The organism is Caulobacter sp. GW456-12-1-14-TSB4 (genome assembly GCF_059424195.1).
Window position 1 is genome coordinate 68,343 of sequence record NZ_JBWKZF010000017.1, and the last position, 55,200, is coordinate 123,542.

The 55,200-nt window shown below is 67.9% G+C and carries 55 protein-coding genes, 1 tRNA gene and 3 pseudogenes (1 of these 59 cut by a window edge); 21 read left to right on the forward strand and 38 right to left on the reverse strand.

What is annotated here, in order from left to right; all coding sequences use genetic code 11:
* Positions 1–37: 37 nt before the first annotated feature.
* Positions 38–106 (forward strand): annotated as a pseudogene (locus AC07YH_RS16530) (hypothetical protein); the annotation flags it as partial.
* Positions 107–128: 22 nt separating this feature from the next.
* Here AC07YH_RS16530 and AC07YH_RS16535 read toward each other — a convergent pair.
* The gene (locus AC07YH_RS16535; RefSeq protein ID WP_494748053.1) at positions 129–1,667 is read right to left on the reverse strand and encodes an alkaline phosphatase; all 1,539 of its coding nucleotides are present in this window, start codon (positions 1,665–1,667) and stop codon (positions 129–131) included.
* A gap of 81 nt (positions 1,668–1,748) precedes the next feature.
* Positions 1,749–2,780 carry a COX15/CtaA family protein gene (locus tag AC07YH_RS16540; protein WP_494748054.1) on the reverse strand — a complete coding sequence of 344 codons (1,032 nt, stop codon included), beginning with the start codon at positions 2,778–2,780 and terminating at the stop codon, positions 1,749–1,751.
* Positions 2,781–2,923: 143 nt separating this feature from the next.
* Between AC07YH_RS16540 and AC07YH_RS16545 the strand changes: the two genes are divergently transcribed.
* Positions 2,924–3,175 (forward strand): GlsB/YeaQ/YmgE family stress response membrane protein, encoded by a 252-nt coding sequence (locus AC07YH_RS16545; protein WP_494617677.1) that lies wholly within the window; start codon positions 2,924–2,926, stop codon positions 3,173–3,175.
* 8 nt (positions 3,176–3,183) lie between these two features.
* Positions 3,184–3,408 carry a DUF2842 domain-containing protein gene (locus AC07YH_RS16550; protein WP_494748105.1) on the forward strand — a complete coding sequence of 75 codons (225 nt, stop codon included), beginning with the start codon at positions 3,184–3,186 and terminating at the stop codon, positions 3,406–3,408.
* Between the two features lie 60 nt (positions 3,409–3,468).
* On the opposite strand, the gene AC07YH_RS16555 is transcribed toward AC07YH_RS16550, so the two are convergent.
* From AC07YH_RS16555 to AC07YH_RS16585, 7 genes are all read right to left on the reverse strand, one after another.
* Positions 3,469–3,545: transfer RNA gene (locus AC07YH_RS16555), tRNA-Pro, on the reverse strand.
* Positions 3,546–3,606: 61 nt separating this feature from the next.
* Complete coding sequence (locus AC07YH_RS16560) at positions 3,607–4,035, reverse strand: MerR family transcriptional regulator (protein ID WP_494748055.1); 429 nt, start codon at positions 4,033–4,035, stop codon at positions 3,607–3,609.
* Between the two features lie 11 nt (positions 4,036–4,046).
* Complete coding sequence (locus AC07YH_RS16565) at positions 4,047–4,349, reverse strand: integration host factor subunit alpha (protein ID WP_099578878.1); 303 nt, start codon at positions 4,347–4,349, stop codon at positions 4,047–4,049.
* 199 nt (positions 4,350–4,548) lie between these two features.
* A complete protein-coding gene (locus AC07YH_RS16570) occupies positions 4,549–5,526 on the reverse strand; it encodes a beta-ketoacyl-ACP synthase III (protein ID WP_494748056.1) in 978 nt (325 codons plus the stop codon).
* Positions 5,523–6,587 carry a phosphate acyltransferase PlsX gene (plsX, locus tag AC07YH_RS16575; protein ID WP_494748057.1) on the reverse strand — a complete coding sequence of 355 codons (1,065 nt, stop codon included), beginning with the start codon at positions 6,585–6,587 and terminating at the stop codon, positions 5,523–5,525. Before plsX ends, AC07YH_RS16570 begins: the two co-directional genes overlap by 4 nt.
* 96 nt (positions 6,588–6,683) lie before the next feature.
* A complete protein-coding gene (locus AC07YH_RS16580; protein ID WP_494748058.1) occupies positions 6,684–7,238 on the reverse strand; it encodes a YceD family protein in 555 nt (184 codons plus the stop codon).
* Positions 7,223–7,753, reverse strand: coding sequence for a ubiquinol-cytochrome C chaperone family protein (locus AC07YH_RS16585; protein WP_494748059.1), 531 nt, complete (start codon positions 7,751–7,753; stop codon positions 7,223–7,225). The genes AC07YH_RS16580 and AC07YH_RS16585 overlap by 16 nt, the downstream gene beginning before the upstream one ends.
* 120 nt (positions 7,754–7,873) lie before the next feature.
* On the opposite strand from AC07YH_RS16585, the gene AC07YH_RS16590 reads away from it, so the two are divergent.
* Positions 7,874–8,356 (forward strand): outer membrane protein assembly factor BamE, encoded by a 483-nt coding sequence (locus AC07YH_RS16590; RefSeq protein ID WP_494748060.1) that lies wholly within the window; start codon positions 7,874–7,876, stop codon positions 8,354–8,356.
* Positions 8,357–8,637: 281 nt separating this feature from the next.
* The gene (locus AC07YH_RS16595) at positions 8,638–9,180 is read left to right on the forward strand and encodes a response regulator (RefSeq protein WP_494748061.1); all 543 of its coding nucleotides are present in this window, start codon (positions 8,638–8,640) and stop codon (positions 9,178–9,180) included.
* Between the two features lie 93 nt (positions 9,181–9,273).
* On the opposite strand, the pseudogene AC07YH_RS16600 reads toward AC07YH_RS16595, so the two are convergent.
* From AC07YH_RS16600 to glyA, 7 genes and pseudogenes are all read right to left on the reverse strand, one after another.
* Positions 9,274–11,423, reverse strand: a pseudogene (locus AC07YH_RS16600) (sodium-translocating pyrophosphatase).
* Between the two features lie 261 nt (positions 11,424–11,684).
* Positions 11,685–12,188 carry a hypothetical protein gene (locus AC07YH_RS16605; protein ID WP_494748062.1) on the reverse strand — a complete coding sequence of 168 codons (504 nt, stop codon included), beginning with the start codon at positions 12,186–12,188 and terminating at the stop codon, positions 11,685–11,687.
* A 40-nt stretch (positions 12,189–12,228) separates the two neighbouring features.
* Positions 12,229–13,293, reverse strand: a complete 1,065-nt coding sequence (gene thiL / locus AC07YH_RS16610; RefSeq protein WP_494748063.1) for a thiamine-phosphate kinase — start codon at positions 13,291–13,293, stop codon at positions 12,229–12,231.
* Positions 13,253–13,702 (reverse strand): transcription antitermination factor NusB, encoded by a 450-nt coding sequence (gene nusB / locus AC07YH_RS16615; protein ID WP_494748064.1) that lies wholly within the window; start codon positions 13,700–13,702, stop codon positions 13,253–13,255. The genes thiL and nusB overlap by 41 nt, the downstream gene beginning before the upstream one ends.
* A complete protein-coding gene (locus AC07YH_RS16620) occupies positions 13,699–14,163 on the reverse strand; it encodes a 6,7-dimethyl-8-ribityllumazine synthase (RefSeq protein WP_494748065.1) in 465 nt (154 codons plus the stop codon). Before AC07YH_RS16620 ends, nusB begins: the two co-directional genes overlap by 4 nt.
* A 75-nt stretch (positions 14,164–14,238) precedes the next feature.
* Complete coding sequence (gene nrdR, locus AC07YH_RS16625) at positions 14,239–14,712, reverse strand: transcriptional regulator NrdR (protein WP_494617690.1); 474 nt, start codon at positions 14,710–14,712, stop codon at positions 14,239–14,241.
* A gap of 31 nt (positions 14,713–14,743) precedes the next feature.
* Positions 14,744–16,030 carry a serine hydroxymethyltransferase gene (glyA, locus tag AC07YH_RS16630; RefSeq protein ID WP_494748066.1) on the reverse strand — a complete coding sequence of 429 codons (1,287 nt, stop codon included), beginning with the start codon at positions 16,028–16,030 and terminating at the stop codon, positions 14,744–14,746.
* Positions 16,031–16,194: 164 nt separating this feature from the next.
* Here glyA and AC07YH_RS16635 point away from each other — a divergent pair, with 164 nt between their 5' ends.
* Positions 16,195–16,638 carry a Ros/MucR family transcriptional regulator gene (locus tag AC07YH_RS16635; protein ID WP_494748067.1) on the forward strand — a complete coding sequence of 148 codons (444 nt, stop codon included), beginning with the start codon at positions 16,195–16,197 and terminating at the stop codon, positions 16,636–16,638.
* A gap of 104 nt (positions 16,639–16,742) precedes the next feature.
* Here AC07YH_RS16635 and hemA read toward each other — a convergent pair whose 3' ends face one another.
* From hemA to AC07YH_RS16665, 6 genes are all read right to left on the reverse strand, one after another.
* Positions 16,743–17,969 carry a 5-aminolevulinate synthase gene (hemA, locus tag AC07YH_RS16640; protein WP_494748068.1) on the reverse strand — a complete coding sequence of 409 codons (1,227 nt, stop codon included), beginning with the start codon at positions 17,967–17,969 and terminating at the stop codon, positions 16,743–16,745.
* Between the two features lie 178 nt (positions 17,970–18,147).
* Positions 18,148–19,044: a 3-hydroxyisobutyrate dehydrogenase gene (gene mmsB / locus AC07YH_RS16645; protein ID WP_494748069.1), complete on the reverse strand. Its 897-nt coding sequence runs from the start codon at positions 19,042–19,044 to the stop codon at positions 18,148–18,150.
* 76 nt (positions 19,045–19,120) lie between these two features.
* Positions 19,121–19,924: a class I SAM-dependent methyltransferase gene (locus tag AC07YH_RS16650; protein WP_494748070.1), complete on the reverse strand. Its 804-nt coding sequence runs from the start codon at positions 19,922–19,924 to the stop codon at positions 19,121–19,123.
* 59 nt (positions 19,925–19,983) lie between these two features.
* Entirely contained in the window at positions 19,984–21,036 is a 1,053-nt protein-coding gene (locus AC07YH_RS16655) for an enoyl-CoA hydratase/isomerase family protein (RefSeq protein WP_494748071.1), read from the reverse strand.
* Positions 21,037–21,044: 8 nt separating this feature from the next.
* Positions 21,045–21,638 carry a histidine phosphatase family protein gene (locus tag AC07YH_RS16660; RefSeq protein WP_494748072.1) on the reverse strand — a complete coding sequence of 198 codons (594 nt, stop codon included), beginning with the start codon at positions 21,636–21,638 and terminating at the stop codon, positions 21,045–21,047.
* Positions 21,635–22,780 carry an isobutyryl-CoA dehydrogenase gene (locus AC07YH_RS16665; protein WP_494748073.1) on the reverse strand — a complete coding sequence of 382 codons (1,146 nt, stop codon included), beginning with the start codon at positions 22,778–22,780 and terminating at the stop codon, positions 21,635–21,637. Before AC07YH_RS16665 ends, AC07YH_RS16660 begins: the two co-directional genes overlap by 4 nt.
* A gap of 229 nt (positions 22,781–23,009) precedes the next feature.
* Between AC07YH_RS16665 and AC07YH_RS16670 the strand changes: the two genes are divergently transcribed.
* From AC07YH_RS16670 to AC07YH_RS16690, 5 genes are all read left to right on the forward strand, one after another.
* Entirely contained in the window at positions 23,010–23,471 is a 462-nt protein-coding gene (locus AC07YH_RS16670; RefSeq protein ID WP_494748074.1) for a DUF2147 domain-containing protein, read from the forward strand.
* 61 nt (positions 23,472–23,532) lie between these two features.
* Positions 23,533–24,534 (forward strand): porphobilinogen synthase, encoded by a 1,002-nt coding sequence (gene hemB / locus AC07YH_RS16675; RefSeq protein ID WP_494748075.1) that lies wholly within the window; start codon positions 23,533–23,535, stop codon positions 24,532–24,534.
* Position 24,535: 1 nt separating this feature from the next.
* Positions 24,536–25,399, forward strand: a complete 864-nt coding sequence (locus AC07YH_RS16680; RefSeq protein WP_494748076.1) for a helix-turn-helix transcriptional regulator — start codon at positions 24,536–24,538, stop codon at positions 25,397–25,399.
* 30 nt (positions 25,400–25,429) lie between these two features.
* The gene (locus AC07YH_RS16685) at positions 25,430–26,503 is read left to right on the forward strand and encodes a serine hydrolase domain-containing protein (protein WP_494748077.1); all 1,074 of its coding nucleotides are present in this window, start codon (positions 25,430–25,432) and stop codon (positions 26,501–26,503) included.
* A 35-nt stretch (positions 26,504–26,538) separates the two neighbouring features.
* Positions 26,539–26,943, forward strand: coding sequence for an NUDIX hydrolase (locus tag AC07YH_RS16690; protein WP_494748078.1), 405 nt, complete (start codon positions 26,539–26,541; stop codon positions 26,941–26,943).
* Here AC07YH_RS16690 and AC07YH_RS16695 read toward each other — a convergent pair.
* On the reverse strand, positions 26,924–27,538 hold the full coding sequence (locus AC07YH_RS16695; protein ID WP_494748079.1) for a TetR/AcrR family transcriptional regulator: 615 nt from the start codon (positions 27,536–27,538) through the stop codon (positions 26,924–26,926). The genes AC07YH_RS16690 and AC07YH_RS16695 overlap by 20 nt on opposite strands.
* Before the next feature lie 73 nt (positions 27,539–27,611).
* Between AC07YH_RS16695 and AC07YH_RS16700 the strand changes: the two genes are divergently transcribed.
* On the forward strand, positions 27,612–28,469 hold the full coding sequence (locus tag AC07YH_RS16700) for a metal-dependent hydrolase (RefSeq protein ID WP_494748080.1): 858 nt from the start codon (positions 27,612–27,614) through the stop codon (positions 28,467–28,469).
* A 147-nt stretch (positions 28,470–28,616) separates the two neighbouring features.
* Here the strand turns inward: AC07YH_RS16700 and glyS are convergent, their stop codons facing one another.
* The 4 genes from glyS to AC07YH_RS16720 all read right to left on the reverse strand — a co-directional run bounded on the left by glyS (position 28,617) and on the right by AC07YH_RS16720 (position 33,169).
* Positions 28,617–30,812 carry a glycine--tRNA ligase subunit beta gene (gene glyS, locus AC07YH_RS16705; RefSeq protein ID WP_494748081.1) on the reverse strand — a complete coding sequence of 732 codons (2,196 nt, stop codon included), beginning with the start codon at positions 30,810–30,812 and terminating at the stop codon, positions 28,617–28,619.
* 6 nt (positions 30,813–30,818) lie between these two features.
* A complete protein-coding gene (locus tag AC07YH_RS16710; protein WP_252634810.1) occupies positions 30,819–31,718 on the reverse strand; it encodes a glycine--tRNA ligase subunit alpha in 900 nt (299 codons plus the stop codon).
* A gap of 85 nt (positions 31,719–31,803) precedes the next feature.
* Entirely contained in the window at positions 31,804–32,733 is a 930-nt protein-coding gene (locus AC07YH_RS16715; RefSeq protein ID WP_494748082.1) for a fasciclin domain-containing protein, read from the reverse strand.
* A gap of 85 nt (positions 32,734–32,818) precedes the next feature.
* Positions 32,819–33,169, reverse strand: a complete 351-nt coding sequence (locus tag AC07YH_RS16720) for a DMT family protein (RefSeq protein ID WP_494748083.1) — start codon at positions 33,167–33,169, stop codon at positions 32,819–32,821.
* A gap of 323 nt (positions 33,170–33,492) precedes the next feature.
* Here AC07YH_RS16720 and AC07YH_RS16725 point away from each other — a divergent pair, with 323 nt between their 5' ends.
* From AC07YH_RS16725 to AC07YH_RS16735, 3 genes are all read left to right on the forward strand, one after another.
* Positions 33,493–33,831 carry a P-II family nitrogen regulator gene (locus AC07YH_RS16725; protein WP_004623580.1) on the forward strand — a complete coding sequence of 113 codons (339 nt, stop codon included), beginning with the start codon at positions 33,493–33,495 and terminating at the stop codon, positions 33,829–33,831.
* Between the two features lie 26 nt (positions 33,832–33,857).
* Entirely contained in the window at positions 33,858–35,387 is a 1,530-nt protein-coding gene (locus tag AC07YH_RS16730; RefSeq protein WP_494748084.1) for an ammonium transporter, read from the forward strand.
* Between the two features lie 113 nt (positions 35,388–35,500).
* Positions 35,501–36,304, forward strand: coding sequence for a lipid II flippase Amj family protein (locus AC07YH_RS16735; RefSeq protein ID WP_494748085.1), 804 nt, complete (start codon positions 35,501–35,503; stop codon positions 36,302–36,304).
* Here AC07YH_RS16735 and AC07YH_RS16740 read toward each other — a convergent pair.
* The 4 genes from AC07YH_RS16740 to AC07YH_RS16755 form a co-directional block, all read right to left on the reverse strand.
* The gene (locus tag AC07YH_RS16740) at positions 36,301–36,936 is read right to left on the reverse strand and encodes a peptidylprolyl isomerase (RefSeq protein ID WP_494748086.1); all 636 of its coding nucleotides are present in this window, start codon (positions 36,934–36,936) and stop codon (positions 36,301–36,303) included. The genes AC07YH_RS16735 and AC07YH_RS16740 overlap by 4 nt on opposite strands.
* A gap of 10 nt (positions 36,937–36,946) precedes the next feature.
* Positions 36,947–37,819: a 4-(cytidine 5'-diphospho)-2-C-methyl-D-erythritol kinase gene (locus tag AC07YH_RS16745; protein WP_494748087.1), complete on the reverse strand. Its 873-nt coding sequence runs from the start codon at positions 37,817–37,819 to the stop codon at positions 36,947–36,949.
* A 41-nt stretch (positions 37,820–37,860) separates the two neighbouring features.
* Entirely contained in the window at positions 37,861–39,591 is a 1,731-nt protein-coding gene (locus AC07YH_RS16750; RefSeq protein ID WP_494748088.1) for a tetratricopeptide repeat protein, read from the reverse strand.
* 74 nt (positions 39,592–39,665) lie between these two features.
* Complete coding sequence (locus AC07YH_RS16755) at positions 39,666–41,339, reverse strand: electron transfer flavoprotein-ubiquinone oxidoreductase (RefSeq protein ID WP_494748089.1); 1,674 nt, start codon at positions 41,337–41,339, stop codon at positions 39,666–39,668.
* A 151-nt stretch (positions 41,340–41,490) separates the two neighbouring features.
* Here AC07YH_RS16755 and AC07YH_RS16760 point away from each other — a divergent pair, with 151 nt between their 5' ends.
* Both AC07YH_RS16760 and AC07YH_RS16765 read left to right on the forward strand, forming a co-directional pair.
* The gene (locus tag AC07YH_RS16760) at positions 41,491–42,306 is read left to right on the forward strand and encodes a uracil-DNA glycosylase (RefSeq protein ID WP_494748090.1); all 816 of its coding nucleotides are present in this window, start codon (positions 41,491–41,493) and stop codon (positions 42,304–42,306) included.
* 120 nt (positions 42,307–42,426) lie between these two features.
* Positions 42,427–43,980, forward strand: a complete 1,554-nt coding sequence (locus AC07YH_RS16765; protein ID WP_494748091.1) for a lytic transglycosylase domain-containing protein — start codon at positions 42,427–42,429, stop codon at positions 43,978–43,980.
* 133 nt (positions 43,981–44,113) lie between these two features.
* Here AC07YH_RS16765 and AC07YH_RS16770 read toward each other — a convergent pair whose 3' ends face one another.
* Complete coding sequence (locus AC07YH_RS16770) at positions 44,114–44,569, reverse strand: cell wall biosynthesis glycosyltransferase (protein ID WP_494748092.1); 456 nt, start codon at positions 44,567–44,569, stop codon at positions 44,114–44,116.
* 24 nt (positions 44,570–44,593) lie between these two features.
* On the opposite strand from AC07YH_RS16770, the pseudogene AC07YH_RS16775 reads away from it, so the two are divergent.
* Positions 44,594–44,700: pseudogene (locus AC07YH_RS16775) on the forward strand (hypothetical protein); the annotation flags it as partial.
* Positions 44,701–44,708: 8 nt separating this feature from the next.
* On the opposite strand, the gene AC07YH_RS16780 reads toward AC07YH_RS16775, so the two are convergent.
* Positions 44,709–45,791, reverse strand: a complete 1,083-nt coding sequence (locus AC07YH_RS16780) for a PA0069 family radical SAM protein (protein ID WP_494748093.1) — start codon at positions 45,789–45,791, stop codon at positions 44,709–44,711.
* A 172-nt stretch (positions 45,792–45,963) separates the two neighbouring features.
* On the opposite strand from AC07YH_RS16780, the gene AC07YH_RS16785 reads away from it, so the two are divergent.
* The 3 genes from AC07YH_RS16785 to AC07YH_RS16795 all read left to right on the forward strand — a co-directional run bounded on the left by AC07YH_RS16785 (position 45,964) and on the right by AC07YH_RS16795 (position 50,899).
* Positions 45,964–49,158: a PAS domain S-box protein gene (locus tag AC07YH_RS16785; protein ID WP_494748094.1), complete on the forward strand. Its 3,195-nt coding sequence runs from the start codon at positions 45,964–45,966 to the stop codon at positions 49,156–49,158.
* On the forward strand, positions 49,158–49,580 hold the full coding sequence (locus tag AC07YH_RS16790) for a response regulator (RefSeq protein ID WP_494748095.1): 423 nt from the start codon (positions 49,158–49,160) through the stop codon (positions 49,578–49,580). The genes AC07YH_RS16785 and AC07YH_RS16790 overlap by 1 nt, the downstream gene beginning before the upstream one ends.
* Before the next feature lie 86 nt (positions 49,581–49,666).
* Positions 49,667–50,899: a hypothetical protein gene (locus tag AC07YH_RS16795; protein WP_494748096.1), complete on the forward strand. Its 1,233-nt coding sequence runs from the start codon at positions 49,667–49,669 to the stop codon at positions 50,897–50,899.
* Between the two features lie 50 nt (positions 50,900–50,949).
* Here the strand turns inward: AC07YH_RS16795 and AC07YH_RS16800 are convergent, their stop codons facing one another.
* The 5 genes from AC07YH_RS16800 to AC07YH_RS16820 form a co-directional block, all read right to left on the reverse strand.
* The gene (locus tag AC07YH_RS16800; protein ID WP_494748097.1) at positions 50,950–51,483 is read right to left on the reverse strand and encodes an SRPBCC family protein; all 534 of its coding nucleotides are present in this window, start codon (positions 51,481–51,483) and stop codon (positions 50,950–50,952) included.
* Positions 51,484–51,496: 13 nt separating this feature from the next.
* A complete protein-coding gene (locus AC07YH_RS16805; protein WP_494748098.1) occupies positions 51,497–52,744 on the reverse strand; it encodes an RNA polymerase sigma factor in 1,248 nt (415 codons plus the stop codon).
* Complete coding sequence (locus AC07YH_RS16810) at positions 52,741–53,124, reverse strand: YciI family protein (RefSeq protein WP_494748099.1); 384 nt, start codon at positions 53,122–53,124, stop codon at positions 52,741–52,743. Before AC07YH_RS16810 ends, AC07YH_RS16805 begins: the two co-directional genes overlap by 4 nt.
* Positions 53,125–53,193: 69 nt before the next feature.
* Positions 53,194–54,195 (reverse strand): acyltransferase family protein, encoded by a 1,002-nt coding sequence (locus tag AC07YH_RS16815; protein WP_494748100.1) that lies wholly within the window; start codon positions 54,193–54,195, stop codon positions 53,194–53,196.
* Between the two features lie 27 nt (positions 54,196–54,222).
* A protein-coding gene (locus AC07YH_RS16820) for a class I SAM-dependent methyltransferase (protein ID WP_494748101.1) crosses the window boundary here: on the reverse strand, positions 54,223–55,200 show its 3' portion. The gene runs 81 nt beyond the window's last position; 978 of the gene's 1,059 nt are visible here — the last part of the coding sequence; its start codon lies beyond the right edge, outside the window; it ends in the stop codon at positions 54,223–54,225.

Here is a 55,200-nt window from a genome sequence, read left to right on the forward strand (position 1 = left end):
GCGCCCCTGGTCATGACTCAGCAGCGCCTGCACAGGCCCCCTCCACCGCCGTTCGGCGGTCCCCCTCCCCCAAGAGGGGGAGGAGAGACGAACCGTCAGCGTCGGCGCATCAATTTTCCGAAGCCGCCCTAGAACAGCCGGCGCTTCTTCTTGGTCTCCGCCGGAACGGCGGCGGCCGAGACCGGCGTCGCCGAACCATCAAACCCAAACGCGTGGCGCATGACCTGGAAGATATAGCTCTCCTCCACCACGCCGCGCAGCAGGAAGGCTTGCGGGCCGTCGGCGAACACGCCCACGTCCTCGCCGGCGTGGGCGGCGCTGGGAAGGTTCACCGTGGCCTCCTGGTGGTAGTCGATGTCGTCGGTGTCTTCCTTGGCCGGGTCCTTGCGCAGGTCGTTGCCTTCCGGGCCACCCGGCCCCGTGGCGAACATCAGGGTCGTATAGGCCTTGCCGTCGCCGGCCAGGATCGGCTCGCCCTCATTGCCGGCCAGGCCCAGGATCGGCGCGTTGCGGGCGGCGTAGCCCGAGATCACCAGGCCGTGGCTGTGGTCGGCGGTGACGACGACCAGGGTGTCCTTTAGGTCGACCTTGGCCAGCACGGCGGCGATGGCCTTGGAGAACTCGACGGTTTCGCTGAGCGTACGCTTGGCGTTGCCCAGGTGGCTGCCCATGTCGATCTTGCCGCCCTCGACCAGCAGGAAGTAGCCGTTCGGGTTCTTGGACAGCACATCCACGGCCGAGGTCGCCATCTCGGCCAGGGTCGGGACGCCCTGCCCCAGCACCGGGCGCTCGACCTCGTACGGCAGGTGCTCGGCGGCGAACAGGCCCAGCACGTGCTTGGTGTCGGCCGGGATGGCCTTCAGCTGGTCGATAGTCGTCACGTAAGACGAGCCTTGCCCTTCGGCCTTCACCCACTCGGCGGTCAGGTCGCGGCCGTCGGCGCGCTTGCCCACGTCCTTGCCGTCGGGAAGGAAGCGCGAACGACCGCCGCCCATGACCACGTCCAGACGCAGCTTGTCGGGGGCCTCGATCAGCTGGCGGGCGATATCCTTGCAGCCGGCCGCCAGGGCCTCGGCCGGCATGTCGGCGTCGCCTTCCCAGTCGCGATAGGCGGTGTGGGCGTAGGCGCCGGCCGGGGTGGCGTGGGTGACGCGGGTGGTGGTGACGACGCCGGCGGCGCGGCCGTTGGCCTTGGCCAGCTCGGCCAGGGTGTCGACGGCGTTGCCCTTCTCGGTCTCGCACTTCTCGCCCAGCGCAGCCCCGGTCAGGCCGATGATCTTGTTGCGGGTTTTGACGCCCGTCATGATCGCCGTGATGCCGGCGGCGCTGTCGGTGACCTGGGTGTCGTGGCTGTAGGTCTTTGAGAGCGCCGAATAGGACAGCGTCTCGAACGACAGCGAGTTCGACTCGCCATCGACGCCCTTCTGCTGGCCGTCATAGATGCGGCCGGCCGTGACCGTCGAAATGCCCATGCCGTCGCCCAGGAACAGGATGACGTTCTTGGCCTTGCCCGTGTTGGGGACCACGGCCATCTGCTTGGCCAGGGCGGCCTGGCCGGCCTTGTAATAGGCGTCGGCGGCGCTGACGGCGGCGTTCGGGGTTTGAGCGAAGGCGATTGCCGGAACGGCGACGGACGCGACCAGCGCGAGAACGAGGGGGCGGATCAAGGCCAAGCTCCATGAGGAATCGGCCCGATTTGCGCTCGGCGTGTGACAGTAGTTCCGGGGCTTTGTTGCAGCCCCCGAAATTCAGGGTCGGCGGACGCGCCAGGCGAAGACGGTCGCCGTCGCCAGCAGCAGGGCCGCCCCGGCCTGGTGCAGAACACCCAGCGCGATCGGCACGCTGGTCATCAGCGTCCAGATCCCCAGGCCCGCCTGCAGCGTCACGACACCGGCCACGGCCAGGGCCATGGCCTTGCTCCCCGCTGACAGCGGCCGGTCGCGCTGCGCCAGGAAAGCGATCGCCAGGCCCGCCGCGAACAGGGCGTAGGCCGTCAGTCGGTGGTGCAACTGCACCGCCCCCTGACTGTGGGCCAGCGTGCCCCAGAAGCTCTTGCCGGCGTATTCGGCCGGGAAGAAGCTGCCGTTCATCAGCGGCCAGTCGTTATAGACTAGGCCCGCGTCATTGCCGGCCACCAGAGCGCCCAGCAGGCTCTGGAAAAACACCGCGCCCAGGAAAGCCAGGGCCCAGCCGCGCCAGGCCGAGCGCTCCTCGACCCGCGGCGAACCGCTCCAGGCGTCCAGGGCCGTCCAGATCAGGACGACGAACAGAGCCAGCGCCAGGCCCAGGTGGATCATCAGCCGCTCGGGCGCGACCGAGACCCGCTCGGACAGGCCGCTCGACACCATCCACCAGCCGACCAGGCCCTGCAGGCCGCCCAGGCCCAGCATGACGGCGCAACGCGCGATCAGGCGGCGCGGGATGTCGCGGCGGATCAGGAAGACGGCGAACGGGATGGCGAACGCCACGCCGACGGTGCGGCCCAGCAGGCGGTGCGCCCACTCCCACCAGAAGATGCCCTTGTACCCCTCGACGGTCATGTCGGGGTTCACCAGCTGGAACTGGGGGATCTTCTTGTAGAGCTCGAAGCTCTCGCGCCAGGCCTGCTCGGACATCGGCGGCAGCGCGCCCATGATCGGCTTCCACTGGGTGATCGAGAGGCCCGAGTCGGTCAGGCGGGTCGCGCCGCCGACGACGACCATGCCGAACACCATGGCGGCGACGATGAAAAGCCAGATCGCGACGGGACGCGAACGGTCGGAACGCAGGAAAGACGTCATAGGGCCTGAAAAGCGTCACTAGTGGGCCGAAATGCGGCGAGCCATCCCTACGCCCGCCGCTTGCCCGCTTCAATGTTTCTGTGGCTCAGCATGACGGCGTCGTGACTTCGGGCTAGAAACGCTCTGTCTCGGGGGAGAGAACGATGAGCGGCATGGGCGTATTCGCGGCGGCGGTGATCGGCATCCTGGCCGGCTGGATCGCCGATATCGTGCTGGCCCGCCGCCACTCCCTCTTCATCAAGCTCTTGATCGGCGTGATCGGCTCGTTCATCGGAGCATTCATCGCCTCGCGCATCGACCTGCACCTGGCCGGCTTCGTCGGCGAGCTGGTCGTCTCCAGCGTCGGCGCGATCCTGTTCCTGGCCGTGCTCGGCCTTTTCCGGAGAACCGCGTGAGCGTTCCTATGATCCCGGCCCGCCTGCGCAAGCTGATCGGCTCGTTCGGCGTGATGGGGGTTCTGATCGCCTGGATCTGGGCCTTCACCAGCCTCTACGACCACCTGCCGCAGAACCGCTTCGTGCACCTGATCTACTTCGTGGGCCTGGGCATGGGCTGGGTGCTGCCGGTCATCCCACTGATCAGCTGGATGGGCAAGGCCGACAAGCCGCTGGACGTCGGACAGAGGTAAGAATGAAAAAGGCCGCCCCGAAGGGCGGCCTTTCGTCTTCCGTTTATTCCCCGAAGGAAATGGTCGGAGCGACAGGATTCGAACCTGCGACCCCTTGACCCCCAGTCAAGTGCGCTACCAGGCTGCGCCACGCTCCGACGGAAGAGGCGCTCTTATAGGCGCCGCTCCCTGGGAGGGCAACAGCGATTTCGGACGAATTCAACCGCGCTCCAAAAGTCCGTCCAGGCGGGACTTCACGGCGGTCAGATCGGTCAGCGCGAAGGCCAGGCGCATCCTCGCCTCGCCCTCGAGTCGGGGCGCGCGAGTCGTCGGCGCGTCGTAGTCGAAATCAGGATCCAGGCTGGCCGAACCGTTCGAGCCGATGCCCGCGGCGACCACCTGAGCCAGGCCCTGGTCGCGGTGCAGCTTCTGCACGCCCTTGATGGTCAGCCCCTCGCTATGCAGCAGGGTGCGGACGCCGTTCAGCACCGCCACGTCCTGCGGACGATAGAAGCGCCGTCCGCCGGCCCGTTTCATCGGGCGGATGAAGGAGAACTTGGTTTCCCAGAAACGCAGGACGTGCTGCGGCACGCCCAGCTCGTCGGCGGCTTCGGAAATCGTGCGGAAGGCGTTGGGCCCCTTCGCCACCGCATCGTCTCCTAGTCGCCGAGGGCGCGGTCGATTCGCGCCTTCATGACTTGAGAGGCGCGGAAGCCGATCACCCGACGGGGTTCGATCTCGGCCGGCTCGCCGGTCTTGGGGTTACGCCCCATGCGAGCGCGCTTGGCGCGGACCTGGAAGACGCCGAATCCGGAAAGCTTGACCGTCTCGCCCTCTTCGAGCGCCTCGGCCACGAGATCCAGCGTACGCTCGACCAGGCCGGCGCAGTCCTGACGGGTCAGTCCGACCTCTTCGTGGACCGCCTCGCACAGGTCGGCCCGGGTCAAAGTAGCGCCCTTCATGCAACCCCCTTCACGCGTATCTTGGCGGCCAGACAGACCACCTCCGATGGAGCACTCGCGGCGAACCTGGGTATGCCGCGACCGCCCTCAACGGACCGCGCCCAAATTCACCGACGACCTCATGCCGTGATTACCGCATGAAGTCAAAGGCTCAACGTCAGGAGTTCAAGCCCCGGCGCAGGGATGCGCAGCTTGACCGTTAAAGGCGCAGCAGGCAGGCGCCCCAGGTCAGGCCGCCGCCCATGGCTTCCAGCAGCAGCAGGTCGCCCTTCTTGATCCGCCCGTCCTTGACGCCATGCGCGAAGGCCAGCGGGATCGAGGCGGCCGAGGTGTTGGCGTGGATGGCGACCGTCGAGATCACCTTCTCCTCGTCGATGCCGCAGCGATGGGCGACGCCGGCCAGGATGCGCTGGTTGGCCTGGTGCGGGATGAACCAGTCGACGTCGGGCACCGTGACGCCGGCCTTGGCGGCGGCGGCGTGGATGGCCTCGGAGATGTTGACCACGGCGTGCTTGAAGACCTGGTTGCCCAGCATCCGCAGCTTGCCGACCGTGCCGGTGGTGGACGGGCCGCCGTCGACGAACAGCAGGTCCTGCTTGGTCCCGTCGGCGCGCAAGGCAAAGCTCAGCATGCCCTGGTCGGCCGTGGTCCCCTCGCCTTCCTTGGGCTCCAGCACGACCGCGCCGGCGCCGTCGCCGAACAGCACGCAGGTGCCGCGATCGCTCCAGTCCATCAGGCGGGTCATGGTCTCGGCGCCGATCACCAGCGCGCACTTGGCGTGGCCGCGCGCCACGAAACCGTCGGCGACGCTCAGCGCATAGACGAAGCCCGAGCACACCGCCTGGACGTCGAAGGCGATGCCGATCGGCGCGCCCAGCTTGCGCTGCACGATGGTGGCCACAGCCGGGAAGGTCAGGTCGGCGGTGGTGGTGGCCACGATGATCATATCGACGTCGGCGGCGGTCTTGCCGGCGGCCTCGAGCGCGTCCTTGGCGGCCTCGAAGGCCAGGTCCGAGACCGGCTGATCGTCGGCGGCCTGGTGGCGCTGACGGATGCCGGTGCGCTCGACGATCCATTCGTCGCTGGTGTCGACGAACTTGGCCAGGTCGTCATTGGTCACGACCTTCGGCGGCAGGTACGCGCCGACGCCGGTCACTGCACTGCGAACTACGCTCACTCGGCCGCTCCCTGCCCTTGATCCGGGGCTTCGCTCTTGGCCGCGACGGCGGTCAGACGCTTCAGATTTCTGTCGATCTCGGCGCGGAAGTCGCTGCGCGCGAGGTTGGTGGCGACCCGGATGGCCGAGTCGAAGCCGTTGGCGTCGGCGCCGCCGTGGCTCTTGACCACGATGCCGTTCAGACCCAGCAGCGGCGCGCCGTTCACCCGGCTGGGGTCCAGGCGCTTGCGCATCTTGCCGAGCGCGCCCGAAGCGATCACCGCGCCCAGCATGGCCAGCGGGCCCGAGGTCAGGGTCGACTTGATCTCGTTGGTGAAGAACCGCGCCAGCCCCTCGGCGGTCTTCAGGGCGACATTGCCGGTGAAGCCGTCGGTGACGACCACGTCGACCGTGCCGTAGGCGATGTCGTTGCCCTCGACGAAGCCGTGATAGTCGAAGTCCAGCGTGGTCTCGCGCAGGATGGCGTGGGCCTCACGCACTTCCTCGTGGCCCTTCTGGTCCTCGGAGCCGACGTTCAGCAGGCCCACCGTGGGGCGCTTGGCTCCGTGGACGGCGTGGTGGTAGGCCGCGCCCATGATGGCGAACTCGACCAGCTGGGCCGCGTCGCTCTCGACATTGGCCCCGACGTCCAGGACCGTGGTCACGCCCTTCATGTTGGGCCAGTTGGCGACGATGGCCGGGCGCTCCAGGTCCGCGCCCATGCGCAGGATCAGCTTGGAGATGGCCATCAGGGCGCCGGTGTTGCCGGCCGAGACGCAGGCCTGGGCCTCGTTCTCGCGCAGGGCCTCGATGGCGTTCCACATCGACGAGCCCTTGCCCCGGCGCATGGCCTGGGCGGGCTTCTCGTCCATGGCGATGGCCTTGTCGGTGTGACGGATCTCGCTGACGGCCTTGGCGGCCGGATGCTTGGCCAGCTCGGCCTCGATCTTCGCGCCGTCGCCATGCAGCAGGAACCGCACTCCGGGGTTCGCCTTGGCCGCCTGGGCGACGCCGGGCACGACGACGGAGGGGCCGTGGTCGCCGCCCATGGCGTCGATGGAGATGACTACGGATTGGGACACGTGGCGCTGAGAGCTCCGGCAGGCGGCCCGACCGCCCTCAAGGCGGCGGACGATACATCCGCGTGAATATCACGCAAGCGGTCGAGTCGGAGCCTTTTAGGCCTCGTCGCCCTTCGTTTTCAGCCCCTTCAGCGCCGCGAACGGGGAAAGTTCGACCGGTTCGGGCGGCTGCACGAAGACCGCGCCCGGCTTGCGGGGGAACGGGTCCAGCTCCAGGGCCAGGTGCTCGACCACATAGCCCGAGACGTCGATCTTCTCGCCTTCCAGCACGTCCGGCGGATCATCAGCATCCGGATCGACGCCCAGGTCGCCGCTCTCCTCGCCCTGCGGCGCGTTCTTGCTGTCGGCCGGCAGCACCCGCAGGTCGAAGCGCGCGTCGATCGGCGTCTCGAAATCGTCGGCGGTGGCGCTGCAGGTCTGCACCACGCGGGCGCGCAGCACGCCCGACACTTCAGCCCCGTCCAGCCACGAGGTCAGGAACACCTCGGCGCTGAGCTCTTCCAGGCTGACGAGATCCAGCTGCTTGGCGATGGCCTTGCGCTGCTCGGCGGTCGGCTCCAGGCGCAGCTTGACGGCGCCACGGTCGACCTGGGCCAGCGGAATCTCGCAGGGCCAAGAAGCGTCCTTAGGGGCGGTCACGGGTTCGGCCACGTCACGTCTCCTTGCAGCAGGGCGTCCAGCGACTGTTCCGCCAGGGCCTCGCGCGTCTTGATCACATAGGCGGCCAGAGCGGCCACATCACCCTCGCCGCGCTCCTCGAACGCGGTGCGGGCCAGGAATTCGTTCAGGCCCGCCGAGTCCGGCAGGGTCGCGACAGCTTCGTCGTAAGCCTTCAGGCGGCCATAGAAGGCGCCCGCCAGCTTCTTCATCTTCTTGCCGACCGCGGTGTCGGACACGCCGATTTCGCGGAAAGCGTCGTCCAGGCCCTTCACATAAGAATCGAACACGGCCTGCGAGGTCTCGGCCGCCGCATCGCCCTGCCCCTTCAGCCGCTCGATCAGGAAGATCACGTGCAGGCTGAAGAGCTCGAAGCGACCTTCCATCGAGTCGCGGACGCCAAACTCGCGATAAAAGGCCGCGGAACGGGCCTGGGACACCGCGCCAGCATACAGCTTGGCCCCCGCCGCCTTGGCGGGCCTGGGCTTGAGCCACCTGTCCAGAAACATGAAACGCCTCGATTTCGCCGCGACATCCCGCTAGACGCGGGGTCCGCTTTCACGCGGGCATTGAACTAAGCTCCCGCGGGCGATAGGTCAAAGTCTGCATTTTTCCGGTTCGGAGCCTTGATGTCTCGCCCCGCCGTTTTCGCCGCCGCCATTCTGGGCCTGGCGATCGCCACGTCCGCCTGCACGCCGCTGACCAGCTACTCCGGCTTTCAGGCGATCGAGGCCAAGCCCGCCGACATGAAGGTGGGCGACGACAGCAAGTCCACCCTGATGGAAAAGCTGGGTTCGCCGTCGGCGGTTTCGACCTTCGACAACAACACCTGGTACTACATCTCGCAGACGACCGACCGCGTGGCCTTCTACATGCCACGCGTGATCAAGCGCGACGTCGTGGCCATCAAGTTCAACCCGGCCGACGAGAAGGTCGCCTCGGTGAACACCTTCACGCTGAAGGACGGCAAGGTCATCGCCTACAACGGCCGTGAGACCCCCACCCGCGGCCGCGAGATGACCATCCTCGAGCAGCTGCTCGGCAACGTCGGCCGCGGCGGCATGCTCCCGCAGGACGACGAGGCGCCAGGCCAGCGTCCGGGCGGCCGATAGGCCCCAGGCGACCTTCGGACCAAAGTCGACAACTCGACAGATTAGAAAAGCCGTCCACCGCGAGGTGGGCGGCTTTTTCGCGTTCGAGTTACACCGAGGAACGCCATACCACTCCGGCGAGTGAGTAAATCATGCGGGTTTACTCTGAATGGGAAATTCACCGTCTTAATTCTACCGGTATACCATCCCTTCAACACTTAATAAACCCGGATTGGGTCACGTTCGACTCAAGCGCTACAAGTTGTCGCGCAACGAATTCACGCAGCGGTGGGAGACGCAACGTGGAGGGCATGGACCTTCGTGACGTATCGGTGCTGCTGGTTGACGACAACGCGAACATGCGGAAGGTCGTGGCCCATATCCTGAAGGCCGCGGGTGTTCGCAAGATCCGCGAGGCTGGCGACGGCCTGGACGCGCTCAAGATTTTCCAGGCGCAAGAGATCGACATCATCTTCACCGACCTGATGATGTCGCCCGTGGATGGCCTGGCCTTCATCCGCTGGATCAGAACCTCGACCGCCAGCCCCAATCCGTACGTGCCGGTGATCATGATGACCGGCCACGCCACCCAGCGCACGCTGACCGCCGCGCGCATGGCGGGGGTCACCGAATTCCTGGCCAAGCCGCTGACGGCGCGTGGGGTCATGCACCGGATCAATGAGATCGTGAACAACCCCCGCCCCTTCGTACGGGCCAGCGAGTATTTCGGTCCCTGCCGTCGCCGGCGGATCGACCACGAGTTCTCGGGCGTCGAACGCCGAGGCCCCGCGCCGTCGCTGGTCATGGACGCCCTGGCCGAGATGGACCACGAGGACGTCTACTGAGTTCGCCTCGGTTCCCGAAAACAGACGCCCTCAAAGCAGAACGCCCCGGAGTTTCCTCCGGGGCGTTCCCGTTTTCAGGCTGCTCCCGAAGGATCAGCCGTGGGCCAGCACCGCCAGCAGCAGCAGGGCCACGATGTTGGTGATCTTGATCATCGGGTTCACGGCCGGACCCGAAGTGTCCTTGTAGGGGTCGCCGACGGTGTCGCCGGTGACGGCGGCCTTGTGGGTCTCGCCGCCCTTCTTGTGCAGGACGCCGTTCTTGTCGGTGAAGCCCTCTTCAATGACCTTCTTGGCGTTGTCCCAGGCGCCGCCGCCGCTGGTCATCGAGATGGCGACGAACAGGCCGGTGACGATCACGCCCATCAGCATGGCGCCCAGCGAGGCGAACGCATCGACCTTGCCGGCGATGGCCTTGATCACGAAGAACAGCACCACCGGCGAGACGACCGGCAGCAGGCTGGGCACGATCATCTCGCGGATGGCGGCCTTGGTCAGGATGTCGACGGCCTTGCCGTACTCGGGCTTGACCTCGCCGGTCATGATGCCCGGGTTTTCGCGGAACTGACGACGCACCTCGGCGACGACCGACTCGGCCGCGCGGCCGAGGGGGGGGGGCCGACGGCGGTCATCGACAGACCGCCGAACAGGAACGGCAGCAGGCCGCCGAACAGCAGGCCGACCACGACATACGGGTTCGACAGGTCGAAGGTCACAGGACCCATGCCGTCGAAGAAGCTGCCCGGCGTCGCATTGGCCGAGAAGAACTTCAGGTCCTCGGTATAGGCGGCGAACAGCACCAGGGCGCCCAGGCCGGCCGAACCGATGGCGTAGCCCTTGGTGACGGCCTTGGTGGTGTTGCCCACCGCGTCCAGGGCGTCGGTGGTGACGCGGACTTCCGGCGGCAGGCCGGCCATCTCGGCGATGCCGCCGGCGTTGTCGGTGACCGGACCGAAGGCGTCCAGGGCGACGATGAAGCCGGCCAGCGACAGCATGGTCGTGGTGGCGATGGCGATGCCGAACAGGCCCGCCAGGTTATAGGTGACCACGATGCCGACGATGATGGTCAGGGCCGGCAGGGCCGTGGACTCCAGCGACATGGCCAGACCCTGGATCACGTTCGTGCCGTGACCCGAGACGCTGGCCTGGGCCACCGACTTCACCGGACGATAGTTGGTGCCGGTGTAGTATTCGGTGATCACCACGATCAGGGCGGTGACGGCCAGGCCGGCCAGACCGCAATAGAACAGGCTGTCGGCGTCGAAGCTGCGCGAACCCACGGTCACGGCGTTCGGCACCAGCTGGTGGATCACGTACCAGACGGCCGGGATCGACAGCAGGCCGGTGACGATCAAGCCTTGGTAGAGCGCGCCCATGATGTTCTGGCTCTTGCCCAGACGCACGGCGAACGAGCCGATGATCGAGGTGACGATGCAGATGGCGCAGATGGCCAGCGGCAGCAGCATCATCGACGACACCGCTTCGGTGCCACGGAAGAAGATCGCGGCCAGGACCATGGTGGCGACCGTGGTCACCGCATAGGTCTCGAACAGGTCGGCGGCCATGCCGGCGCAGTCGCCGACGTTATCGCCGACGTTGTCGGCGATGGTCGCCGCGTTGCGGGGGTCATCTTCCGGGATGCCGGCTTCCACCTTGCCCACGAGGTCGCCGCCAACGTCGGCGCCCTTGGTGAAGATGCCGCCGCCCAGACGGGCGAAGATCGAGATCAGCGAAGCGCCGAAGCCCAGGGCCACCAGCGAGTCCACGACCACGCGGTCGGTGCCGCCATGGCCGGTCGACAGCAGCACGGCATAGTAGCCCGCCACGCCGATCAGGGCGAAGCCGGCCACCAGCATGCCGGTGACGGCGCCGGAGGTGAAGGCCATCGACAGGCCCTTGGCCAGGCTCTCCGACGAGGCCTGGGCCGTGCGGACATTGGCGCGGACCGAGATCAGCATGCCCGCGAAACCGGCCGCGCCCGAGAGGATCGCGCCGAGCGCGAAGCCCACGGGCTGCTCCCAGGATTTGAAGAAGAACGCCAGAGCGGCGATCACCACCACGCCGACAATGCCAATCGTCGTGTATTGGCGGTTCAGATAGGCCTGGGCCCCTTCCTGGATCGCCGCGGCGATCTCTTGCATTCGTGCATTGCCGGCCGAGGCCCGCATCAGACTGGCCGATTGTACGGCGCCATACAGCACCGCCAGCAGCCCGGCCCCGATGGCCAGTTCAAGCCAAAGACTCATTAGGTTCTTCGCCCCTTCGCGCTTCAATCACGAGGGGTGCGCCGGTCCCGGCGGCTGGAGGCCTGAGCGAGCGCCAAACATGACGAACGCCAAACCGCCGCCCGGATCGACGGGCGGGCCTTTTGGCCTCGTGCCCCCTCGATGCTCCCAAAATGACAACCGAACGGCGTCATCCGAAAGAGACTGTCAGATGGTCGGGGGGCGCGCAACCCGTGTCGGCGCAAGCCTTTGCAGGGGCAAGGCTTGGCCTTCGAGGTGGAATCAGGGGTGGAGATCGCCCTGGCTGGCGGGCTTGGCGGCGCCCAGCTTGGGCGGCATCAGCTGCTGGCGGGGGATCTGCTTGACGATCTCGACCGAGGCCACCTTGCCCTTGCCCATCAGCACGTTGCACTGGCTCAGGACGAAGTTGGTCAGGCGCGGGCCATCGACTTCCTTCCAGGTGTCGGCGCGGGTGAAGGGGGTCTTGTAGGCCGCCCGCACGATGGCGTCGCGCAGCATCGGCTCCTGGTCCTTCAGCGCCGCGGCGTCCGCGCCCTCTTTCAGCTTCAGGGTCATGGCGACGAAGACGTAGTTGACGATCCGGCCATTGAAGATGATCGGGATGGTCATCGAGCCCAGCTTGTAGGTCGGGTCCAGCGCCTGGCCTTCCTCGCCCTCCTTCTTCTTCTCGTCCTTCTTGCCGCTGCTGGCGAAAGCCGGCGCGGCCACGACGCTAAAGGCGGCGGCGAGCAGGAGGCGGCGCGAGGGCGTGACGAAGCGGGTCATGGGTTCTTCCCATAACCGACAGGCCTTGAGATTAACCTAATCAGCCGTGCAGCCAGCCCAGGCGCGAGGGCGTGACGTCGCGGCCCTTGTAGTAGGCCGAGACCCCCTCGCCTTCCACGAACTCGCCGATCTCGCTGACCTTGACGCCAGCGGCGGCGGCGGCCACCCGGAAGGCCCAGGCCTCGTTCGGATCGACGGCGCAGACGATCTCGTAGTCGTCGCCGCCGGAGGCCAGGGAGATGCGGCCCTCGACCTGCTCGGGCTGCTGGTCCAGCCAGGCCTGGCCGCCGGGCGACAGCGGCAGGCGCTCCAGGTCGACCCGCACGCGGCAGCCGCTGGCCTTGGCGATGTGGGCGCTGTCGGCCAGCAGGCCGTCGGAAACGTCGGCGGCGGCCTTGGCGTGCAGGCGCATGGCGTCGCGCAGGGTGACGCGCGGTTCAGGCTGGCGGTAGCGGCGCAGCATGGCGCCGTCGGCGTCCATCACCTCGCCCCACTGGGCCAGCAGGCCCAGCCAGCCGTCGCCGATCGTGCCGGAGACCATCAGCCGGTCGCCCGGCTTGGCCCCGCGCCGCAGGACCGCGCCGCCTTCGGGCACCCAGCCCAGCAGCGTCGCCGAGACGACCAGCGGACCCGAGGTGGTGACCGTATCGCCGCCCAGCAGCGACATGTCGAACAAGGCCCCGTCCTCGGCCAGGCCACGGGCGAAGATCTCGCGCGCGGCGACGTCGGAGCCCGAGGGCCAGCCGACGGCCAGGAAATAGCCGTAGGGCTCGGCCGCCTTGGCCGCGAGGTCGGAAAGATTGGTCCGCAGCAGCTTGCGGGCGATGACGTCCAGGGCTTCGTCGGCCAGGAAGTGCACGCCGGCGACCATGGCGTCCTTGGTGATCACCAGGTCATAGCCCGGACGCGACGGCAGCACGGCCGCGTCGTCCAGCAGGTCCAGGGCGACCGGGTCGCCACGCGTCAGCGGGCGCAGCAGTCGCGCGATGTGGTCGAATTCAGTCGGGGCCGCGTCCGCCGCGGCAGGCGCGGCGGCGTCGTCTTCGGCAAACCAGTCGTCTTCGTCAGTCTCGTGCATCACGGGCGATCGCGTCGAGGGCGCCATTGATGAAGCCTGACTCGGGACCTTCAAAAAAGGATTTAGCGATCTCGACATACTCGTTGATGACGACTTCGGTCGGAACATCCTTCCGGAACATCAATTCGTAGGCGCCGGCGCGCAGCACGGCGCGGGCCGTGGCGTCCAGACGCTCCAGGCGCCAGCCCGAGGCCAGGCGCTTGACGATGCCCTGGTCGACCTTGGCCTGGTTGTCGACGACACCCTTGGCCAGCTCGGCGAAGAACTTTTCATCGGCGGCGGCCAGGCGCTCGCCCTCGACGTCGCGGTCGAAGCGGTGCTCGCCGAATTCACGGACCACCGAATCGACGCCCGCGCCCGAGACTTCCATCTGGTACAGGGCCTGGACGGCGGCGAGACGCGCCACCGAGCGCGGTTGGATGCGGTTGCCGCTCATCGGGCCTGTCCCAGCAGTTGACGCTTCAGGGCGATGGTCTCGAGGCACGCCTTGGCGGCCGCGCCGCCGCGATCGCCTTCGCTGACCCGCGCGCGGGTCCAGGCTTGAGCCTCGTCGTCGACGGCCAGCACGCCGAAACCGATCGGCAGGCGCTTGCCGATGCCCAGGTCCTGCAGGCCGCGGGCGGTTTCGTTGGCGGTCAGCTCGAAATGGTAGGTCTCGCCGCGGATGACCGTCCCCAGCGCGATATAGCCGTCGTAGCGCACGCCCACGGGGCGGTGGCCGGCTTCCTCGGCGATGGCGACCGCCGTCGGGATCTGCAGGGCGCTGGAGACCGTGATCACGTCGTACTCGGCGCCCTGGGCCTCGATAGCCTGGGCGGCTCCGCGCAGCAGTTCGTCGGCGATCCCCGAATGGCTTCGGCTCTCCACGACCAGCAGGCGGATGTTGTCTTCAACCATCTAGCTTCGAATCTCCACGGCCGCGCTTGCCGCGCGCGTACAAACACACATCAGGGATTAACGGACTATAGCTCTCTATAGCTCTTCTTCGACGCCGTCGCTCAGACCTTCTTCGGTCAGGAACTTGGCGAAGTCGCTGGTTTCCTTGAAATCGCGATAGACCGAGGCGTAGCGGACATAGGCCACGTCATCGAGCGATTTCAAAGCCTTCATGACCATTTCGCCCACCGCGGAGGACGGCAGCTCGGTCTCGCCCATGCTTTCCAGCTGCCGGACGATGCCGTTGATCATCCGTTCGATCCGCTCGGCCTCGACGGGCCTTTTCTGAGTGGCCAGGGCGATCGAGCGGACAAGCTTGTCGCGATCGAACGGCGAACGGCGGCCCGAACGCTTCAGGATGATCAGCTCGCGCAGCTGCACCCGTTCGAACGTGGTGAAGCGGCCGCCGCACTCGGGACACATGCGGCGACGGCGGATCGCCGCGCCGTCTTCCGACGGGCGGCTGTCCTTGACCTGGCTTTCGGCATGGCCGCAGAAGGGGCAACGCATGATGTGGCCCCTCCCGCGGCGCCTAATGCCATTAGTTGTAGATCGGGAACCGGGCCGTCAAGGCCAGCACTTCCTCGCGGACCTTGGCCTCGACCTCGGCATTGCCGTCCGCGCCATTGGCGGCCAGGCCGTTGACCACTTCGCCGATCAGCTCGCCGACGCGGGTGAACTCGGCTTCCTTGAAGCCGCGCGTGGTGCCGGCCGGCGTACCCAGGCGGATGCCCGAGGTGATCGTGAACGGCGCGGTGTCGAACGGCACGCCGTTCTTGTTGCAGGTCATGTGGGCGCGCTCGAGGCTGTGCTCGGCGTCGCGGCCCGTCACGCCCTTCGGACGCAGGTCGACCAGCATCAGGTGGCTGTCGGTGCCGCCCGAGACGATGTTGACGCCCGACTTCAGCAGGGCTTCCGACAGCGCCTTGGCGTTGGCGATGATCTGCTGGGCGTATTCCTTGAACGCCGGCTGCAGCGCTTCACCGAAGGCCACGGCCTTGGCGGCGATGACGTGCTCCAGCGGACCGCCTTGCAGGCCCGGGAAGACGGCCGAGTTGACCTTCTTGATGATCGCCTCGTCGTTGGTCAGCACCATGCCGCCACGCGGACCGCGCAGGGTCTTGTGGGTGGTGGTGGTGACCACGTGGGCATGCGGGACCGGGTTCGGGAACACGCCGCCGGCCACCAAGCCCGCGAAGTGGGCCATGTCGACCATCAGATAGGCGCCGACGCTGTCGGCAATCTGGCGGAAGCGGGCGAAGTCGATCTCGCGGCTGTAGGCGCTGCCGCCGGCGATGATCAGCTTGGGCTTCTCGCGCTCGGCCACCTCGGCGACGTTGTCGTAGTCGATCAGCTGGTCCTGCTGGCGCACGGTGTAGGACACCGGCTTGAACCACTTGCCCGACTGGTTGGCGGGCGAGCCGTGGGTCAGGTGGCCGCCGGCGGCCAGGTCCATGCCCATGAAGGTGTCGCCCGGTTGCAGCAGCGACATGAACACCGACTGGTTCGCCTGCGAGCCCGAGTGCGGCTGGACGTTGGCGAAGCCGGCGCCGAACAGGGCCTTGGCGCGCTCGATGGCGATCGTCTCGATCTCATCCACGAACTCGCAGCCGCCGTAGTAGCGCTTGCCCGGATAACCCTCGGCGTACTTGTTGGTCAGGATCGAGCCCTGGGCTTCCAGCACCGCCTTCGAGACGATGTTCTCCGAGGCGATCAGCTCGATCTGGTTCTGCTGACGGTCCAGCTCCAGACCGATGCGGTCGAAGATGTCCTTGTCCGCGGTGGCGAGGTCCGCGCCAAAGAAGGCGCTCGTGTTGGCTTGGGTCATTTCGCTCTCCGGGCGTTTGGGGGAGTCGGCAGAGGCGCCCTCTTTAACGGGTAAGGCGCGGTGATCAATCTCGGAACCACATGTCGCGTTGCGCGTTGCCGTCCTGCAGGGCGGTGCTCAACCCCTGCGGAGTTCGAACGACAACAACGGGAATGGGGTATCTCATGGCGTCTCAGGGTAATGGTGTGGACACGGCGAGCGGCAACGATGTCGACATCCTGGGACTTAGCGCTGAGATCGTAGCGGCCTATGTCGGCCAGAACACGGTCTCCCAGACGGCCATTCCGGACCTGATCCGCACCGTCCACCAGGCGCTGAGCTCGCTCAACGGCGGCGGCGAGCTGCCGCAACCCGTCGAGAAGGCCAAGCCGGCCGTGCCGATCAGCCGCTCGGTGCAGCACGATTTCATCGTCTGCCTGGAAGACGGCAAGAAGCTGAAGATGCTGAAGCGCTACCTGCGCTCGCACTACGACATGAGCCCCGAGGAATACCGCCGCAAGTGGGGCCTGCCGCCCGACTATCCGATGGTGGCCCCCGCCTATGCGGCCCGGCGCTCGGACTTCGCCAAGAAGATCGGCCTGGGCAAGGGCGTGCGGCGCGGCAGCTGACCGCGCCCTGAATTCTGGACATGCGAACGCCGCCGGAAGCTCCCGGCGGCGTTTTTCGTTTCGACGATGTGCGGCTTGGTCGAAGTTGAAGTTCGGTCTGTTCCTTAGGCCGCGTGGCCGCCCATGCGGGCGACGTTGCAGTGGGCCCACAGCTTTTCCATCGCCGTGACCAGCTTGCGCATCATGTCGTCGGTGTGGAACGGGGTCGGGGTGAAGCGCAGGCGCTCGGTGCCGCGCGGCACGGTCGGATAGTTGATCGGCTGCACATAGACGCCGTGATCGGCCAGCAGCATGTCGCTGATCATCTTGGTGTGGACGGGATCGCCGACCAGCACCGGGACGATGTGGCTGTCGTTGTCCATCACCGGCAGGCCGGCGGCCTTGAACATGGCCTTCAGGGTCGCGGCGCGCTCCTGGTGGATCTCGCGCACTTCCGGGTGCTGCTTCAGCCAGCGGACGCTGGCCAGGGCGCCGGCCACCAGCGCAGGCGGCAGCGAGGTGGTGAAGATGAAGCCCGAGGCCATCAGGCGGATGGCGTCGATCACCTCGGCGTCGCCGGTGATGTAGCCGCCCATGACGCCGAACGCCTTGCCCAGCGTGCCTTCGATGATGTCGATCTCGCCCATCAGGCCTTCGCGCTCGGCGACGCCGCCGCCGCGCGGGCCGTACATGCCGACCGCATGGACCTCGTCCAGATAGGTCATGGCGCCGTACTTCTTGGCCAGGGCGGCCGTGGCGCGGATGTCGGCGATGTCGCCGTCCATCGAGTAGACGCTTTCGAACGCGACCATCTTGGGCGCGTCGGCCGGAGCGGCCGCCAGCAGCTCTTCAAGGTGAGCCAGATCGTTGTGACGGAACACCTTGCGCGGACCGCCGCCGTTGCGGATGCCGGCGATCATCGAGGCGTGGTTCAGCTCGTCCGAGAAGATGATCAGGCCGGGCAGGATCTTCTGCACCACCGACAGCGACGCCTCGTTCGAGACATAGCCGGAGGTGAACAGCAGCGCGCCTTCCTTGCCGTGCAGGTCGGCCAGCTCGGCCTCCAGCAGGACGTGGTCGTGATTGGTGCCCGAAATGTTGCGCGTGCCGCCCGAGCCCGAGCCGTGCTGATCGACGGCGGCCTTCATGGCGTCGAGAACCACCGGGTTCTGGCCCTGGCCGAGATAGTCGTTGCTGCACCAGACCACGACTTCGCCTTCCGAGCCGTCCTGGCGGGTCCAGGTGGCGCGCGGGAACTGCCCACGCTGTCGCTTCAGGTCGGCGAAGACGCGATAGCGGCCTTCCTGACGGATCTGATCGACGGCGCTGCGGAACGCGGCTTTGTAGTCCATGTCGGTCTCTAAACCGCCGGCCAAGTGAGCCAGAGGTCCCCTTTATTCACGGCTCGGCTTTTCGCACCAAGCGCCGGTAGTGTCCATCTACGGACGTTTACCTACAAATTGAATTGCGCGATTGGCCGCATCGATTTCGTCAATGGACACCCTCGCGAAAGGCGGCGTCTTGGACGATTCAGGTAAGCTGCGTCAACTTTCCGCGCAGTAACTCGATGACGGCGGAGAAGTCCTTGCCGCCGAAGCCGTTGGCGTCGAACAGCGCGTACAGCGCCTCGGCCTGCGCGCCCATCGGCGTGCTGGCGCCGGCCTTGGCGGCGGCTTCCTGGGCCAGTTTCAGGTCCTTCAGCATCATGGCCGAGGCGAAGCCGCCCTCGTACTGGCGGTCGGCGGGCGTCTGCGGCCCGACGCCCGGGACTGGGCAATAGCTGGTCACCGACCAGCACTGGCCCGACGACTTGCTGGCGATCTCGAAGAAGCGGTCGGCGCCCAGGCCCAGCTTCTCGGCCAGGGCGAACGCCTCGCAGGTCCCCAGCATCGAGACGCCCAGCAGCATGTTGTTGCAGATCTTGGCCGCCTGCCCCGCCCCGTGGTCGCCGGCGTGGATCGTCACGCGCGACATCGGCGCCAGCGCCGCCTCAATGGCCGGGAAATCGACCGCCGCGCAGCCGACCATGAAGGCCAGGGTCCCGGCCTCGGCGGCCATGATGCCGCCCGACACCGGCGCGTCGGCGAAGCGGAAGCCCGCCTCGGCCGCCTGCCCCGCCACGACGCGGGCGCTCTCGACGTCGATGGTCGAGCAGTCGATCAGCAGGGCCGTCTTCGGCGCGCTCTTGAGGATCTGCTCGCCATAGACCGACCGGACGTGCGGACCGGCGGGCAGCATGGTGATCACCACCTCGGCGTCGGCCACGGCCTCGGCGATGGAAGCCGCCGCCTGGCAGCCCGCCGCCACAGCGCGTTCGACCGCTTGCGCCGACAAATCAAAGGCGCGGACCGTATGGCCGGCCTTGGCTTGGTTCGCGGCCATGCCGCCGCCCATGTTGCCCAGGCCGATGAAGGCGATGCTGGTCATCGTGAAGCTCCCTGCAAATGCGAACCGCGCCTCATGGGCGCGGCTCTTATCGTTGTCGTTCGTGGTCTTTTGAGGTTCAGCGCGCGTTGGCCGGCTTCCGGAACTTGTAGACGAACTGGTCGGTCTTGCCGCGGATCGACGGGTCGAAGACGTTGACCTTGCGGGTGTCGCCCGGGTCCTTCAGCACGCGGCTCTCGCCCTCGAAGATGAAGCCGGCGGCCGTGATCTCGGACTTCACCACCGCCGAGTCGATACGGTGCAGGGTCTCGGTGTCACGCAGGCCCGAACCCGGCTCGGCCGAGTGGTCGATGACCAGGAACACGCCGCCCGGCTTCAGGGACTTGAACACCTGGCGGTTGACCACCGACAGGTCGGCCGGGCCCATGAACTTGTCGTGCATGTCGTGATAGTTCTGGGCCGTGAACACCAGGTCCAGCTTCTCCGGCGCGGAGAAGTTCGGCAGCGTGTTCAGGATCACCTTCACGTTCGAATAGGCCGGGTCGCGGGCGATGGCGTTCACCGCCGGCTCGCGCTTGGCCAGCTTGGTCAGCTCGTCCGGCACATAGGCGTAGACCATGCCGCGCGGCCCGACCGACTTGGCCAGGATGCGGGTGAAGTAGCCGCCGCCGGGGATCAGGTCGGCGACCTTGGCGCCCGGACGCACGCCGGCGAAGCTCAGGACCTCGCCCGGATGGCGGTTGGCGTCACGCACCATGTCGGCGGCCGGACGCGACGGGTCGCTGAGCGCGGCGGCGATGTTCGGCGAGATGGCCGCGGCTGCCGGGCCCGAAGGCGGCGGCGGCGGAGGTCCCATCATCGGCTGGGTGGCGCAGGCCGCGAGGCCCAGCACGGCGACGAGACTGAGAAGCGGCTTACGCATGGCAATCCTTCCGAACCGACAGTGTTCTTAGTTGAAACGACGTTAGCCTACGCAATCGGTTACGTCAGCGGTACCCATTCTTCCGCTGCGGGAAGCGGCGCGAAAATCTCGTCGAGCATGGCGTCTGTGACGCCCTCGAGGGTCGCGGGGCTCCACTTCGGGGCGTTGTCCTTGTCGACGATCACGGCCCGGACGCCCTCGATGAAGTCGTGCCTCATCACCACGCGCGCGCCGATCCGGTATTCCATGGCCATGTTATCGGCGAAGTCGGTCATGGCCTCGCCGCGCTTCAGCTGCTCGAAGGCGACCTTCATCGTCTGGGGCGACTTGGTCTTCATGACCTCCAGCTGGGCCTTGCCCCAGTCGCTGGAGTCGAGGGTCAGGAACTCGACGATCTCCTCGACGCTCTCGCCGACGAACAGGCGGTTGAGGTCTTGCTCGAAGCCCAGCAGCGCGGCCTTGCCGGCGTCGGCGCGGTACTTCTTCAGAATCTCGTCGATGCGGCGCGGGTCGGCGATGATCGCCTTCTTCAGCCCGGCGATGGCCCCGAACTCAACGAAGTGGGTGGCGATGCCCAGCCGCATACAGTCCGCGCCCTTGATCCGCGCCCCGGTCAGGGCCAGCCACAGCCCCGCCTTGCCCGGCAGGCGCGGCAGGTACCAGCCGCCGCCGACGTCCGGGAACAGGCCGATGCCGGTCTCGGGCATGGCGAAGGTCGTGCGCTCGGTGGCGATCCGCACGTGGGCCGGCATCGAGATGCCGACGCCGCCGCCCATGACGATGCCGTCCATCACCGCCACGACCGGAGTGTCGTACGTGAACAGCAGGTGGTTCAGCTGGTATTCGGTGTGGAAGAAGGCCCGCGCCTCGACGCCGTCCTTGGCCCCGCTTTCGGCCAACATGCGGATGTCGCCGCCGGCGCAGAAGCCGCGCTCGCCCGAATGGTCGATCAGGACCATGTAGATCTCGGGGTCTTCCTGCCAGTCCAGCAGCGCGCCGATCATGGTCTCGCACATGCCCTGGGTCAGGGCGTGCAGGGCCTTGGGACGGTTGAGCGTGATGCGGCCGACGTTCTTCTCGACGCTGATCAGGACTTCGGGTTCGTCGGTCATCTCAAGTCCTAAGCGTTCTCGGCGACGGGCGCGCAGTCGAGGCGGTCGATCCGGCCGGCCATCAGGCGATAGACGGCGTCCTGCGGGATGTCCTGGGCCAGGGTGTCGGCCTTCGAGAGACCCGCATAGGCGCCGCGCAGCAGCCGGCCGGCGACGCCATGGCTGACCACGATCAGCCGACGCTCGGGCTCGGCGGCCTGCTCGGCCAGCCACGCGGTGAGGCGGGCCATCATGCCCTCATAGGTCTCGCCGCCCGGCGCGTGGAAGCCCCAGGCGTCGTCGCCGTGCAGGTGCGGGTTCTCGCCCCTCACCTCTTCGCGCAAACGGTTGGACCACTCGCCGACGTCGATCTCGACCAGGCGCTCGTCGATCGCGACCGGCAGACCCAGGCGCGCACCGATCGTCTCGGCGGTGTTCAGCGCCCGGCGCAGCGGGCTGGCGACGATGCGCCAGCCGGCCGGAGCCTCGACCAGCGTGGCCAGCAAATCGCCCATGGCCGCCGCCTGGGCGCGGCCCAGCGGCGTCAGGTCCGATTCCGACCGTCCTTGCAGACGGCCTTCGCGATTGTGGAAGGTTTCACCGTGGCGACAGAGATAAATCACTGTCGGAACATCTCGCGGGCGATGATGACGCGCATGATCTCGTTGGTCCCTTCCAGGATCTGGTGCACCCGCAGGTCGCGCACGATGCGCTCCAGCGGATAGTCCTGGAGGTAGCCGTAGCCGCCGTGCAGCTGCAAGGCGTCATTGGCCACCTGGAAGCCGGCGTCGGTCGCGAAGCGCTTGGCCATGGCGCACAGCTTGGTCGCTTCGGGGTGTTTGTTGTCCAGCGCATGGGCGGCGCGGCGCACCATCAGGCGGGCGGCCTCCAGCTCGGTGGCCATGTCGGCCAGCTTGAACTGCAGGGCCTGGAAGTCCTTCAGCGCTTTGCCGAACTGGTTGCGGGTCTCCATGTAGGCCTTGGCGGTGTCGAGGGCGAACTGCGCGCCGCCCAGCGAGCACGAGGCGATGTTCAGGCGTCCGCCGTCCAGGCCCATCATGGCAAAGCGGAAACCCTCGCCTTCCTGCCCGATGCGGTTCTCGACCGGCACTCGGCAGTTGTCGAAGTTCACTTGGGCCGTCGGCTGGGCGTTCCAGCCCATCTTGCGCTCGTTGGCCCCGAAGCTGAGGCCTTCCATGCCCTTCTCGACCACGAAGGCCGAGACGCCCTTGGCGCCGTCGCCGCCCGTGCGGGCCATCACGACATAGACGTCCGAGACGCCGCCGCCCGAGATGAAGGCCTTGCCGCCGTTCAGGACATAGTGGTCACCGTCCAGCCTGGCGCTCGTGCGCATATTGGCCGCGTCCGAGCCCGCGCCCGGTTCGGTCAGGCAGTAGCTGGCGATCAGCTCCATGGTCGTCAGGCGCGGCAGGTAGCGCTTGCGCAGGTCGTCGGAGCCGAAACGGTCGATCATCCACGAGGCCATGTTGTGGATCGTGAGGTACGCCGCCGTCGGCACGTCGCCGTAGCTGAGCGCCTCGAAGATGATCGAGGCGTCCAGGCGCGACAGGCCCGAGCCGCCGACATCCTCGTTCACATAGATGCCGGCGAAACCCAGTTCGGCCGCTTGGCGCAGGGTGTCGACGGGGAAGTGTTTCTGCTCGTCCCACTGCGCCGAGAACGGGGCAAGCTGTCCTTCGGCGAAAGCGCGGGCCGCATCCTGGATTGCGACTTGATCTTCGTTCAGCGCGAAATCCATGCGCATTTCCTCCCTTTAGGGGCGGAACCGCCCTCACCTTCTTGGCCGCTGACGTGCCGCGCGGAAAGCCTGCTGTCAACGCGTGTCACAGCCGTCTCCTACTGTGACCTGAAATCCTCCGTTACACGGTGTGTAGCGTCTGTGACGCCACACCCTCTTGATAACCATCGCCTTTCACTCCAAATGCCAGCTTCGAGTCTGGGCGTTCTCAATCATAACAACTGCATCAACGATTATGCGTTTCTTGAAACTTGCACTGGCCGCCCTGACGGTGGCCCTCGGAATGGCCGCGGCCACGGTTCCGGCTCAGGCCGCCGACAACGGCGTCGAGCGGAGCTATGGCGTGTGGCGCAACCCGCGCAACAGCGTCCACCTGGAAATCAAGGACTGCGGTCCCAGCACCTGCGGCGTCGTCGTGTGGGCCAGCGCCAAGGCCGAGGCCGATGCGCGCAAGTCGGGCACCGACACCCTGATCGGCAAGCAGTTGCTGCGTGACTTCGAAAGCCAGCGCGACGGTTCGCTGAAGGGCCGCGTCTGGGTTCCGACCCTGAAGGTCACCCTGGTCGGTTCGGCCGACATCGTCGATCCCAAGACCATGCGCGCCAAGGGCTGCGTGATCGGCAACTTCATCTGCAAGTCGCAGCTGTGGACCCGCATCGACGGCCCGTCGGTGCTGGCCTCGCGGGCCGCTCCCTAAACTTCCCCCTTAAGGTGCTAGGCGTCTTGCCTCGCGCGGTCGCTCGCGCGAAACCAAGCGCATGACCGTTCCGCCCCTCGCCCCTTATCCCGCCACCCGCCTGCGCCGCGTGCGCCAGGCCGACTGGACCCGCCGCCTGATCCGCGAGACCGAGGTCCGACCGTCCGACCTGATCTGGTCGATGGTGGTGCACGAGGGCGAAGGCGTGATCCCGGTCGCCTCGATGCCGGGTGTCGAGCGCCTGTCGGTCAAGGAAGCCGCCAAGGCCGCCGTCCGCGCCCGCGACCTGGGCATCCCGGCCATCGCCATCTTCCCGCACATCGACGGTTCGCGGAAAGACGCGACCGGCTCGATCGCCGCCGATCCGGACGGCGTCATCCCCCGCGCCGTCAAGGCCATGAAGGACGCCGCCCCCGAGGTCGGCATCATGTGCGACGTCGCCCTGGACCCCTTCACCGACCACGGCCACGACGGCGTGATCGAGGGCGGCAAGATCCTCAACGACCCGACCATCGAGCGCCTGATCGAGCAAGGCCTCATGCAAGCCGAAGCCGGCGCCGACATCCTGGCCCCGTCCGACATGATGGACGGCCGCATCGGCAAGCTGCGGGCGGCATTGGAAGGCGCGAACTTCCAGGACGTGATGATCATGTCCTACGCCGCCAAGTACGCCTCGGCCTTCTACGGCCCGTACCGTGACGCCATCGGCTCGGCCAAGCTGGCCGGCGGCCAGGGTGACAAGAAGACCTACCAGATGGACCCGGCCAATACCGAGGAAGCCATCCGCGAGGTCGCGCTCGACATCGCCGAGGGCGCCGACATGGTCATGGTCAAGCCGGGCATGCCGTATCTGGACATCCTGCGCCGCCTGGTCGACGAGTTCCGCATGCCGACCTACGCCTTCCAGGTGTCGGGCGAGTACGCGATGATCATGGCCGCCGCCCAGAACGGCTGGATCGACCAGGACCGCGCCATCCTCGAAAGCCTGACCGCCTTCAAGCGGGCCGGCGCGGCGGGGATCATCACCTATTTCGCCCCCTGGGCCGCCGAGAAGCTGGGCTAGGATGGCCGCGCCCAGAACTGCCTTTCGCCCAGGCCAGTTCTACGGCGCGCCCACCGTCGAGCGCCAACTGCCGGGCGTGCGCCTGGCGCACCTGGAGGCCACCAACCGCGCCGACCACGTCGACGAGCACAGCCACGACGACGCCCACTTCGTGCTGGCCACCCACGGCCGCTACATCACCACCGCCGCCGGCCCGGAAACCGAAGGGCCCGTGCTGGTCTACAACCCGCCCGGCGTCGTCCATCGGGATCGGTTCGTCGACGGCGGCGGCTACTTCCTGGCCGTCAGCTTCGCGGCGGCCGACTGGCGGGCCCTCGCGAGCTCCGGACGCGGCGCGGCCATCGACGCCCTGCGGCTGACAGGCCCGGCCGCGCGCCGCGCGGCCCTGCGCCTGACCCGTTCGCTGCTGGCCCGCGACGCCGAGGCGATCTCGCTGGAGGGCCTGAGCCTTGAATTGGCCGCCCAGGCGCTGGCGCCCACGCGGGACAGCGACAAGCGCCCCTCGTGGCTGGACCGCGCCGAGACCTATCTGGCCGACACGTTCGACCAGCCGATCAATGTCGCCGACCTCGCCGAGATCGCCGGCGTGCATCCGGTCTATCTGGCGCGCGGCTATCGCCGCTGGCTGGGCGCGGCGCCCGGCGATCGCCTGCGCACCCGCCGGCTGGAGCGGGCAGCAGACCTGCTGATGCGCGGTCGCGACCCGATCGGCGAGATCGCCCTGGCCTCGGGCTTCTGCGACCAGAGCCACCTCAATCGCCAGTTCCTCAAGGCCTATGGCGTCACCCCCGGCGAGTTCGCGCGGCTGTGCGGACGCCGGCCACAGGTTTCAAGCGTCCAAGACGAGACGACCGGCGCGGCCTAGACGGCAGAGGTTCCTTTTGGAGTTCCCGCCTTGAAAGCCTTCGCGTTCGCCGCCGCCCTCGTCCTGGCTCCGCTCACCACGCAAGCGGCCGACTGGACCACCGCTCCGCCCGCCGCCGAAGGCCTTTCGGCCGCCAAGCTCGACGCGATGTCGGCCGCCATCAAGGCCGGTGAGTTCCAGAAGATCACCAGCGTCCTGGTCGCCCGCCACGGCAAGCTGGTGTTCGAGGCCTATTACGATCAGGACGGCGCTGAGGCTCGTCGCAACACCCGCTCGGCCACCAAGACCGTCACCGCCATGCTGGCCGGCGCGGCCCTGGCCCGTGGCGACCTGCCCAGCCTTAATGCGCCGATCAAGGCCTACCTCAAGGGCCGCCCGCCGGTCGCCAATCCCGATCCGCGCAAGGACAAGGTCACGGTCGAGGACCTGCTGACCATGAGCTCCATCGCCGAGTGCGACGACGACAATTCGTTCTCGCGCGGCAACGAGGAGCGGATGTACCTGATCGAGGACTGGGTGGGCTTCTACCTGGACCTGCCGGTGCGTGGCTTCCCGGACTGGAACCCCAAGCCCGAGGCCTCGCCCTATGGCCGCAGCTTCAGCTACTGCACCGCAGGCGTCGTGGTCCTGGGCCAGGTCGTCCAGAACGCCGTCAAGCAGCCCCTGCCCGCCTTCGCCGACGCGGTGCTGTTCAAGCCGCTCGGCATCGAGAACCCCAAGTGGCAGATGTCGCCCACGGGCCTGGCCATGGGCGGCGGCGGTCTTGGCCTGCGCAGCCGCGACCTGCTGAAGCTGGGTCAGCTCTACGCCAATGGCGGCCAGTGGGACGGCAAGCAGGTGCTGCCGGCAGCCTTCGTGAAGGCCTCGATCACGCCGCACGCCAATGCCCGCGAGAACACCGACTACGGCTATCTGGTCTGGCTCCAGACCTTCAACGGTCACAAGGCCTGGCTGATGAGCGGCTCGGGCGGCCAGAAGGTGGCGATCGTGCCGGACCTGGACCTGGTGGCGGTGATCACCACCGCCAATTTCGGCGTCCGCCAGCCGCACGCGATTTCCGAGAAGCTCTTGGCCGACCACATCCTGGCGGCGGTCGAGAAGTAGCGGAACGAATCCGAGGACGGGGCTACCCTGGCCGCATGAGCCGCGTCCTCGACATCGTCACCGCCGTGATCCGTGATGCGGACGGCCGAATGCTGCTGGTCCGCAAGCGCGGCACGACCGCCTTCATGAAGCCCGGCGGCAAGCGGAACGGCGGCGAGGACGACCTCTCAACCCTGGCTCGCGAGCTGGACGAGGAGCTGGGCTGCCGGCTCCTCGATGCCGAGCTGCTGGGCAATTACTCGGCTCCCGCCGCCAACGAAGCCGGCTTCACCGTGCAGTCGGCGACCTATCTGGCCACGGTCGAGGGCGCGATAGAGGCTCGGGCCGAGATCGAGGAACTGGCCTGGATCGACCCGGTCGCGCCGGGCGACCTGCGGCTCGCGCCGCTGCTGACCGAGCAGGTGCTGCCGGCGCTGCTGGCTAGGTCGTCGCGCCGCTGATCTTGCCCTGGATCATCTCCAGCGCCAGTTCGCGCGCCCGCCCTGGCGGACGGCCCAGAAGCTCGCTCAGGGTTGGTCCGAACAGGCCTACCCCGACGGCCAGGATGATGTTCAGCAGGATGAAATCGACCACGGTGTCGCGCTCCACCCCGGCGTCGCGCGCCAGCCGCGTCTGAACCACCTCGTCGACGACCTGGCGGACCAGGGTCATCCGGCGTCCCTCGCCGGTCAGCTCCAGCCACGCCGCCAACCGCGCCGCGCCCTTGGTCTCGAAGGCGTCGAACAGCGCCTGGGCGCCGAAGCCCAGCGCCGCGCCCTGTTGCTCGAACCCCGCGATGATCTTGTCGGCCAGTTGGCGGATCATCCGCTCCATCAGCGCCGTCTCGACCCCGGCGATCGAGCCGAAGTGGTGGATGACATTGGCGTGCACCACCCCTGCGGCCTTGGCCACGTCGGCCAACTTGATGGCCTGCGGGCCATGCTCGACCAGCAGCGCCTCGGCGGCGGCCAGGATGTTCTCGCGCGCGGCCTCCGGCGATCGACGGACACGGGTCTTCGGAGCGGCGCTAACAGGCTCGGGCGTCTCTATTGACATTTTTGTCAGTATAACTCAGGGTGCGTCACAACACGGGCTGACCAAGCCCTAATCCGGCGGAGCGCACAACGCCATGACCGAGACCCAAACGACTCTGGGGAAGACCACTCCTTCCGACCTCGATGTCACCCCGCGCGACATCCGCTTCGACTTGGCCGACGCCCAGAAGGGCCACTGGCTGGGCGGCGATCCGGTCGGCACGGCGGTGTTCAACGCCCTGTCCCTGACCTTCCCGGACGGCGAGCGCCTGTTCATGGACGCGGTGCGCAACTACCGCCACCTGCTGACCGGCAAGCTGCTGGACGACGCCAGGAACTTCATCGCCCAGGAAGCCATCCACTCGCGCGAGCACCATCAGCTGAACAGCCTGATCGACCGCACGCGCTATCCGGTCGCCGAGATCGAGGAGACGGTGAAGGGCCGCGTGAAGATGGCCCGCGAGCGCGGCAAGATGGCCATGCTGCTGTCGACCATCGCCCTGGAACACTTCACGGCGATGATGGCCGAGATGCACGTGCGCCATCAGGACCTGTTCGACGAAGCCCATCCCGAGGTCGAGAAGCTGTGGCGCTGGCACGCCATGGAGGAGACCGAGCACAAGGCCGTCGCCTATGACGTCTTCATGGTCGCCACGAAGGACTGGACGCCCCGCCGCCGCTACTTCATGCGCTGCCGGGCGATGTTCTTCGTGACCCTCATGTTCACCCGCAACATCTGCCGCTACGCCGCCCGCCTGCTGGAGACCGACGGCTATACGCCCAAGCAGGCGCTGAAGGCGGTCAACGCGTTCGTGTGGGGCAAGCCGGGCCTCTTCCGCCGTGGCTGGAAGACCTATTTCGCCTGGTACCGCCCGGGCTTCCATCCGTGGGACCAGGACGACCGCGCCGAGTTCGCCGGCTGGAAGGCGGAGTTCGACGCGGCGGCGGCTTAAAACCCCTAACCCGTCTCCCCGGCGAAAGCCGGGGTCCAGATCCATCCTGAGCGTCATCCGTGAATGCAAAGAGCGCCGCGCGAAACCGCACGGCGCTCTTGATTTGATCTGGGCCCCGGCTTTCGCCGGGGAGATCGGAGAGTGGGTTTAACCCGCGATCAGCCCGAAGTCCGCCACCTGGCCCATGGCGTCGCGGACGGCGGCCAGGGTCTTGAGGCGGTTGTCGCGGTGCTCGGGCTCGTTGACGAAGACGCCGTCGAGATAAGCGTCCACCGGACCGCGCAGCTCGGCCAGCTGGGTCATGGCGCCGGTGAAGTCCTCGGCGTCCAGGGCGTCCTTCAGCGGCTTGGCCAGCAGGCGCAGGGCGTTGTAGAGGCCCACCTCGGCGTCGCTGTCGGCGGTCGGCGCTTCCGGAGCCCCGCTCGGCAGAGCGCCCTTCTTCTCCTCGGCCTTGAGGATATTGGAGGCGCGCTTGTAGCCGGCCAGCAGGTTCTTGCCGTCGTCGGTCTTCAGGAACCCGTCCAGCGCCTCGACCCGCGCGACGATGCGCGCCAGGTCGTCATCGCCCAGGGCGAAGACGGCGTCGACGAGGTCGTGCCGCTTGCCTTGGTCGCGCAGGGTGACCTTCAGGCGGTCGGCGAAGAATGGAAGTATTTTATAGTCATCTTCCATAACAGGCCAATTTTCGATCCCGGCACCATCAGCCGAGAACTTTTCAATATTTTGTTTCAGTTCTGTGTAGGCACTGCGAAGCCGATCTAGGGAACTTGGATCCAGTTCCATTAGCTCGGCATAGCTGCCATTGATGCCCGTATCGAGCTTAACCTTCATAGCCGAAAGGCGTGCCCTGATCACTTGGCGGCTCAAAATCTTTGCAAGCGGCAGACCTAGCTTAGTTTCAATCAAAATGCGGATCACGCCCAGCGCCGCACGACGCAGCGCATAGGGATCCTTCGACCCCGTCGGCTTTTCGTCGATCACGAAAAAGCCGACCAGGGTGTCCAGCTTGTCCGCCAGCGCCACGGCTATGCTGACCGGGGCGGTCGGCACGGCGTCCGAGGGGCCTTGCGGCTTGTAGTGGTCGCGCACGGCGTCGGCGATCTCGCCGTCCAGGCCGAAGGTGCGGGCGTAGTAGCCGCCCATGACGCCCTGCAGCTCGGGGAATTCGCCGACCATCTGCGAGGCGAGGTCCGCCTTGGCCAGGCGCGCGGCTTCCTGGGTCTTCTCGACATCGGCGCCGACCAGCGGGGCGATCTCGCCGGCCAGGGCGACGATGCGTTCGACGCGCTGGGCCATGGTGCCGAGCTTGGCGTGGAAGGTGACGCCGTTCAGCTTCTCCAGCCACGGCTCGAAGCCGACCTTGACGTCCTCGTCCCAGAAGAAGCGGGCGTCGGACAGGCGCGAGGACAGCACCTTGGCGTTGCCGGCCGCGATCACCGCCCCGCCGTCGGCCGCCTGGATGTTGGCGATGGTGATGAAGTGCGGGGCCAGGCCCTCTTCACCGGCCTTGCGGACGGCGAAGTACTTCTGGTGCGTGCGCATCGAGGTACGGATGACCTCGGGCGGCAGGCTGAGGAACACCGGGTCCATGTCGCCCAGCACCGGCGTCGGCCATTCGGCCAGGCCCGCGACTTCGTCCAGCAGGCCCTGGTCCTCGACCAATTCGAGATGACGCGCGAAGCACAGGGTCTTGCAGCCCTCGAGGATGCGTTCCTTGCGCTCCTCGACGTCGAGCACGACGAAGTGGGCCTCCAGGCCCGCCGCGTATTCGTCGAAGTCCTTGGCCACGAACGGCTGGGCGTCACCCATGAAGCGGTGGCCTTCGGTGACGTCACCGCTGGGGATGCCTTCGATGGCGAACGGCACGACCTCGCGGTCCAGCACGCACAGGATCCGCTTCAGCGGACGCACCCAGCGCAGCTTCTTGGTCCCCCAGATCATCGACTTGGGCCACGGGAAGCCACGGACGATGGCCTCGACCATCTCGGCGACGATCTCCGGGGTCGGACGGCCCTCCTTCTCGATGAAGGCCATGTAGACGCCGTCGCGCTCGACCAGCTGGTCCTGCGTCAGGCCGGCCTTGCGCAGGAAGCCTTCCATGGCCTGCGGCGGGGCGCCGACGCGCGGGCCCTTCAGCTCTTCCTTGCGGTCGGCCTGGGCCAGCGGCAGGCCTTCGGCCACCAGGGTCAGGCGGCGCGGGCCGGCGAAGGTCTTCAGGGCCTCGGGCAGGAAGCCGGCGGCGGCCAGGTGCTCGCGCGCCATGCGCTCCAGGTCCTTGGCGGCCTGGGCCTGCATGCGGGCGGGGATCTCTTCCGAGAACAGTTCGAGGAGAAGTTGGGGCATCTTAACTTACGCGGCTTCCTGCTGCTCGACCCAGGCGCTGGCGCACATCTTACAGAGGTCGCGGATGCGGCCGATGTAGCTGGCGCGCTCGGCGACGGCGATCGCGCCGCGGGCGTTCATCAGGTTGAAGAGGTGGCTGGCCTTGAGGACCATGTCGTAGGCGGGCAGCACCAGGGCCTTGTCCTGGTACGAGCGGGCCAGCATCAGCGGGACCTGCTCTTCCATCTGCTCGAACTGCTGCTTGAGCACGGCGACGTCATAGCCGTGGAAGTTGGCTTCCGACTGCTGGCGCTCGTTCTCCAGGAACACGTCGCCATAGGTCGTCGCGCCCAAAGGCGAGTCCGGGTCGTTGAACGGCAGGTCGTAGACGTTGTCGACGCCGAACACGTACATGGCCAGGCGCTCCAGGCCGTAGGTCAGCTCGCCGGCCACCGGCGAGACGTCCAGGCCGCCCACCTGCTGGAAGTAGGTGTACTGGCTGACTTCCATGCCGTCGCACCAGACTTCCCAGCCCAGGCCCCAGGCTCCGACCGTGGGGTTTTCCCAGTCGTCCTCGACGAAGCGGATGTCATGGGTGCGCAGATCCAGGCCGATCGCTTCCAGCGAGCCGAGATACAGGTCCTGCATGTTCTCGGGGTTCGGCTTCAGGATCACCTGGTACTGGTAATAGTGCTGCAGGCGGTTGGGGTTCTCGCCATAGCGGCCGTCGCCCGGGCGGCGCGAGGGCTGCACGTAGGCCGCGTTCCACGGCTTGGGACCCAGGGCGCGCAGCACCGTGGCCGGGTGCAGGGTCCCCGCCCCCACTTCCACGTCGTGCGGCTGCAGGATGATACAGCCCTGCCGGCTCCAATAGTCATGGAGCGTCAGGATCAGGCTTTGGAAGGACTTGGGTTTTTCGCGCGACATCAATCGAAGCAGGCCTAGAAAAAAGTCGGCGGACCATAGGGCCCGCCGACTGCTGCTTCAAGCGAAGTCCGGAACGTAGAAGGCTTTAGTTGCCCTTGGGGACCGTGCGCTTGCCGGCGTTGGACTCCGGCGCGCCGTACTTGACGCGGTTGGCCTTGGTGTCGGCGACCGGCGGGTTGGAGACGACATTGGCGTCACCGGCCTTCAGCGTGGCCTGGGCCTCCGGCGATTGCGACGAGGTGGCGACCACGCCCGAGGTGTTCACGCCGGCGTCAGGCGCGGCCGTAGCGGCCGGCATGGCGGGCGTGGCGGCCGGATCGGCGGCCATGTCGGTGGTCGCGGTCGGCGCCGGCGGCGCGGCCTGCGGATCAGCCGGCATCGCCTGACCCGCCGGAGCCGTCTGTTCGTTGGCGGCCACTTCCATGGTCGCGGCCGCATCGGTCGCCGCGGCGGCGGCCTGCAGGCCCGGGACGTCCTTGGGGATCAGGACCTTGTCTACGACGTGCAGCACGCCGTTGGTCGCCATGACGTCGGTCTGGGTGATGGTGGCCATATCGACCATCGGAGCCGCGCCCGAGCCGTCCAGCAGCAGCGGCGAGCCCTCGACGCTCTTCACCTCACCCTTGGCGCCCTTGATCTTGGTGGAGTCCACCTTGGCGTTGATCAGGTGGTAGGTCAGCACCTTCTGCAGCATCGGGCCGTTTTCCGGCAGCATCAGCTTGTCCAGCTCGCCAGCCGGCAGCGCCGCGAAGGCCGCATCGGTCGGGGCGAACAGGGTCAGGTTCTGGTTGGTCTTCAGGACGCTGGTCAGGTTCACCGCGCCGACGGCCTTCAGGAAGGTGCTGAACTGGCCCGAAGCTTCGACGGTCTGGATCAGGTCGCCCTTGGCCACGACGGGCGAGGACGCGGCGGGCGGCGGAGCCGCCGCGGCGGGCGCCGTGGCGTCCTGGGCGTGAGCGAAGCCGGTCATCAGGGCGACCGCGGCGGCGGCGGTCAGGAGACGCTGGGTGATCATGGTCGAGTTCCTCTCGGTTCGAGCGGATTACGCCCAGGCCGGGGAGTCGGTTCCGTGATCACGGCCACGTGATCAAACTAGAGCTTCACTTGAAGAAGAACACGACGGCCACGCCGGCGATGATCAGGCCGAAGCCCGCGACCGTCGACCACTTGATGGCTTCCCCCAGATAGAAGAACGAGAACAGGGTGAAGACCAAGAGCGTGATGAACTCCTGCCCGACCTTCAACTGAGCTGTCGAATACACATGGTGCCCGATCCGGTTGGCGGGCACGGCCAGCAGGTATTCGGGCAAGGCGATCAGCCAGCTGGACAGGATCGCGATCGGCAGGGCCATCGGCTTGCCCTTGAGATGACCATACCAGGCGTAGGTCATGAAGATGTTGGACATGACCAGCATCAGCCAGGGGGCGATCTTCATGACCAACGGCGACATGGGCGGGCTCCGGAGCGGGGCGATGGGGATTGCGCCAACCTAGGGCAAGCCGGGCCGTCGCCGCCAGAACCTCCCGTCAGGCCAAATCGCCGATTTCTGACGCAACGGCGGCGCAGCATGATGAGATTTTAGGCGCCTTGCCTATTTCCTTTCCAAAACCTTGCCCGCGCCGCCCGTCACGGAACCGTCGCCGATAGCGTGGCCAAGCCGGGGAAACGATGCAGCGCGTGATGGCGGCGTCGGCGGTGATCACACCGGGGGCGAAGAGCTTCCGAACAACCAAGCAAAGCAAGCCCGCGGCTCAGCGGGTCGGAGCAAGGCGGATGAAACTGATCATAGCGGTCGTCAAACCCTTCAAGCTGGATGAGGTGCGCGAAGCGCTCGTCGCCGCCGGCGTCGAAGGTCTGACGGTGTCGGAAGTGAAGGGCTACGGCCGCCAGAAGGGCCAGACCGAAATCTACCGGGGCGCCGAATACCAAGTGAACTTCGTGCCGAAGGTGAAGCTGGAAGCCGTCGTGGACGACGCTTCGGCCGCCAAGGCCGTCGAGGCGGTCAAGGCCGCCGCGGCCACGGGCAAGATCGGCGACGGCAAGATTTTCGTCCTGAACGTCGAGGAAGCCGTCCGCATCCGCACCGGCGAAACCGGCTCGGCCGCTCTGTAACGCATCGGGAAAAGGGGATACCGACGATGAAACTCACATTTAAACCGCTGGCCGGGCTTCTGCTCGCCGCGACGCTCGCGGGGGCCCCGCTGGGCGCCACCGCCTTCGCCCAGGAGGCCGCGCCCGCGCCGGCCGCCGCCATGACCGCCGCAGCGCCCGCCGAGGCTGCTCCGGCCGCCACGCCCGCTCCCGCCCCGGCCGCCGCGCCCACCATCGTCGACAAGAACGACAAGGGTGACAATGCGTGGATGCTGACCTCCTCGCTGCTGGTCCTGCTGATGATCCTGCCGGGCCTGGCGCTGTTCTACGGCGGCCTGGTCCGCGCCAAGAACATGCTGTCGGTCATGATGCAGGTCTCGACCGTCGCCCTGATCGGCTTCGTCGCCTGGGTCCTGTGGGGCTACAGCTTCGCCTTCTCGGATGGCGGCAGCTGGGACACCTTCGTGGGTGGCCTCGGTCGCCTCTTCCTGAAGGACGTGACCCCGGCCAGCAACGTCGCGACGTTCTCCACCGGCGTCGTGATCCCCGAGTTCACCTTCATCTCGTTCCAGTCGACCTTCGCGGCCATCACCGCCGCCCTCGTGGTCGGTTCGCTGGTCGAGCGCATGAAGTTCGCCGCCATCGTCGCCTTCGCCGTCCTGTGGCCGCTGCTGTCGTATTATCCGATGGCGCACATGGTCTGGTGGTGGCCGGGTCCTGACGCGATCGCCCTGGCCCCGACCGCTCCGGTCAAGTCGGGCCTGATCTGGGGCTTCGGCGCGCTGGACTTCGCCGGCGGCACCGTCGTTCACATCAACGCCGGTATCGCCGCCCTGGTCGGCGCCCTGATCCTGGGCAAGCGCCAAGGCTACGGCAAGGAGCCGATGCCCCCGCACTCGCTGACCCTGACGCTGGTGGGCGCTGGTCTGCTGTGGGTGGGCTGGTTCGGCTTCAACGCCGGCTCGAACCTGGAATCGAACGGCTACGCCTCGCTGGCCATGATCAACACCTTCGTCGCCACCGCGGCCGCCGGCCTGTCGTGGATCGTCGTCGAGTGGGTCACCCGCAAGAAGCCGTCGGCCCTAGGCCTGGCCTCGGGCGTCGTCGCCGGCCTCGTCGCCGTCACCCCGGCCGCTGGCTTCGCCGGCCCGATGGGTTCGGTGATCCTGGGTCTGGTCGTCTCGCCGATCTGCATCTTCTTCTGCTCGGTCGTGAAGAACGCCTTCAAGTATGACGACAGCCTGGACGCCTTCGGCATCCACGGCGTGGGCGGCATCGTCGGCGCCATCGGCACCGGCCTGCTGGTCAACCCCGCCTGGGGCGGCGCCGGCATCGTCGACTACACCAGCTGCGCCAAGGACGGCGACATCTCGACCTGCGACAACGCCGTCTACAACCTGGGCACCCAAGTCATGGCCCAGCTGAAGGGCGTCTGCGTCACGGTCGCCTGGTCGCTGGTCGCCTCGCTGATCGTCTTCTTCGTGATCAAGCTGGTCATCGGCCTGAAGGCTTCGCCGGAAGCCGAAGAAGAAGGCCTGGACATCTCGGAACACGGCGAACGCGCCTACCACAGCTAAGCTGGCGGTAGGGGTTCACCCCGAAACGTCGAAGGGCGCGGAGAGCGATCTCCGCGCCCTTTCTCTTTGGGCGCGGTTCGGCCAAGCTCGCGCCTTCCCGCCTGGAGACTGCCGTGGACGCCCAACTGTTCCTGCTCTGCGTCCTGACCTTCGTCATCCATCTGATCGGGGCCCTGGCCTATGCCGTGCGCATCGCCGGGGTCCGCACGCGGCGGATCGCCATGTCGTTCGCGCTGTTCAACGTGCTGGTGCTGCTGTCGCGCGCCTCGAACGCCTTCCAGGGGCCGTTCCTGTCCAAGCGGATCGAGAGCGACCTGCTGCATGGGACCGGCCAGAACCTGCTGGCCGACTTCCAATGGCTGATGGCCAGCGCCAGCCTGGCGGCGGTCATCGGCGCGTTGCTGATCCCCACCGCCCAGCGCCTGTTCACGCGCGCCGTCGCCCACTTCCAGGTCCACCGCTCAGTGCCCAAGCTCTTGATGCACGCCTTCGCCAAGGGCGGATTGTCCTATGTCCGCGACGCGGTCGCCCTGCCCGCTCGCGGTCATCTCGAAGGCCTGAAGCAGAAGATCGACGTGCCTGCGCGGGTGATCGTGCTGAACGTCCTGGCCCAGGCGCTCCTGACCGTCGGGGTCTTCGCCTCGCTCTATGCCGGCTATCTGGACCCGCAGTTCCGGGTCACCGCCGTCAGCCTGTCGTCGGTGATCAACGGCGTGGCGACGATCCTGCTGTTCGTGCTGATCGATCCGGCCCTGTCGATCATGACCGACGACGTCATGGACGGCCGCGTCAGCGAGCCGGCCTTCCGCCGCGCCGTGGTCTGGTTCGCCGGCAGCCGCGTGGCCGGCACGGTGCTGGCCCAACTGCTGCTGGTCCCAGCCGCTAGCGCCGTCGTGATGCTGGCGAGACTGATCTAAATCCGGCGAGCCGTGACGATCGGCACCACCGGGTCCAGCATCTGGCCTTCCATGACCGGATTGATCGCCTTGCCCGGCGTCGGCAGGTTCAGGATCGTGCGGACCACGTCCATGCCCTTGATCACCTGGCCGAAGGCCGCGAAGCCGAGATTGTCGCCCTCCGCCGCCGGATTGGCGTCCAGGTACGGGGCCTCGCCCGCGCAGATGAAGAAGTCGCTGTCGCCGCTGCCGGGCTCGCGGCGCGCCAGGGACAGCGTGCCGTCGACATGGCGCAGGCCCGTTTGGGTCGTCGGCTCGTGGGCGACGGGTTTCAGCACCTTCTTCGGATCGCTGGCCAAGCCGCCTTCGATCAGGCCGTAGGTGGTCGAACCGGGCGCCTTGGCCGAGCGCCAGAAGCTGGAACCGTCATAGAGCTTGGCGTCCACATATTGCAGGAAGTTGGCCACGGTCAGCGGGGCCTGCTTGGCCTTCAGGGCGATGACGATCTGGCCCTGGCCGGTGTCCAGGCTGACCAGGATGTCGCCAGCACCCGGCACGATCGGCGTCGGCGCCAGGTTCAGGATTTGGGCGTCGGCCAGGCCCGGCACGGCGGCCAGGCCTCCAAGGGCGGCGAGAACGTCACGGCGCTTCATACTCAGCTCCTCAGCTCAAGCGGCAGCGCCGCACCCACCAGTCCGGCCGCGTCGTCTGCAGACGCTCGGCCAGGGTCTCGGCCTCGATGTCGCCGGCGCAGAGGGCGAAGCACGTCGCCCCCGAGCCGGACATCCGGACCAGCAGACTTTCGGGCTCCTCGCGCAGCACGTCCAGCACCTCGCCGATGCGCGGCTCCAGGGCCACGGCCGGCGCTTCCAGGTCGTTGCGGGTGGCGACGGAGAGCCAGGCGGCGACTTCCTCGACGCTCTCAAGGTCTTCCGGCATGAACGGGCGCTCGGCCCCGTCCGGATGCACGGCCGCGTCATAGGCGCGATAGACCGCCCCGGTCGGCGACGGCACGCCCGGATTGACCAGCACCGCGTGCAGTTCGGGCAAGGCCGGGGCCGGCGACAGGACCTCCCCTCGCCCCTCGGCCATCAAGGCCACAGCCCGCAGGCAGGCGGCGCCATCGGCGCCCAGGCTGGCGGCCAGCGGCTCCAGCGCGTCGTCGGACAGGTCCGGCGCCAAGGCGTCGCGCAGCAGCTTGAAGGCCGCGCCCGCATCGCTGGAGCCGCCACCCAGGCCCGCCGCGATCGGCAGGTGCTTCTCGAGGATCAGCCGGTAGGGCGGGATCGGCCCGCCCAGCCTGGCATGGAAGGCCCGCGCCGCGCGGACCACCAGGTTGTCGCCATCGACCGGGATGTCGCCGCCGAACGGTCCCGAGGTCTCGAAGGCCGGCGCGTCGCTGGGCTGGATCATCACCTGGTCGCCGACATCGGCGAACACCATCAGGCTGGCGATCGGGTGATAGCCCTCCGCATCCGGCCCGCCCACATGCAGGAACAGATTGACCTTGGCCGGGGCGAAGGCGGAAAGCCGCATGGTCTCTCGAACTCAGATGAAAGGGACGAAAGCCCGATAGCTCAGTTGCTGGCCGTCGTCGACGACGTCGCGGCCGCGCCGTTCGCGGCCAGGCCGTTCTTCAGCTTGGTCTCGGAGTCGGCCTTCTGCTTGTCGTCGGGCTCCAGGCTCAGCACGCGCTGCCACTGGAACTGGGCCTCGGTCTTGCGCCCGATCCGCCAGTAGGCGTCGCCCAGGTGGCCGTTGACGTCCGGGTCGCCCGGCTCCATCTCGACGGCCGTTTCCAGCTTCTCGACGGCGTTCTTGTAGTCGCCCAGCCGGTAATAGGCCCAACCGAGACTATCGAGCATGGCGCCAGAGGTCGGCCGCGCGGCGACCGCCTTCTGGACCATGCCCAGGGCCTCGGCCAGGTGCTCGTTGCGGTCGATCCAGCTGTAGCCGAGGAAGTTCAGCAGCTCCGGCTCGTTGGGATTGATCTTCAGCGCCGCCTGCAGGTCGCGCTCGGCCTCGGGCCAGCGTTTGGCCTGCTCCAGGGCCACGGCGCGCAGATAGAGCACGCGCCAGTCGGGATTGGCGCTCTCTCGGGCGACCACCTGGTCCAGCACCGCCACCGACTCGTTCCACTGGCTGCCGGCCCGCAGCAGGTCGGCCAAGGCTAGCTGGGCGTCGCGGTCAGCCGGCGCGGCCGTGGCGGCGGCGCGGGCCACCTCCAGCGCCTTGGCCTTGTCGCCGATGTCGTTCCAGGCCCAGGCGATCTTGCTCTGGGCCGAGGCGTAGTGGGGCGAGCCAGCGGGCACGTGGCCATAGGCCTCGATCGCGCCCTGCGGGTCCTCGCCCTGGTTCAACAGGTCGCCGACCAGCACCCAGGCCTCGTCGCGACCCGGATCCAGGCGCAGGGCCAGGCGCAGATAGGCCAGGGCGAACTGGGCCTGGCGCTCGCCGGCGAAGGTGGCGGCGCAGGCCACCAGCCCCTCGGCCGCGCCCTGGCGGATCGTCGGCATCGGCGGCGGCACGCCCTTGGCGGCGGCGCGGGCGCGGGCGCGCAACAGGCCTGTGTCGTTGGGCGCGCTGCGCAGGGCGGTGTCGTAGAGGGCCACGGCGTCGTCGTGACGCTTGCGACGCTCCAGGAACGCCCCGTAGTCGATGGTGAAGATGCTGGCCGTGGCCGTGTTGCCGGTCAGGGCCTTGTAGTCGGTCTCGGCCTCGTCATAGCGCTTGGCCCGCTCATAGAGCCGCGCCTGGCCCTGCTGGCCGAAATACTGCACCAGCTTGTCGGTGCGCAGCGTCGGCTGGACGATCGCGCCCTCGTTGTCGCCGGCCGCGGCGGCGGTCCACGGGGCCAGCAAGGCGGCGGCCTGCTGGTGCGGGAAGCCCAGCGCATTGGTCTTCAGCAGCGCCTGGGCGTCCTTGCCCTTGTTGGTGGCCAGCGCCTCGACCACGCGGGTCAGCACGCCCATGCGCTGGACGGCCTCGGTGGCGTCCGGACCGGTCGGGGCCGCGGCGGCGGCGCGGGTGATCTCACCGGCCAGCAGCAGGGCCGAGAACGAACGCTCGCCGATCACGCCGGGATCATCGCCCAGCACGGCCGCCGTGCCGAAATAGCTGGCCGCTTCCTTGGACTTGCCGTCGCGCAGGGCCGCCTGCCCCGCCAGGAACTGGCCGTATGAGCTGCGGGTGTCGAACAGCGGCGAGCCCGCCACGGGGCCGCGCAGAGTGACCGTGCTGGGCCCTTGGGCGCAGGCCGCCAGGACCGAAACCGAAACGCAGGCGAGGAGGACTTTGAAACGCGTCATCCCGCCACCCTCGGCGGTTTCGAGGTCGCTCGCAAGAAAAAGCCTCCCGATCGGGGACCGGGAGGCTGTTCCATTTACATGTTCGGATAGTTCGGTCCGCCGCCGCCTTCGGGCGTGGTCCAGACAATGTTCTGCGACGGGTCCTTGATGTCGCAGGTTTTGCAGTGGACGCAGTTCTGGGCGTTGATCTGGAAGCGCGGGTCCTGACCTTGCTCGTTGTAGAGCACCTCGTAGACGCCGGCCGGGCAGTAGAGACGCGCCGGCTCGCCGTACTTGGGCAGGTTGACCGAGATCGGGACCGACGGGTCCTTCAGCTTCAGGTGCGCCGGCTGGTCTTCCTCGTGGTTGGTGGCCGACAGGAACACCGAGCTCAGCTTGTCGAAGCTGATCACGCCGTCGGGCTTGGGATAGACGATCGGCTTGTAGTCCTTGGCCAGGCCCGTCGAGGCCGCGTCGGTCTTCTCGTGCTGCATGGTGCCGAAGAACGAGAAGCCGCCGAACAGGTGCGTGCACCACATGTCGAACATGCTGACCGCGCCGCCGAGAGCCGTGCCGAACTTGCCCAGCATCGGCTTGGCGTTGCGGACGACCTTCAGCTCCTTGGCCACCCACGACTTGTCGTAGGCGGTCTGGTAGCCGGTCAGCTCGTCGCTGGCGCGGCCCGTCTGCACGGCCTCATAGGCGGCCTCGGCGGCCAGCATGCCGGTCTTGACGGCGTTGTGGCTGCCCTTGATGCGCGGCACGTTGACGAAGCCGGCCGAGCAGCCGATCAGCGCGCCGCCCGGGAAGGTCAGCTTCGGCACCGACTGGTAGCCGCCCTCGGTGATGGCCCGCGCGCCATAGGCGATGCGCTTGCCGCCTTCCAGATAGGGTTTGATCCCCGGATGCTGCTTGAAGCGCTGGAACTCGTCGAACGGCGAGATCCACGGGTTCTTGTAGTTCAGGTGCACGACGTAGCCGATGGCCACGTAGTTGTCCCCGAAGTGGTACATGAAGCTGCCGCCGCCGGTCTGGTTGTCCAGCGGCCAGCCGGTGGTGTGCTCGGCGAGACCCGGCTGGTGCTTCTCGGGCGGGACCTGCCACAGCTCCTTGATGCCCAGACCGAACTTCTGCGGCGACTTGCCGGCCGACAGGTCGAACTTGTCGATCAGCTGCTTGGCCAGCGAGCCGCGCACGCCCTCGGCGATGAAGACGTACTTGCCGTGCAGCTCCATGCCCGGCTGGAAGTCCGGCTTGTGGTGGCCGTCCTTGGCGATGCCGACGACGCCGACGACGACGCCTTTGACCGAACCGTCTTCGTTCCACACCAGGTCCGAAGCCGCGAAGCCCGGATAGATCTCGACGCCCAGCTCCTCGGCCTTGCCGGCCAGCCAGCGGGTCAGGTTGCCCAGCGAGGCGATGTAGCAGCCGTGGTTGTGCATGAACGGCGGCATGGCGAACATCGGCAGGCTGAGCTCGCCTTGCGGGCCCAGCAGCTTGAAGCGGTCCTTGGTGACCGGCGTCTCCAGCGGCGCGCCCAGTTCCTTCCAGTTCGGGAACAGCTCGGCCAGACCCTTGGGATCGATCACCGCGCCCGACAGGATGTGGGCCCCGACTTCGGAGCCCTTTTCCAGCAAGGCCACCGAAATCTCGGTCCCGGCCTTGGCGGCCAGTTGCTTCAGGCGGATCGCGGCGGAGAGCCCGGCGGGACCGCCGCCGACGATGACGACGTCGTACTCCATCGACTCGCGTTCGAGGTCTTCGCTCATAAGGTCTCCCGATCGGGCTCGGCCGCCCGTCTTATGACTGTTTGAATCAGAGCTTATCCAAACGTGACGTAGTGGCGGTCAAGCGCCTAGCGTCTCTTTTTTGCTGCATCGCAGCGTGGAGACTGGCGAAGTTCCGCGCTAAGACGGTCTCATGAGCCTCGCCGTCGATCAACGCGCCGTCGAAAGCCTGCTGGCCTTCTGGGCCGATGCGGGCGTCGACGCCTCGTACGCCGACGCGCCGATCGACCGCCTGGCCGAGGGCGCGGCGATGCTGCGGGCCAAGAGCCAGCCGCCGCCTCCGCCCGTCCCGATCGCCCGCCCGATGCTGGCGCGCGGTCCCGACGTCGGCTCGGCCGTCGCCATGGCCAAGGCCGCCGCGGGCGCCTGCAACGACCTCGAAAGCCTGGCCGCCGCCATCGCCGCCTTCGACGGCTGCCCGCTGAAGACCCAGGGCGCCAAGCAGGCCGTGTTCTCGCGCGGGACCGGCGATGCGCCGCTGATGATCATCGGCGAAGGCCCCGGGGCCGACGAGGACGCGCAAGGCCAGCCGTTCGTCGGCCGGGCCGGCAAGCTGCTGGACCGCATGCTGAAGGCCGCCGGCCTGGAAGGCCGCGTCTTCATCACCAACACCGTGTTCTGGCGTCCGCCGGGCAACCGCACGCCCACGCCCCAGGAGCAGGCGACCTGCGCGCCGTTCGTCGAACGCGCCATCGCGCTGGTGCAGCCGAAGATGCTGCTGCTGGCCGGGGGCGCTTCGGCGAAAGCGATGCTGAAGCGCGAGGAAGGCATCCTTTCGATGCGCGGACGCTGGTTCGAATGGCTGTCCGACGACAAGTCCATCGAGCTGCCGGCCATGCCGACCCTGCACCCGGCCTTCCTGCTGCGCACGCCCGCCCAGAAGAAGAAGGCCTGGCAGGACCTTCTGACGCTGACCGAACGGCTTGATCGTCCGGACCGTCCGCACTAGAATCCTCGGAACTATGGGAATGGGGGACGCGCGCCTGCGGGGGAGCGCGGATCACTTTTGCAGCTTTGGGCTCGCCCTCTGGCCGTTCTGTCGGCCCTTTTCGTGTGCGCGACGTCGCCTATGGCGCACGCCGGCGCCCTTGATCCCCTGACTCCGGAAGACGTCCGCGCCTATCGCGCCGCCTTCGCCGCCACCGACCGAGGCGATTTCGACGCCGCCGCAGCGGCCTTCGCCAACGCCCATGACCGCAGCCTGGCCGGCCGCCTGGCCTTCGCCAAGGTCATGCACCCGACCCGCTTCTCGGCCAGCTACGACGACCTGAACCGCTGGCTGCGCACCTATTCGGACGAGGCCGGCGCCGATCGCGTCTACGCCCTGGCCGTCAAGCGCAAGCCGGCCGGCAAGCGCGTCGCCGCGCCGCTGGCGCCCGAACTGTTCATCGGCGACGACAGCGCCCCGCCGCCCGCCGACAAGGGCCGCGCCGCCCGCGAGGCCTATTATTCCGGCGACGTGCAGAAGGCCTTGACCCTGGCCGTGGCCGGCGGCGAGACCTGGATCGCCGGGCTCTCGGCCTATCGCCTGGGCGACACCCGCACCGCCCAGACCTATTTCGAGCAGGTCGCCCACGACGAACACGAGGACGAGTGGCTGCGCGCCGCCGGGGCCTTCTGGGCCGCCCGCGTGGCCAGCCAGGCCGGCCACGAGCGCGACGCCCAGGCCCTGCTGGGCGAGGCCGCCCGCTCGCCCCACACCTTCTACGGCATGATCGCCGTGCGGCAGCTGGCCATGACCGGCGTGAGCGCGCCGGAAGAGAGCTACGACCCGATCGCCAGCCTGCTGACCCGCGCCAGCTATGCCGGCCCCGACACCGCCTCGCTGGACCGGCTGGTCACGACCGATCCCCGCGCCCGCCGCGCCTCGGCCCTGGCCCAGGTCGGCCGCTGGCGCGAGGCGGGCATGGAGCTGCGCGCCGGCCTGTCGCTGGCCGACACCCCGGAACTGCGCGACGACTGGACGGCTCTCGCCCTGGCGCTCAACGCCAACGCCCCGCTGAACGCCGGCCGCCCGGTGCGCCGGGTCGGCGGCGAGGACTATCCCCTGCCCCCGCTGGACCCGGTCGGCGGCTTCACCATCGACAAGGCCATGGTCTATGCCCTGGTCCGCCAGGAAAGCCGCTTCGACCCGATGGCCCTCTCCGCCGCCGGGGCCATGGGCCTGATGCAGGTGCGCCCCGCCTCGGCCGCCGACGTCGTGGGCGACGACAAGCTGCTGGCCGACAACAGTCCGCTGTTCGATCCGGCCTACAACCTGCGGGCCGGCCAGGACTATTTCACCTGGCTGATGGACCGCGGCGTCAAGAGCCCCGACCTGCTGCGCGCCGTGGCCGCCTATAACGGCGGGCCGGCCACCCTGAACCGCACGGCGGCCCAACTGGGCGCCGACTGCGACACCCTGCTGCTGATCGAGAGCCTGCCGTACAAGGAGACGCGCAACTACGTCGAGAAGGTCATGGCCAGCTACTGGACCTATCGCCGGCTGATGGGCGCGGAGAACAAGACCCTGGACGCCGTGGCCTCGGGGGCCCGGACGGTGGACTTCCGGCTGGACCCGCAGGTGGCGGCGCCGACCAGCATCGACCAGCTGATGGTGCAGTTGACGTCGGCGCAGCCCTAACCATCCCTACCCCCGCTCATCCCCGCGAAAGCGGGGACCCATGCGGGCTCTCGGCCTAGCGGGAAGATTTCGGATCCACCCCGATTTCAGCTTGGGTCCCCGCTTTCGCGGGGATGAGCGGATGGGGTTGGGCTCAGTAGTCGAGCCGCTTGGCCTTCAGGGCCTTGGCCAGCGCCTTCTCGTCACCACCGCCCGCGGGCCAATCCAGCCGCCGCACCAGCACCCCGTGCAGACGCGGCGAGAGCTTGCTGAGCATGCCACCCGGGACCGTCAGCACGGCCGGAGCCCCTGCCCCGCCCGCCAAGTGTTTCTCGATCGGCTCACGCCAGCCTTCGCGCAGGGCCGGGGCCGATCGCAGGGTCAATATCCAGTCGCCCCGCGCCGCAGCCGCGCCGGCCGCCAGGCGGTCGCCGGCGGTGGTCACCAGCCGGGCGCCGCTGTCCTCGACCAACGCCTCGACGCCGTGCTCGCCATTCGCGACCAGCACCACCTCCTTGACCAGCCCGTCCACGGCGGCGGGCACCAGTATGGACATCTGGGCGGCCAGGCCGGTCAGGTCTTCGGAGGCGACGAGGACGACGGAGATCATGGCTTTGCTTGGCCAGCGGGGACGATGCGGTCAAGGCCTTGCGTGGTCCTCGTCCTTCGACAGGCTCAGGATGAGGACCACGCAAGGCCTCGCAGTCGAAACCTCATCCTGAGCTTGTCGAAGGACGAGGTTTCGGGCGCTAGCCGAACAGATCCATCTGCACGCTCGGCTTCCTCGGTGCCACGAACTGGCTCGCGTCCAACGCCGTCCACGGCTGGTCCAGCCCGAACTTCTTCACCGCCAGGTGGAAGCGCTGGCGAAGCACCTCGGCCACCGGGCCGTCGCCGAGCATGCGCTCACCCCAGTTGGAGTTGTTGACCTCGCCCTTGCGGATCTGCCGCACCAGCGACATCACCTTCTTGGCCCGGTCCGGATGGTCGGTCTCCAGCCATTCCTGGAAGAGCTGGGCGATCTCGCGCGGCAGACGCAGGGCGACATAGCCCGCGCCCTGCGCGCCGGCCTTGGATGCCGCCTCCAGCACCGTCTCGACCTCATGGTCGTTGAGGCCCGGAATGGCCGGGGCGAACATCACCGTCACCGGAATCCCCGCCTCGGTCAGTCGCCGCACCGCCTCGATCCGCTTGCCGGGCGTGGCCGCGCGCGGCTCCATGCTGCGGGCCAAGCCGCGGTCCATCGTCGTGATCGAGATCGCCACCCGCGTCAGCTTGCGCTGGGCCATCCGGCTCAGTACGTCGATATCCCGCAGGATCAGCGCCGACTTGGTGATGATCGTGAACGGGTGGCTGGCGCGGTCCAGCACCTCGATGATCTGTCGCGTCACCCGCAGCTGCTTCTCATCCGGCTGATAGGGATCGGTGTCGCCGCCGATATGGATCGTGGCGGGCTTGTACGAGGCCTTGGACAGCTCCTTCTCCAGCAGCTCGCCCGCATGCGGCTTGAAGAAGATCTTGCTCTCGAAATCCAGACCCGGCGACAGGCCCAGATAGGCGTGGTTGGGCCGCGCATAGCAGTAGATGCAGCCGTGGCTGCACCCCCGGTAAGGGTTGATCGAGCGATCGAAGCCGATATCCGGGCTCTGGTTGCGGGCGATGATCGTCCGCGACTTCATCGGCTGCAGCTCGGTCTTCAGCTGGCCCGGCTCTTCCTCCTCGCCCCAGCCGTCGTCGAACGCTTCGCTGGTCCGGGACTCGAAGCGTCCGGTCCGGTTGGATTTCGCGCCCCGCCCGCGCGGTGCGGGCGCCAGTTTCGCTGCCTCGGCCATGGCGCGACCATGCGCCGACACCAAGAACATAACAAGAACAATTTCGCCACACTCAAGCTGCGCCAATCGGCCGCAGCTCAATTCGGGTGCGGCTCAACTTTTGGAAAGCAGCCTGGGCGATGCTGGACATCAGGCGGCGCAAAGGTTTGCACGGCCAAGCTTGGAAGTTGGAATGTCCGAACACGACCGCCTCGCGGCCCTCGTTTCGTATCGGGTGCTGGATACCGCGCCCGAGCCCGTGTTCGACGACATCACCCGTCTGGCCGCCCAGCTGTTCGACACGCCGATCGCCGTGGTTTCGCTGGTCGACCACGAGCGCCAATGGTTCAAGTCCAGGCAAGGCCTTGGCGCATGCGAGACCCCACGCGACCAAGCCTTCTGCGCCCACGCGATCAAGCTGCCGCCGCACGAGGTCATGGTGGTCGAGAACGCCACGCTCGACCCGCGCTTCGTCGACAACCCTCTGGTCACCGGCGACCCAAACATCCGCTTCTATGCCGGCGCGGTGCTGACCACTGCCGAGGGCTACAATCTCGGCACGCTGTGCGTGATCGACAGCAAGCCACGCCCTGCGCTCAGCGACCTCCAAAAGGCGCAGCTGCGCGTGCTGGCCTCGGCGGTCCTGGCCCAGTTCGAAAAGGCCCGCGCCGAACGCCGCCTGCAGGAGGAAAGCCGCCTGCTGCAGATGACCGAGGTCATCTCCGGCGTCGGCCATTGGCGCGCCGACCTGCGGACCGGGACCATCCAGTGGTCGCAGGAGGTCTACAAGATCTACGGCCTGTCGCCGGACACTTTCACGCCGACCTCGGACAACTGGCTGGAGCTCTATCCGCTCGAGGACCGTGACGGCGCCCGCCAGGCCTTCGCCCGCGCCATGAAGGGCGGCGGCCTGGTCGAGCACCAGATCCGCCTGCTGCGCGCCGACGGCCAGGTCCGCCACGGCCTGTCCCGCGCCACCTGCGAATATGACGACGCCGGCAAGGTCGTGGCCATCTTCGGCGTGCTGGAGGACGTCACCACCCGCAACGCCGCCTTCGAGGCCGTGCGCCGCAGCGAGGAGCAGCTGCGCGCCAGCGAAGCCCAGGCTCGCAAGGTGGTGGCCAACGCCTACCAGGCCATCGTCACCATCGACGAGACCGGCCACGTCACCGATTGGAACCGCTTCGCCGAACAGACCTTCGGCTGGACGGCCGAGGAGACGGTCGGCAAGCGCCTCAGCGACTTCATCATCCCCGAAGAACACCGCGCCGCCCACAACAAGGGTTTGGCGCGCTTCCTGCGCACCGGCGAGAGCGCGGTCATCGACCAGCGCATCGAAGTGCCGGCTCAGCGCAAGTCGGGCGAGGTGTTCCCGATCGAGCTGGCGATCAGCGGCGCGGCCGGCCCGGACGGCTGGAGCTTCACGGCCCTGATGCACGACATCTCGGCGCGCAAGGCGCAGCTGGAGATTTTCGAGACCGCGTTCGACTACGCCTCGGTCGGCATGGCCCTGGTGACGCTGGAAGGCGGCTTCCACAAGATCAACGACGCTTTCTGCGGCATCGTCGGCTACACGCCCGACGAACTGCTGGCGACCGACTTCCAGACCATCACCCACCCGGACGACCTGGAGAAGGACCTGGCGCTGCTGCAGCAGCTGCTGGCCGGCGAGATCCCCAGCTACGGCATGGACAAGCGCTACCTGCACAAGGACGGCCGGCTGGTCTGGGTCCACCTGTCGGTGTCGCTGGTGCGCGCGCCCGACGGCGCGCCCCGGCACTTCATCGCCCAGGTCCAGGACCAGACCGCCCGCGTCGAGGCCCAGGACGCCCTGGAGCGCCAGACCCTGAGCCTGGCCGCCATGGCCGAGCAACTGGCCGTCGCCAAGGACGTGGCCGAGGACGCCGCCCGCGCCAAGAGCGAATTCCTGGCCACCATGAGCCACGAGCTGCGCACGCCGCTCAACAGCGTCATCGGCTTCTCGCGCCTGCTGACCGACAGCACCGACCTGACGCCGGGCGACCGCCGTCACGCCGAGCGGGTGCGCTCGGCCGGCGAAGGCCTGAACGTGCTGATCAACGACATCCTCGACTATTCCAAGCTGGACGCCGGCGCGGTCAGCCTGGAGAGCAAGCCGTTCAGCCTGGACGACCTCGTGGCCGACACCCTGGCCATGGTCGAGCCGCAGGCCGCCCAGCACGGCGTGGCCCTGCGCCGCTCGGGCCGCACCGCCGGCTGGGTCGAGGGCGACGCCTTCCGCCTGCGCCAGGTGCTGCTGAACCTGCTGTCCAACGCCGTGAAGTTCACCAAGGACGCCGCCGTCACCGTCGACATCACGGCGCTGGACGCGCCCATCGGCCGCCGCCGCGTGCGGGTGTCGGTGATCGACGAAGGCGTCGGCATCGCGCCCGACGCCCTGGGCCGCCTGTTCCACCGCTTCGCCCAGGCCGACGACAGCATCAGTCGCAAGTTCGGCGGCACGGGCCTGGGCCTGGCCATCTCGCGCGAGCTGGTCGAGCTGATGGGCGGCATGATCGGCGTCGAGAGCGTGCTGGGCCAAGGCTCTACCTTCTGGTTCGAGATCGACCTGGCGGTCGCCGCCCCAGTCGCCACGGTCGGCGGCGCCAAGACCCTGCGCCGCTTCGAGGGCCGGGTGCTGCTGGTCGACGACACCGAGCTGAACCGCGAGCTGTTCAAGGCCCTGCTGGGCCGGCGCGGCTGCGTCGTCGAACTGGCGGGCAACGGCGTCGAGGCCATCGAAGCGCTGGAGCGCGCCACCTACGACCTCGTCCTGATGGACGTGCACATGCCCATCATGGACGGTCGCGCCGCCACGCGTGAGATCCGTCGCCGGGGATTGACGCAGGCCCCGATCATCGCCCTGACCGCCGGCGGCTCGCCCGACCAGATCGCCGCGTGCAAGGCCGCCGGCATGGTCGGCCACCTGCTGAAGCCGCTGTCCGAGCAAGACCTGGAAGCGGCCCTGATCGAGTATCTGGGCGGCCAGGCCCAGGCCGCCGCCCCGCCCATGGCCTCCGACGAGCTGAAGGACGAGCGCGAGGCGCGCGACGCCCTGGAAGCCCTGATGGGCTCGGAAGCCAGCCTTAAGATGGCCCGCCTGCTGCGCACCCAGCTGGCCGGCGCCCTCAAGGAAGAGCGCGCCCCGCGCGTGGCCGAGGAGGCCCACACCATGGCCGGCTCGGCCGGCCTGCTGGGCTTCAACCGCCTGTCGGCCACCGCGCGCGTGCTGGAAGACTGCTGTCGGGCTGGCGAGGACAGCAAGGCCGCCTTCGCCGCCGCCCGCGCCCAGTGCGACGCCGCCGAGCGCGTGCTGGCCGCCTGGATCGCCCGGCTGGAGCAGCAGGTCGAACGCGAGGCGGCCGCCTGATGCCCAACCGCATTCTCATCGTCGACGACGACCCGACCGTCCGCCAGTTCGTCGATCTGATCCTGACCCAGCACGGCTACAACATCTCGTCGGCCGCCACGCCGGACACGGCCATGCAGATCCTGGGGCGCGAGAGCTTTGGCCTGGTGCTGCTGGACATCCGCATGCCCGGCATGTCGGGCCTCGACATCCTGCGGCTGATGCGTTCGCGCGCGCACGGCCCGAAGATCCTGATGATGACCTCGCAACGCGATCCGGGGACGATCATGCAGGCCATCGAGCAGGGCGCGGCCGGTTATCTGGTCAAGCCGTTCAAGCCGCTGGACCTGCTGAAACGGGTGGACGCCATCATGCGCCCCTCGCCCGCCAAGCCTTCGAACCTGGCGCCGAGCCAGCCCGACGACGCCTTCATCCTCGACTAGCGAGCGCGCCAAAAACACCCGCCATGCGACAGTAGGCCGCTGTCGATCCTAGCGCGGCGATAACCTCGTTCGCGCAGCATGGGTCCATGACCGCGCTCGCTTGTCTCAAGATCATGGTCGGCGACACCCTGATGTTCGCCGACGCCGACACGATGGCCGGCCTCGTGGCCAAGGTCGCGGGCGCCTACCTGGAAACCACCTGGCTGTGGCCGCGCCGCTATGGCCTGGTCGCGCCCTTCTCGTTCGTGCTGGCCGATCCGCGCGCCACCCTGCTGGACGCCCGCGAACTGCAGGCCCTGGCCCGCGCCCTGCAGACCAAGCTGTTCGGCCAGACCAGTGACGGCGAGGTGTCGCTGCTGATGCTTGAGGGCGACAAGGCCGAGGTGATGCGCTTCGCCGGCATGCCGGCCCACCAGATGAAGGCCCTGCTCGAAGCCGACGACCTGGGCGAAGCGATCGGACGCGTTTGCCGCATCACCCCCGACGGCGTGGTCTCGCTGGCCCCGCCCGGCGGCCCGGTCACCGGCGAGCCACCTCTGGAAGCCTTGCAGGACATCCCGCCCGAGCCGCCCAAGGCGCGGATCGCCTATCGCGGCGTCTATCACTCACCCCGAGAGCTCTTCGTGGGCAATGTCGCCCTGTGGCGCGACGACGCCATGCCCCGCACGCTCGACTTCGACGCGCCGGCGCCCGCCGCGCACGGACGCGAGGCCGATCACGACATCCCGATCCTGCAGAGCGCCAAGGACATCCTGGGTCAGCAGGACTCCGGCGTGCTGTTCTTCCCGATCTGTTTTTCGACGCTGATCAAGCCCAGCGCCCGCGATGCGTTGCTGCCGCACTTGCGGGCCCTGCCCCGCGCCGCTCGGCAAAGGCTGGCGGCGGCGATCTACGACACGCCGCGCGCGCCATCGTTCTCGGCCATGCAGGCGATCCAGGCCTATCTGTCGCCGCACTTCTCGCGCCTGGACCTGCGGGTCGCCGATCCGGCCTTCCAGGTCGAGGACCTGCCGGTCGACTTCGCCAATTCGGTGACCCTGATCCTGCCCGAGGGGAGCGAGAGCCTGCGCCTGTCGGCGGCATCCCGCTTCCTGCGCGACGCGCCGCTCTATGCTCGCAAGCACATCTGGCAGGGAGTCACCGAACTGCGCACCCGCCGCGAACTGAACGCCTGCATCGAGCACCGGGCACCCTTCCTAAGCGGCTCGGCGATCACCGACCTGCTGGAGGCCCCGACCCCGACCACGCCGTGCCCCGCGCTGCATCTGCCGCTCCACGACTGGTCGCACATCGACTCCGGCGAGGTGTGCGTGGCCTGAAGGCCCTCCATGGACTGACGACGAAGACGCCGCCAAGCCCATGGCTAAGCTTACTTTTCGGCCTCGGCCTTCATGCTGGCCAGGCCCTTCTCGAAGTCCTTGCCGACCATGGCGTCCATGTCGAGGAACAGGCCCATGACCTTGGCCATGAACGGGCTCGCGCCCTCCATCGACCAGGTCACCAGGGTGGCGTCGCCCTGCGGCTCGAAGGTGAAGCGACCCACATTGTCGGCCTTGAACGGCTTGATGAAGTGCAGGTCGAACATGACCTCGCGGCCCGGCTCCACCTTCTTGATCTCCATGTTTCCCGAGCCGACCTTGTCGTTGCCGACCCAGGCATAGGTCGCGCCGACGCCCTTTTCCGGACCGCCATAGGTGCGGGTCAGATTGGGGTCGATCTTCTCCCAGGGCGACCACAGGCCCCACTGGTGGAAGTCCTCGACCATGGCCGACAGCGCCTCGGGCCTGGCCTTGATGGTCGCGGTGCGCGTGACGGTGAACTTGTCCGGCCGCGCGGCGGCCAGACCCAGCAGCGCGATCACCGCGATGGCGACCAGCCCCAGAACGATCTTCAGAACCAGCATATGCCCCTCTCCTCTACCCCGCCTCGGCCGCCACGCGGTCCAGGTATTGGCGGATATTGGCGGCCTCGGCCGCGGTGTTGGCCAGCGAAATCGCCCGATCGAAGGCTTCCCGCGCCTCGGCCTTGCGCCCGACCTGCAACAGGAAGGCGCCGCGCGCGCCGTGATAATGGAAATAGGCGTCCAGCCGCGCGGCCAAGGGCTCGATCATCGCCAGCCCCGCCTCGGGTCCGCGCACCTTGGCCGTGGCCACCGCGCGGTTCAGCGTGATCACCGGCGAGGGCTGCATGATCTCCAAGGTCGCGTAGAGCGCGTCGATGCCAGCCCAGTCGGTGTCCGCGGGGTTGGCGGCGCGGGCATGCAGAGCGGCGATGGCGGCCTGGACCTGGTACGGCCCCGGATCGCGCTTCAGCATCGCCTTGTCGATCAGCGCCAGCCCCTCCCCGATCAGCTTGCGATTCCAGAGGCTTCGGTCCTGATCCTCCAGCAGGATCGCAGCCCCGTCGGCGGCGAAGCGCGCGTCCGAGCGGGCGTGCTGAAGCAGCAGCAGCGCGGTCAGCCCCATCATCTCCGGCTCGGCCGGGAACAGGCGCAGCAGCAGGCGCGCCAGGCGGATGGCCTCGTCGCACAGCCCGCCCTTGGCCTCGACCGCCTGACCGCTGGCCGAATAGCCCTCGTTGAAGACGAGGTAGAGCATCGCCGCCACGGCCGCGAAACGCTCGGCGCGCTCGACTGGCCCCGGCGCCTCGAACGGCGCGTCGCCGGCGCCGATGCGGGCCTTGGCGCGGGTGATCCGCTGCTCCATCGCCGCCTCGGTGACGACGAAGGCGCGGGCGATCTCGCGCACCGACAGACCAGAGACGATGCGCAGCGCCAGAGCGATCTGCTGGGTGGCCGGGAGGTCGGGATGGCAGCAGATGAACAGCAGCCGCAGCACGTCGTCGCGATAGTGCGAACCGTCCAGCCGCTCGGCAGCTTCGGCCTCGGCGTCTTCCAGGTCGGAGAGCAATTCCTCAGGCGGCAGAGCCACTTGGCGGCCGGTCTTGCGGACGGCGTCGATGGCGGCGTTGCGGCCGACCATGATCAGCCAGGCGGTCGGATCGCGGGGCGGACCGTTCTTGGGCCAGGCCTTCAGGGCGCGCAGGCAGGCGTCCTGGAAGGCCTCCTCGGCCGCGTCCATGTCCCGGAAGTAGCGCAGCAGCGCCGCGATGGCCTGAGGCCGCGCGGCGCCGATCGCCCCTTCGATCCAACCGAGGTCGGTCACGTCGCGGCGAACTCCGGGTTCGGGGCCGGGTTGAACAGCGCGATCGGGCGGATCTCGTACGAGCCGCCGGGATTGGCCTTGCCCAGGTCCTTGGCGATGTCGAGCGCGCCGTCCAGGCTGTCGCAGTCGACGACGTAGAAGCCCAGAAGCTGCTCCTTGGTCTCGGCGAACGGACCGTCCAGCACCAGCGGCGGTTCGCGGTCCTTGCGCAAGGTGGTGGCGGCCGTGGTCGGCATCAGGCGGGCGACGGGGCCCAGGCGGCCTTCGCGCGCCAGCTTCTCCTGGACCGCGCCCAGCTTCTGCATGACCTCGTCATCGTGCTCCTTGGACCAGGCGCACGTCACGTCTTCCTGATTGTAGCAGAGTATGGCGTAGAGCATGGGCGGTCCTCGCGTGTTGTCCCTAGGACGGCGGACTATGCCGGCTTCCGACACGCCGCCGAGAATTATTTAGAGGCGCCGCAGCCGGCGGCGGACAGGCTCGTCGTAGAGCTTCAGCATCGCCCAGGCGAACGCCAGGATCACCGGGATGGCCACCGCCGCGAAGGCCAGTGGATAGCCATGCCCGCCCAGCGCCCGGAACAGCCGCAGCATCAGCTCCCAGCCCAGCCAGTGCAGGGCGTAGAGCGGGTACGAGATCGCGCCGGACACCCGCGCGAGCTTCCCCTGAAGCCCCTCCGGATCACGCCGCCCGGCCAGCACCATCAGCGGGAACACCAGGCTCATGCAGACATAGTCGTAGACCCAGTTCAGCGGCGTCCACGGGAAGCAAAGGATCGCGGCCAGGATCAGGGCCAGCAGCCAGGCGGGCGCGGTGAAGGTCGTGAACGACTGCACCCGGTAACAGCCCCAGCCCAGCAGGAACGAGAACACCGTCCGCAGAAAGCTGATGAAGAAGGTCGCCCGATCCCAGCCGGTCAACACCCCGCCCATGCCGTGGGCGATATAGGCCATGACCGGGATCAGCAGCACGATCATCAGCACGTGGCCCATGAGACCCAGCCGCCGGATCGGGAACCACAGCGCCCCGACCACCAGCTCGAAGAACAGCGACCAGGCCGGCGGATTCAAAGGGAAAATCGGCGCGAACCCAGGCTCCTCGGCCCACAGGCGCGGGACCATCAACAAGCCTAGGACCAGCCACTCGGGCACCCGCTCGCGGTGCTGGATGATGACCGTGGCGCCAGCCAGCATGGTCACAGCGATCAGCGGCCAGAGCCGGATCAAGCGCTGGCGGATGAAGCCCCACCAGCCGATCTCGCGCCGGCCATAGGCATGGGCCAGCACGAAGCCGGACAGGCAGAAGAAGAAGTCGACCGCCAGGTAGCCGTGGCTGACCAGCCAGGGCCGGCCGGTCCAGCCGCCGATGTGGTAGAGCATGACGCCCACGGCCGCGACGCCGCGCAGGCCGTCCAGCGCCTCGTATCGTCGTCCCGACTCGTAAGCCCGCAACCTGTCGCCCCCGTCCCCGGTCCTTTGTTAGCTGACGGGTTTCTCCAGCAGCAAGGCCTTGGTCAGGAAGGCGCGGTCCTCGCCGACCACCTTCAGGCCCGCATCGGCGAACAGAGCGACCAGATCGGTGTCAGCGTAGCTGCCGTAATAGGGCTCGTGGAAATAGACCGGGAAGGCTTCCAGCAGCCGCGCCAAGTCCGGCGTGTCGCTGGGCCGCACGGAGTCGACGAAGACCAGCACGCCGCCGGGTTTGAGCACCCGCGCCAGGCTGGCCGCCACGACGGGCCGCACGCGCGGCGGCAGCTCATGGAAGAGGTAGACGCAACTGACCGCGTCCAAAGAGGAATCCGCGAACGGCAGAGCTTCTGCATTAGCCTGGACGCCGCCCACGCCGGTGCGCTTCCTGGCCTGCGCCAGATAGGCTTCCGACAGGTCGAGGCCCGCGATCGCCGCGCGCGGGAACGCCGCCTTCAGGTCCTTGAGGAAAGCGCCCGAACCGCAGGCCGCATCAAGGATTTTGGCGTCACGGTGATCGCGGCCGCGCCAGTGCCTGGCCAGCAGCGACAGGCCTCGCCTACGCATCGCCCCGGCCGTGCCGGAGAACAGCGCCTCGACCTGGGCGTCGTAGCGGCGGGCGCTCTCGGGCGTGAACCAGCCGCCCGACTGGAAGTGGAAGTTCTGGCGATAGTAGCTTGGATAAGCTTGACTATTGGCCGCATCACGCACCTCGACGCCATCGCCGCGCCGGCGGCGCTGATCGACCTCGAAGGCGTCGGCGATGAAGTCGGCGGCCTCGCGCAGGGCGGCCGAGGGCCGGACCGGACCGTCCTCGACGGCGGGATAGAGGCCGGCGGCGACGTCGCGGGCGTCCTTCTCGAACGCCTCCAGATAGGCGCGGCGCAGACTGCCCTTGGCGGGCGCGGCGGCGGTCGGCTTGAAGCTCTTCGCCTGTTCGCCCTTCGTAGGTCGGGTCATGGAGCGGGCCAGCGAGCCGGTCGCCGTCCA

Bases quoted from the DNA above. Each gene is read 5' to 3' on its own strand.
- AC07YH_RS16540 (WP_494748054.1), bottom strand. From the start codon at position 2,780: ATGACGTCTTTCCTGCGTTCCGACCGTTCGCGTCCCGTCGCGATCTGG.
- AC07YH_RS16545 (WP_494617677.1), top strand. From the start codon at position 2,924: ATGAGCGGCATGGGCGTATTCGCGGCGGCGGTGATCGGCATCCTGGCC.
- AC07YH_RS16550 (WP_494748105.1), top strand. From the start codon at position 3,184: ATGATCCCGGCCCGCCTGCGCAAGCTGATCGGCTCGTTCGGCGTGATG.
- AC07YH_RS16565 (WP_099578878.1), bottom strand. From the start codon at position 4,349: ATGAAGGGCGCTACTTTGACCCGGGCCGACCTGTGCGAGGCGGTCCAC.
- AC07YH_RS16585 (WP_494748059.1), bottom strand. From the start codon at position 7,753: ATGTTTCTGGACAGGTGGCTCAAGCCCAGGCCCGCCAAGGCGGCGGGG.
- AC07YH_RS16590 (WP_494748060.1), top strand. From the start codon at position 7,874: ATGTCTCGCCCCGCCGTTTTCGCCGCCGCCATTCTGGGCCTGGCGATC.
- AC07YH_RS16605 (WP_494748062.1), bottom strand. From the start codon at position 12,188: ATGACCCGCTTCGTCACGCCCTCGCGCCGCCTCCTGCTCGCCGCCGCC.
- thiL (WP_494748063.1), bottom strand. From the start codon at position 13,293: ATGGCGCCCTCGACGCGATCGCCCGTGATGCACGAGACTGACGAAGAC.
- nusB (WP_494748064.1), bottom strand. From the start codon at position 13,702: ATGAGCGGCAACCGCATCCAACCGCGCTCGGTGGCGCGTCTCGCCGCC.
- AC07YH_RS16620 (WP_494748065.1), bottom strand. From the start codon at position 14,163: ATGGTTGAAGACAACATCCGCCTGCTGGTCGTGGAGAGCCGAAGCCAT.
- nrdR (WP_494617690.1), bottom strand. From the start codon at position 14,712: ATGCGTTGCCCCTTCTGCGGCCATGCCGAAAGCCAGGTCAAGGACAGC.
- glyA (WP_494748066.1), bottom strand. From the start codon at position 16,030: ATGACCCAAGCCAACACGAGCGCCTTCTTTGGCGCGGACCTCGCCACC.
- AC07YH_RS16635 (WP_494748067.1), top strand. From the start codon at position 16,195: ATGGCGTCTCAGGGTAATGGTGTGGACACGGCGAGCGGCAACGATGTC.
- hemA (WP_494748068.1), bottom strand. From the start codon at position 17,969: ATGGACTACAAAGCCGCGTTCCGCAGCGCCGTCGATCAGATCCGTCAG.
- mmsB (WP_494748069.1), bottom strand. From the start codon at position 19,044: ATGACCAGCATCGCCTTCATCGGCCTGGGCAACATGGGCGGCGGCATG.
- AC07YH_RS16650 (WP_494748070.1), bottom strand. From the start codon at position 19,924: ATGCGTAAGCCGCTTCTCAGTCTCGTCGCCGTGCTGGGCCTCGCGGCC.
- AC07YH_RS16655 (WP_494748071.1), bottom strand. From the start codon at position 21,036: ATGACCGACGAACCCGAAGTCCTGATCAGCGTCGAGAAGAACGTCGGC.
- AC07YH_RS16665 (WP_494748073.1), bottom strand. From the start codon at position 22,780: ATGCGCATGGATTTCGCGCTGAACGAAGATCAAGTCGCAATCCAGGAT.
- AC07YH_RS16670 (WP_494748074.1), top strand. From the start codon at position 23,010: ATGCGTTTCTTGAAACTTGCACTGGCCGCCCTGACGGTGGCCCTCGGA.
- hemB (WP_494748075.1), top strand. From the start codon at position 23,533: ATGACCGTTCCGCCCCTCGCCCCTTATCCCGCCACCCGCCTGCGCCGC.
- AC07YH_RS16680 (WP_494748076.1), top strand. From the start codon at position 24,536: ATGGCCGCGCCCAGAACTGCCTTTCGCCCAGGCCAGTTCTACGGCGCG.
- AC07YH_RS16690 (WP_494748078.1), top strand. From the start codon at position 26,539: ATGAGCCGCGTCCTCGACATCGTCACCGCCGTGATCCGTGATGCGGAC.
- AC07YH_RS16695 (WP_494748079.1), bottom strand. From the start codon at position 27,538: ATGTCAATAGAGACGCCCGAGCCTGTTAGCGCCGCTCCGAAGACCCGT.
- AC07YH_RS16700 (WP_494748080.1), top strand. From the start codon at position 27,612: ATGACCGAGACCCAAACGACTCTGGGGAAGACCACTCCTTCCGACCTC.
- glyS (WP_494748081.1), bottom strand. From the start codon at position 30,812: ATGCCCCAACTTCTCCTCGAACTGTTCTCGGAAGAGATCCCCGCCCGC.
- AC07YH_RS16710 (WP_252634810.1), bottom strand. From the start codon at position 31,718: ATGTCGCGCGAAAAACCCAAGTCCTTCCAAAGCCTGATCCTGACGCTC.
- AC07YH_RS16715 (WP_494748082.1), bottom strand. From the start codon at position 32,733: ATGATCACCCAGCGTCTCCTGACCGCCGCCGCCGCGGTCGCCCTGATG.
- AC07YH_RS16720 (WP_494748083.1), bottom strand. From the start codon at position 33,169: ATGTCGCCGTTGGTCATGAAGATCGCCCCCTGGCTGATGCTGGTCATG.
- AC07YH_RS16725 (WP_004623580.1), top strand. From the start codon at position 33,493: ATGAAACTGATCATAGCGGTCGTCAAACCCTTCAAGCTGGATGAGGTG.
- AC07YH_RS16730 (WP_494748084.1), top strand. From the start codon at position 33,858: ATGAAACTCACATTTAAACCGCTGGCCGGGCTTCTGCTCGCCGCGACG.
- AC07YH_RS16740 (WP_494748086.1), bottom strand. From the start codon at position 36,936: ATGAAGCGCCGTGACGTTCTCGCCGCCCTTGGAGGCCTGGCCGCCGTG.
- AC07YH_RS16745 (WP_494748087.1), bottom strand. From the start codon at position 37,819: ATGCGGCTTTCCGCCTTCGCCCCGGCCAAGGTCAATCTGTTCCTGCAT.
- AC07YH_RS16750 (WP_494748088.1), bottom strand. From the start codon at position 39,591: ATGACGCGTTTCAAAGTCCTCCTCGCCTGCGTTTCGGTTTCGGTCCTG.
- AC07YH_RS16755 (WP_494748089.1), bottom strand. From the start codon at position 41,339: ATGAGCGAAGACCTCGAACGCGAGTCGATGGAGTACGACGTCGTCATC.
- AC07YH_RS16760 (WP_494748090.1), top strand. From the start codon at position 41,491: ATGAGCCTCGCCGTCGATCAACGCGCCGTCGAAAGCCTGCTGGCCTTC.
- AC07YH_RS16765 (WP_494748091.1), top strand. From the start codon at position 42,427: ATGGCGCACGCCGGCGCCCTTGATCCCCTGACTCCGGAAGACGTCCGC.
- AC07YH_RS16770 (WP_494748092.1), bottom strand. From the start codon at position 44,569: ATGATCTCCGTCGTCCTCGTCGCCTCCGAAGACCTGACCGGCCTGGCC.
- AC07YH_RS16780 (WP_494748093.1), bottom strand. From the start codon at position 45,791: ATGGCCGAGGCAGCGAAACTGGCGCCCGCACCGCGCGGGCGGGGCGCG.
- AC07YH_RS16785 (WP_494748094.1), top strand. From the start codon at position 45,964: ATGTCCGAACACGACCGCCTCGCGGCCCTCGTTTCGTATCGGGTGCTG.
- AC07YH_RS16790 (WP_494748095.1), top strand. From the start codon at position 49,158: ATGCCCAACCGCATTCTCATCGTCGACGACGACCCGACCGTCCGCCAG.
- AC07YH_RS16795 (WP_494748096.1), top strand. From the start codon at position 49,667: ATGACCGCGCTCGCTTGTCTCAAGATCATGGTCGGCGACACCCTGATG.
- AC07YH_RS16800 (WP_494748097.1), bottom strand. From the start codon at position 51,483: ATGCTGGTTCTGAAGATCGTTCTGGGGCTGGTCGCCATCGCGGTGATC.
- AC07YH_RS16810 (WP_494748099.1), bottom strand. From the start codon at position 53,124: ATGCTCTACGCCATACTCTGCTACAATCAGGAAGACGTGACGTGCGCC.